Genomic DNA, 49823 nt, shown 5'->3' on the forward strand with positions numbered 1-49823 from the left:
CGGTAGGTTCGTCGCAGATCAGGAAGGTCGGGTCGGAGACGATCGCGCGGGCGATCGCCACGCGCTGCTGCTGGCCGCCGGACAGTTCGTTGGGGCGATGGCTGCGGCGGTCTGCCAGACCGACCAGGGTCAGCGCGATCTCGGCATTGCGCTTGCGCTGCGCCGCGCTGAGGTGGGTCAGCAGCAACGGCAGTTCCACGTTCTTCTGCGCGGTCAGCATCGGCATCAGGTTGTAGAACTGGAACACGAAGCCGACATGATGGCTGCGCCACGTCGACAGCTGGCCGCCGCTCATCTGGTCGATGCGCTCGCCTTCGATGCTGATCTCGCCGCCGGTGGGGTTGTCCAGGCCGCCGATCAGGTTGAGCAGGGTGGTCTTGCCGGAACCGGACGGGCCCATCAGCGCGACGAAATCGCCGCTGGCGATATCCAGGTCGATGCCGTGCAGCACCTGCACCTTTTCGGGGCCACGCTGGTAGGTCTTGGTGATGTTGCGCAGTGAAACCAGGGTCGACATGGGTGGTTCTCCACGAAAGGCGGGAAACGGGGATGCGTCCCGGCCGACGGCCGGCACGCGTCGAACAGTGGTGCTTTCCAGCGGTACTGCCGGTGGCGCCACGTGGGCGCCGGGCCGTTACTGCGCTTGCTTCTGCTTGACCCTGGTGCCGTCGCGCAGGGTGTCCGGCGGGTTGACCACCACCGACTCTCCTGCGCTCACGCCCTTGAGGATCTGGCGGTCCTTGCCCATCGCCTGGCCCGCTTCGACCGTGCGTTGCTGCACACGGTTGTCATCGCCCAGTGCGAAGACAACCGACGCGCGCTCACGCTCGACCACCGCAGTGGCCGGAACGCGCACGCCCTGCGGCTTGGCTTCGGTCTGCGGCTTGGCCTGTTCCAGGAAGCTGACCCGCACGCCCATCTCCGGCACGATGCGCGGGTCTTTCACCTTCAGTGCGACCCGTACCTTCACCGTGGCCTTGCCGCGGTCAGCGGTGGGAACGATGGCGATCACCTCGGCCGGGATCTTCCAGTCCGGGTAGGCGTTGAGCGTGGCTTCCACCGGCATCTTCGGCTGCACGCGGCCGATGAAGGCTTCGCCGACCTCGACTTCGATCTCCAGCGATTCCATGTCGACGATGGTGCCGATGCCGGTACGGGTGAAGCCACCACCGGCCGACAGCGGCGAGACGATTTCGCCGGGCTGCGCGGCCTTGGCGGTGACCACGCCGGAGAACGGCGCGCGCACGATGTTGTTGTCCACGCCAAGGTCGGCGATGGACAGCTGGTCGTTGGCAACCTTGACGTTGCGTCGTGCGGTTTCCAGCTGCGCACGCAGGCTGTCACGCTGGGCCACGGCCTGGTCGTACTGCGAACGCGAGACCAGCTGCTGGCCAACCAGCGCCTGCAGGCGGCTGGCTTCAGCGGCGGCCTGCTTCTGCTGTGCTTCCAGGCCGACCACTTGGCTGCGTGCGGCCTGCAGCTGCGAGGCGTACAGGTTGCGCTGCGCGTCGGCATCGATCGGGTCCAGGGTGGCCATGATCTGCCCCTGTTCCACCCGCATGCCTTCTTCGATCATCACCTCGCGCACCTTGCCGGTGATCTTGGCCGACACCGTGGCCATGCGCCGGGCGACCACGTAGCCGCTGGCGTCGAGCACCGAACTGCTGGCGCTGCCCTGCTGGATGGCCACCGCCGGCGCGGTGTCCACTTCCACGGTGGGCGCGCGGCCGAACAGTGCGAATGCACCACCGGCCAGCAGCACGATGATCACGGCCACGGCGATCCACAGCCAGCGGCGGCCACCACTGCCGCCACTGGAGGCGGGCGGCGGCGACTTGCGGTCGATACGGAGTTCCTTCAACAGCTCGGCAGAAGCGTTCATTCGTTCCATCACAGGCGTTCGGGCGGGTGTGACCGGAAGGGCAGGCAGCGGCGGTTCCGGCGGTGGAGCGTGCGGCACAGCATGAAGGCAGGTGCATCGGCGATGGCAGTGACAGCTGTCATCCGATGTCATTGACGGCGGCAACTGCGAAATGTGACCACGGCGGCACAGGATGGCAACGTCCCCGCTACCGGTACCGCACATGGATACGATCGCCCCGTCGCTGGCCCGCCTGCAGCAGGTGCAGGTGCGTTACCGCGACCATACCGCCCTGCACGGCATCGACCTGCAGGTGCGCGCTGGCCAGGTATTGGCCCTGCTGGGCCGCAACGGTGCCGGCAAGAGTACCGCGATCAGCGTGCTGTTGGGCCTGCGCCGTGCCGACGCCGGCCAGGTCGAGCTGCTGGGCGGTGATCCGCAGCAGCGCGATCATCGGCTCGGCCTCGGCGTGATGCTGCAGAGCACCAGCCTGCCGCCGATGCTGCAGGTGGATGAACTGGTGGCGCAGGCCAGCGCCTGCTATCCAGACCCGCTGCCGCTGGCCGACGTACTGCAGCGTGTGGGCCTGCAGAAACTTGCCCGGCGCCGCTATGGCCAGCTGTCCGGCGGTCAGCTGCGCTGCGTGCAGTTCGCCATTGCCATCTGTGGCCGCCCGCGCGTGCTCTTCCTCGATGAGCCCACCACGGGCCTGGACATCCAGGCGCGGCAGGCGATGTGGCAGGCGATCCGGCAGCTGGTGAGCGAAGGCTGCGGTGTGCTGCTGACCACCCACTACCTGGAAGAAGCCGAGGCGCTGGCGCAACGGGTGGTGGTGCTGGAGCAGGGCAGGGTGCTGACCGATGCGCCGCTGTCCGAACTGCGCCTGGCCGACCGCCCGCGACGCATCCGCTGCCGCAGCACGCTGGCCGCCGATGAGGTGCAGCGCTGGCCCGGCGTCCAGCACGTGCAGCGCGACGGTGAGCACCTGCAGGTGTTGGCCAGTCCGGCCGAGCCGGTGGTGGCCCGCCTGCTGGCCACTGATGCGCAGCTGCGAGAACTGGAAGTTCAGGGCGCGGCACTGGCCGACGCCTTCCTCGACCTGACCCGGGAGGCCGCATGAACACCTTGACCCGTACCACCGCCGCCGGTGCCTCGCCCTCGGTCTGGCGTGCCCTGCGTCCGTATCGCGCCGAACTGCTGTCCGAGCTGCGTCGTGCCTGGCGCTCGCCGTCGTTCGTGCTGCCTTCGCTGTTGTTCCCGGTGCTGTTCTACCTGTTGTTCGGCGTACTGCTGGGTCGTGGCCACGCGCCGGTCTATCTGCTGGCGACCTACTGCGTGTTCGGCGCGATGGCGCCTGCGCTGTTTGGATTTGGCGTGCAGTTGGCACTGGACCGCGAAGGTGGACTGCTGACCCTCAAGCGCGCACTGCCGATGCCTGGCGCAGCGCCGCTGCTGGCACGGTTGGCGATGGCCCTGCTGTTCGCGGTGCTGATCGCGGCGATGCTGATGGCGGTGGCGTGCCTCTTCGGCGGCGTGCAGCTGCAAGCGGTGCAGGTGCTGCAGCTGCTGGCCGTGGCCGCGTTTGCGGCATTGCCGCTGGGGTCGATCGGCCTGCTGATCGGCAGCCATGTCGGCGCCAGCGCGGCACCGGCCATCGTCAACCTGGTCTACCTGCCGCTGGCCCTGCTGTCAGGGCTGTGGCTGCCGTTGTCGGCGCTGCCGCAGGTGTTCTCGACGATGGCACCGCTGTGGCCGACCTGGCACTTGGCGCAGCTGGCCCTGCCGGTGGTCGGGTTGCCGGCAGTGGGCAGCTTCGCCGGTCATCTGCTGGTGTTGCTGGGCGTAAGTGCGGCGGCGCTGCTGCTGGCGCGCCGCCGCCTGCGCCGGGTCGGCTGAACTGGCATGATCGGCAGCGATCGTCCCCGCCTGGAATCTTCCATGCCACCGAGCTGGCTTGCGTCCCTGTTGCGCCCTGCCCCGGATTCGGCGGTGGCCGAACTGCTGCGGCGTGGCAAGTCGCCCTGGAGTGGTGCGATCCACCTGCTGTGGTCGGTCTGGATCTTCCTCACCCCGGTGCTCGGGAATGGCTTCACGCTGCGCTGGTTGTTGCTGACGCTGGCCAGCTATCCGTTGTTCCTGCTGTTCTATGCCAGGGTGATGCTGGCGCCACGGCACCACGCCTGGCGCTACGCCCTGGGCATGATCGTGATGGCCCTGGTGCTGCTGCCGTGGTATCCGTCGGGACTGAGCTACTTCGTTTTCGGCTGCGTGATGATCCGCATGAGCAGCCGCGGCGGCTGGTGGGTGTACCTGTTGCAGCTCACTGGCCTGAATCTCCTGTTCTGCAGCACTGCGCTCTACTTCGGTTATCCGTGGCAGGCCATGGTGTGGATGCCGGCGGTGTCGTTCATTGTCGGGCTGGTGGTGAACGTGGAGGCCTTGAGCCATCAGCGCGACGTCGCCCTGCAGCTGTCCCAGGATGAGGTGCGGCGCCTGGCAACCACCGCCGAGCGCGAGCGCATTGGCCGTGATCTGCATGACCTGCTGGGGCATACGCTGTCATTGATCACGCTGAAGCTGGAACTGGCGCGCAAGCTGTACGACCGCGATGACGCGCGTGCCCGGCAGGAAATCGGCGAGGCCGAGGACATTGCCCGCGAGGCGCTGGCGCAGGTACGCAGTGCGGTCACCGGCATCCGCGCCAGCGACCTGGCCGGCGAACTGGCCTCGGCACGCCTGCTGCTGGAATGCCAACAGGTACACCTGCAGTACATGCCGCCGCCGCCGATGCCAGTGGAGGTAGAGCGTGGGCTGGCACTGGTGCTGCGCGAGGCGGCGACCAACATCGTGCGCCACGCGCAGGCGACCCGGGTGCAGGTGGATTTCATGCTTGAGGACCGACAGTTGGTAATGCAGATACGCGATGACGGCCGTGGTGGCGTGCAGGCCGAGGGCAACGGATTGTCTGGCATGCGTGAGCGGGCAGCAGCGCTGGGTGGCCAGTTGACGCTGCAGTCGCCGCGCGGGGAAGGCACGTTGCTGACCGTGCGCGTGCCCCTGGTGGCCGCGACTACGCCGCTGTCGCCGGCATCGCTGGCACAGGGAGGCGCGGCATGATCCGCATCCTGCTGGCCGAGGATCAGGCGATGGTGCGTGGCGCATTGTCGGCGTTGCTGGGCCTGGAACCGGATATCGAGGTACTGGGCAGTGCTGCCGACGGCGAAGCCGCCTGGCGCATGCTGCAGCAGCTGCAGCCGGACATCCTGGTCACCGACATTGAGATGCCGGGGCTGAGCGGGCTGGAACTGGCCCAGCGCATCGCCCGCCATGAACTGCCGATCAAGGTGGTGATCGTGACCACCTTCGCCCGTGCCGGTTTCCTGCGTCGCGCATTGGAAGCGGGCGTACTGGGCTATCTGCTGAAAGATGCACCGGCCGAGAACCTGGCCGAGGCACTGCGCAAGGTGAAGCAGGGCATCCGTGCGATCGATCCGCAGCTGGCGCTGGATGCGTGGTCGCAGGCCGACCCGCTGACCGACCGCGAGCGCCGCGTACTGCGCCTGGCGGGCGAGGGCCGCACCGCCAGCGAGATCGCCGAGCAGCTGGGGCTGTCGCACGGCACAGTGCGCAATTACCTGTCCGAATGCATCGGCAAGCTGGGCGTGGCCAACCGGATCGAGGCGTATCGGCTGGCGCGGCAGAAGGGGTGGTTGTAGGGGGGTGTCACTTTTCTTTTCGCGCGAAAAGAAAAGTAACCAAAAGAAACGCGCCGCCAGCCGCGAGCCGGTGCTGCGCACCGATGCCCTGTGCTCCTCGGTCCGTCGAGGGAGGGCGCGGGAACTCGCTGCGCTCAGACACCCGCGCCTCTTCGCCCTCGCCGGACCTGTGGTGCTCGGCTCGCTCAAGGCGGAATGGAAGGTCAAGATCAACGGCAAAGGCATCCACGCATGGCGTGGATCTACTGGGTGCAGCTGCGGCTTTTGACGTTGGGTCCGCCTTGTAGCGAGCCGAGCATCGCAGGGGAATCAGGGGCGAAGAGGCGCCGATGTCTGAGCGCAGCGAGTTCGGCGCCGTCCCCTGATTCACCGAGAAGCGCAGGGTACCGGTGCGCAGCACCGGCTCGCGGCCGGCGGCGTGTTTCTTTGGTTACTTTCTTGATGGCGCACATCCCTGTGCGCCACCCTACGGGCCGGCTCCGCCGTTCCGCGCTGCTCCTGCAGCGCGGTGCACGAGCAAAGAAAGTGACACCCCTCCGCGGTCGCGGAAAAGGGCAGCCGGGAACCCCCGGCGAACCCATTCAATCCTTCCCGCGTGCCATCGCCTGGAACACGCCATCGCGGCGCACCCATAGGTGGAACAGCGCCGCACCCACGTGCATCAGCACCGTGGCGAACAGCACGTAGGCCAGCAGGCTGTGCGCATTGCGCAGCGCGGCGTATAGCGCCGGGGTGTGCGGCACGATCGGCGGCAGGTGCAGGCCACCGCCCAGCACGATCGGGTAGCCGCCGGCCGACAGCATCGCCCAGCCGATCAGCGGCATCGCCAGCATCAACGCGTACAGCATCCAGTGCGAAGCCTTCGCCGCCAGCACCTGCCACGCGGGAAGGTCCGCTGGCAGCGGCGGTGGGCGATGGCGCAGGCGGTTGTACAGGCGCAGCACCGCCAGCAGCAGGATGGCGATACCCAGCGGCCGGTGCAGGTCGATCAGCATGGGGCGCAGGTGCAGCGAGGCGACCATGGTCACGCCGATGAACAGCATGGCGATGATCATCAGCACCATGGACCAGTGCAGCACCCGGGCGAGCAGGTTGAAGTGGCCGTTGCCGGTGCTCATCGTGCCTCCCCCTTCGTTTGTGCCGCCGCACCGCTGGCGCGCTCGCGCTCGCGGCGGTTGAACGACTGCGAATACACCGCCGAGCGCGCAGCCAGGATCGGGTCGTCGCTGCCGCGCACGCCGCTGGGCACGATCAGCGGATCGAAGTTGAGCTGGCCACAGGCGCCTTCTTCCTGCGACTGCATGCGGTCGAGGCTGAGCACGCCGGCCACCACCTGTTCGCGCGATTCAGGCCACGGCACCGAGGGATCATCGATGGCATCGCCCGGCGCGGCCAGGCTGACCACCAGGTTCCAGCGCACCGGGCCGGTGGCCAGGCGCTGCTGCAGTTCCTGGCTGAGGAAATCGACATTGGCCTGCTTGCGTGCCTCTGCATCCATCTGCACCAGCGGCGCCTGCGGCTGCCAGCGCCAGCGCACCGCGCGTTTCTGCCCCTGTGCGTTGGTGAACCAGAAACTGTTGACGCTGTTGAACGTGGTGTTGGCCCAGCTGCTGGTCCACGGTGCGCTCTTGGCCCATTGCTGGAAGGCCTGTGCGCTGGGGTACCTGGCCAGCACGGCCGCCATCTTCTGCGGGTCGGGCTTGCCGGTGGCCGGATCCGGAATCTGCGCGCGGGTCTGCTCGTAGAACGCCTCGGCGGTGGGCACGGCGAAGAACGGGAAGCTGTTCATCGCCATCCGCCATTCCTGCCCGTCATCGCCCACCAGCTGTACGGCGATGCTGCGCACCCGCGCGCTGCCATCGGCGCCGTGCGGATCGCCACCGCCGATCGACAGCCGGCCCAGCACCGGAACCTTCGCCTGCGAGAACACCCGCGCGCTGGACAGCGTGGGCGCCTGCGCGCTGGGTTCGAACCAGCCGCTCACGCACACGCCTTTGCTGTGCGCGCGGCGGAAGCCGGGATGCGCAGGGCCGGTGGCCTCGATGGTGTCGGTGAAGCGCTGTGCGGTCAGCCGGTCGCGGCCGATCCAGCCGGCCAGCCAGGCGAAGGCGAGGGCGACGATGCCCAGGATCAGTGCGATCAGGGCGATCCAGGGCAAGGGTGAATGCCGGCGCGGCGCGCCCGGCTCCTGGCCGGCGCGGGTATAGCGGAAGAGCGACATGGTCGGAGTCCTGCCTTCACGGATGTGTGGGTGGGCGACCACCACATCCTCGCAGAACCCGACCGGGGCCGAAATTCAATTTTTCGTCAGATTTGCAGGATGATGCAGTGCCGACCAAGGTCGGCACCCACTGGCATGGGTGGCGCCGGGCCATGCCCGGCAGCTCCATCAGCTGTAACGTGCCTTCAGCATCGTCCAGGCCGAACGCAGGGCCAGGGCTTCGCCACCGGCCGGGCGGCCGGGGCGCTCGCCATCGTTCCAGGCATACACGTCCAGATGTGCCCAGCGCTGTCCGTCTTCCAGGAAGCGTTCCAGGTACAGCGCGGCGGTGACCGAGCCGGCCATGCGCGAACCGGCATTGGCCAGGTCGGCGATACCGCTGCTCAGGTAACGCAGGTACGGACGCCACAGCGGCATGCGCCACACCGGATCACGGGTGGCATCGCCGGCCTGCAGCCACTGCTGGGCCACCGTGTCATCGTTGCTGAACAGCGCCGGCAGATCCGGACCCAGCGCGATGCGCGCCGCGCCCGTCAGGGTAGCGAAGTCCAGCACAAGGTCCGGCTTCTGCTCACCGGCGAACGTCAGCGCGTCGCACAGGATCACCCGACCTTCGGCATCGGTGTTGTCGATCTCCACGCTCAGGCCCTTGCGGGTGGCGATCACTTCGCCCGGACGGAAGGCATCCGGGCCGATCGCATTTTCCACGGCCGGTACCAGCAGGGTCAGGCGCACCGGCAGCTGCTGGGCCATCACCAGCCCGGCCAGGGCCAGCGCGTGGGCGGCGCCGCCCATGTCCTTCTTCATGTTGCGCATGCCATCGGCCGGCTTGATGTCCAGGCCGCCGGTATCGAAGCACACGCCCTTGCCGACCAGCGCCAGCGCCGGGTCGGTCTCCTTGCCCCAGCGCAGCACGATCAGCCGCGGCGCACGGTGCGAGGCACGGCCCACCGCATGGATGGCCGGGAAGTTCTGCGCCAGCAGTTCGTCGCCGGTGATGGCTTCAACCTGCGCACCATGCGCTTCAGCCAGGGCACGCGCGGCGTCTTCCAGCTGCTGCGGGCCCATGTCTTCGGTCGGCGTGTTGACCCAGTCACGCACGCGCAGGCTGGCGGCGATCAGGTCGGCCACCTCACCGGTCGGTGCGGCAACAAGCTGGGCCGGCGCGCGGTTGCGCTTGCGGTAGCGGTCGAAGCGGTAGCTGCCCAGGCCCCAGCCCAGCTGCAGCAGTGCCTGCTCGGCGGCCGGCAGTTCGCTGGCCAACTGCCACACGCTGCCTTCCGGCAGGGCATGCGGTGCATGGGCGTAGCTGTAGGCATCGGCACGATCGCCAACGCCGATCACCGCGCCAGCCAGGCCATCGGCGCCGGGCAGCAGCGCAACCGAATGCGCGCCCGCAGTGAAGCCCTGCGACTTCAACCACGCCTGGGTGGCCGCGGATTGGCTGTTCTTCCACGCCTCGAACTGGCTGCGGTCCAGCACGTGCAACGGCAGCGCGGCGGTGGTGTCGGCGGTGAAACCAGTGATCTCGCTCATGCGTCAGGTACTCCGGGATGCGTCAGCGTCGGCGGCGTCGAGGTTGGCATCGAGCCAATCGGCCAAGCCGGTGAGGGTGTCGAACTGCAGGTCAGGCTGCAGCTGCGGATGGTTCCAGGTGGCCGCTTCGCGGTTGATCCAGCAGCCGCGCAGGCCGGCAGCCATCGCGCCGGCCACGTCCATCTCGACGTGGTCGCCCACGTGCAGCACCTGCGCCGGGGCGACGCCCAGGCGGTCGCAGGCAGCGTGGAAAATGCTCGCTTCCGGCTTGGCCGCGCCATGCTCGCGCGCGCCCAGCTGGAAGCTGAAGTGATGGGCCAGGCCGATCCGTTCCAGATCGGCGTTGCCGTTGCTCAACGCAGCCACCGGCACCCGCGCGGCGATACGCGCCAGTGCGTCGAGCGCATCGGGGTAGCACTCCACCTGGTTGCGCGCGGCGTAGAACACTTCATACGCCGGTTCCAGAAGATCCAGGCTGGCGCCACTGTTTTCCAGCGCCTCCTGGATCGTCAGCCGGCGCAGCGCGCTCAGGTCGAAATGCAGGTGGGGGTTGTCGCGGAACGAGCGCTCGCGCAGTTCGCGCATGGCCGCCACCGGATACATCGCGGCGGTGGCGGGGCTGTGTTCGCGCATCCAGTCGAACAGGACCTGGTCGATGCGGGCGCCGATCGGAGCGAACGGCCACAGCGTATCGTCGAGGTCGAGGGTGATGGCAAGGACAGGGAATTTCACCCCGCCATTCTACGCCTGCCCGCGCGGGCTTTCATGCGCGCGGCGGGCAGGCGCTGCCGCCGTCAGTGGCTGCGCAGGTCGTAGGAGCAGTACAGGACGGTCTGGCCATCGACGCGATCCACGCTCAGATCATGCCTGCCCACTTCGCGCCGGTAGCCACCGGCCACCGGCGGCGGCATCTTCGCCAAGGCGGCGACCTTGCTGATTTCCGCTCTGCCGAAGTACGCCGTGTAGCTGTCCACGCCATCCTCGCCGCTGGAGCCGTCGTAGGAGGTCACATGGGTCACCGGCAGGCCAAGCACCAACAGCGGCGAGGCCAGTGTGTAGCCGTCGTCGTACTCGTCCCTGGTCTTGGCCCCGGCCGGCATCAGCACCTTGGCCATGGCATCGAACTGTTCAGGCGTGAGATGGCGCTGGCAGGTGATGGCCTCCACCAGCTGGGTGCGGGCCACTTCCGCACTGGGCGGGGCGGCGGCGAAGGCGGGGGCGGCCAGGCAGGTCAGGGCGAGGCATCGACGCGCGAAAGAGAACATGGGGAGGGTTCCATCCTGGGAAAAAGCGGGCGCATATTCTGCCAGCCTTCGCCGTCCCACCATTCCTCTCCCCGCACGCCCGTCGATGGAGCGCGCCTCACTCCAGCAGCCGCGCCCAGCCGTGCATGCCGTCCAGCCGCGCCAGCACCAGCTTGATGCAGACCAGCAGCGGCACCGCCAGCAGAAGGCCGATCATGCCCCAGGCCCAGCCGAACACCATCAGCGCCAGGATCAGCACCAGCGGTGACAGTTTCATCTGCCGGCCAAGCACGATCGGCGTCACCAGCTGCCCTTCCAGGGTATGCAGGGCCAGGTAGGCGGCCGCAGGCAGCAGTGCCTGCAGCGGGTCGCGGAACTCGACAAAGCCCATCAGCAGCATCAACGCGACGCCGAGCAGCGGGCCGACATAGGGCGCGAAATTCAGCAGCGCCGCCACGGTTCCCCACAGCAGCGCCTCCTGCAGGCCGATGCCCAGCAGCATCAGCACCCCGGCCAACAGCAGGCCGACCACCGTGTTGATCACGCTGATGGTCAATACGTAGCGCGACACCTCATGCTCGATCGAGCGCAGGATGTCACTGGTGAAGCGCTGCTGCTGCCGGTTCGGGAACAGCGCGATCGCTGCACGCTGCAGGCTCTGGCCGTAGATCATGAAGAACAGCGTCAGCAGCACGACGGCCAGCACCGAGGCGGCCAAGCGCGGCGCACGGGTGAGCATGCGGTAGGGGTCGTCCAGCTGGGTGCGGATCACCTGCACCTTGCGGTTGCCGTCGCCGCCGGCCACGCGCGCGAAATTCTCTGCGGCCTGGTTGGCCTGCTGCACCGGCTTGGTCAGGTCCTGTACCTGGCGCGCAACTTTGCGCAGCTGCTGCGGTGCTTCCTGTGCCCAGTCCATCGCCGGGCCGATCAGCTGCACCGCCAGCGCACCGGTCACGCCCAGGCCGGCGCCCAGCACCAGCAGGGCGCCGAGCGCGCGCGGAATCCACAGTTTCTGCAGCAGGCGCAGGATGGGGTTGCCGACCAGGGCGAAGAACATCGCCAGCAGGACCGGCAGGATGATGTCCTGCGCCGCCCACAGGGTGAACGCCACGGCCAGGGTCGCCAGGATCACCAGCGACATCGGGCCACGTGGGCGCGAGGGCGGCGGCAGGGGGGCGGACTCGTCCGGCGCAGGCGACGACGGGGACAACAGGGGCTCGCTCATCGACGCACCGACCAGAAAGAGAAGCCCATTATCGGCCGCCGCGATCAACGCGGCGGGTAAGGTTCGTCAACGTTCGGACAACTCTGTCGCCGCTTCGGCCGGACGGGGCTCACGCAGCTCGGGCTCGGCCACCGGGCGTGCTGCCGGTCGTGCCGCGGCGGCGGGTGGCGGCCCGGCCGCTTCATCCACCTGGTCGGCGGCATCGTCTGCGGTTTCCGCCGCCTGCGCCGCCACCACCGAAGCAAACGCGGCCTGGGCGCTGGCGAACAGGCTGGACACCGAACCGACCATCTGCAGCCAACGCGCTCCGTTGACCTTGCCCGGAACCTCCAGCTTGCCGGCGATGAACCCGCCGGCCAGACCCACCACCACGATGCGCAGTGGCGACCAGCCCTGTCGCCAGACCTGACTGAGCACGTTCCAGTGGTCCTGGGTCTCGCCGAGGCGCACGGCCATCACCTGTTCGCAACGTTTCACGCGCCGCTGCAGTGCACCGAACTTCATGGCTTGCCCTCCGGAATCTGCACGCCGGCATCGGGATCATCATCGGTGGGCTCATCGAACAGGCCCAACCGGGACAACTGACGCCGGGTGGCGTGCATGCCGGTGTGGTGGAAGAAGTAGGAAACGCGCCAGATCGCATAGCCGGTGACGGCCAGGCTCAGCAACGAGGTGATCAGCAGGGCCTGCAGCCAGCTCAGGCCGAAGCTCTGCAGCAGGGCGATGAGGGTGGCGGCCAGCAACAGCCAGGCCGACGCACCGAACACGATGGCGACGCCGGCCCAGGCCAATGCGCGGCCGAACGCGCTGCGCGCCAGCGCAAAGTCCGCCGACGCCAACCGGCGCAGCGAGCGCAGTGAGTGCTTGGCCGAATCGGCAGTCGCCCGGCCGGCTGCGCCGACCTGGCGGATGCTTTCGTCCAACGGCGGCGTGGCCGCCGGATCAGGACGTTGCGTGGTGTCTTCGCTCACGCCGCAGCTTACTTGTCGCTGCCGCGGGCCAGCTTGGCGATGATCCAGCCGGTAGCGAAGGCCACGCCGAACGAGGCCAGCGGACGTTCGCGGATCAGCTCAGCAGCGCTGTCGATCAGGTCCTTGCCCTTGTCCATCAGTGCGTCGACCTGTTCCTTGGCGGCGGCACCACCGAACTCGGCAGCAGCCAGGCCCGACAGCGCGCTGTCGGAAAGTTCAGCCTTGACGTTGGCCTTGCCGATGCGCAGTTCATCGGTCGCGGCGCCGGTAGCGCCCTTGATCGCACCGCCGGCAGCGCTGGCGGCCTGCTTCAGGTGGGAACCGGCTTCACCCAAGTGGTCCTTCAGGTTCTCGGTATTGGTGGGGCTCATCGAATCACTCCTGTTGCGATGGGGGAACGGGCGATCGGCGCTTGGCCGACCTGGACGTACAGCAATAGCATCACGTGGGTATAGGGGGCGTTACGGCCAGGCGATCAGCGCATCACCAACTGGCCCTGCTGCTGGCCATTGTTGCGCAGCACGCGCAGCACCAGGGTGGGCGGGCGCTGCTGGAAATTGGCGCGCCAGCTGGCCAGGTCGGCGAACTCGCCCACCGTGGCGTCGGTGATGATGTCGCCTTGCTGCAGGCCATTGGTCGCGGCGCGGCTGCCGCGCTTGACCTCGCTGACCAGCACGCCGCCCACGCCAGACTGACGCAGCGATTCGGGCAGGTCGACGAAGCTGGCACCGGTCAGGCGCGGGTCCAGGCTCTCGCCGCTGACCACGCGTGCCTGTTCCTTCAGCGTTGCCTTGATCTGCAGCGGCTTGCCTTCGCGGCGAACGTCCAGGGTCAGCACGCTGCCCACCGCCGCCAAGCCTTCCACGTTGTGCAGTGCTTCGGCACTGTCCACACGCTGGCCGTTGGCCGAGACCACCACGTCGCCCGGCTTCAGTCCTGCGGCGGCACCGGCCGAACCGGCCAGCACGCGGGTTACCAGGGCGCCACGGGTTTCGCCCAGGCCCAGGCCCTGCGCGATCTGCGCGCTCAGGTTCTGGCTTTCGATGCCCAGCGTGCCGCGCACCACCACGCCATGCTTGACCAGCTGGTCCACCACGCTGCGGGCCAGGTTCGAGGGAATCGCCAGGCCGAGCCCGATGTTGCCGGCCATGCTGCCCTGCGGATTGAAGCTGGCGGTGTTGATGCCCACCAGCTGGCCCTGCAGGTTGACCAGCGCGCCTCCGGAATTACCCGGGTTGATCGATGCATCGGTCTGGATGAAGTTCTGGTAGCCCAGCCCGCGGATGCCACTGCGGCCCACCGCCGAGACGATGCCCGAGGTGACCGTCTGGCTGAAACCGAACGGATTGCCGATCGCGACCACGAAGTCGCCCACCCGCAGCTGGTCGCTGTTGCCCAGCTTGATGTCGGTCAGGTTCTGCGCCGGAATGCGGATCAGCGCGATGTCGGTGTCGCGGTCCGAGCCGAGGAACTCGGCCTTCACCGTGCGCCCATCGGCCAGTGTCACCTGCACGTCATCAGCGTTGTCGATGACGTGGTGGTTGGTCAGCACCAGGCCTTCGGTGGCATCGATGATGACGCCCGAACCGAGTGACTCGTTGATCCGCTCCTGCGGGATGTCCGGGAACAGGCGGCGGAAGAACGGGTCGTTGAAGAACGGGTTGCGTACCCGCACCACCTGCTTGGTGTTGACGCTGACCACCGCCGGCATCGCCTTTTCCAGCATCGGTGCAAGCGAAGGCACCGCCTGCCCGGCAACCGCGGCCGGCAGCGCTGCGGAGGTGGGCAGTACCGCCGGCAGCGGAGCGGCATCGGCACGGTTGTCCAGGTGCGCATTGAGGCCGGTGGCAACGAAGCCGCCGAAGGCAGCGGCGATTGCGAGCGTAAGCAGGGTGGGAAGCGGTCGCATGGGAGTCGGTTCGCAGGCTGAGGTAGGGGCCGTTGACGCATACGGTAGAACAAGCTGAATGAGTGTGTCGCGATCTGGATAAATGCCCCATGAAAATCCGACCCGCGCCGAGGGCGCCGGAAAGCCGACGCGCGCACCACAACGCTGTTCGCGACAGCCGCGATCGCGCGCCGTCAGGCATGCCGGCAGCGCCTTGATACACCGTGACACTTGCGCAGTTCCGCGCATCCCGACCTTGCGATGACGCTCCGTGCTGCGCGGATGTGGGGCTGCTGCCAGTGCCTGCATCGGTACCCCAGCAACAGGCAGGTTGTGCAGCACACTGCTTAAAAAAAGGGATTTCCTGACTGCGGGGCGCGCCAGCGGCCGCCATCGCTTACATCAGTTGCGTCGCACCGGATGCGATTGACCAGGCGTGCCCGTTCCACGATAGCCATTGTCGGTATAGCATCGCCCCGTTTTGACAATCCAGGCCCCTAGGAGGGCAACATGAGCAACGGTAATGGTGTGTCGGTCGTGACCGACGCCGTCGAGAACGTGAAAGAAACCGCCACCAACGTCGGCGAGACCATCGCCCACGCCGCCGAAGACGCAGTGAAGTCGGTCAAGAAGACCGTCAAGCGCGCCCGCAAGGCTGCCACCACCCGCGTCGCCAAGGCCAAGAAGGTCGTGGCCAAGGTCGAGAAGACCGTTGCCAAGAAGGCCGAGAAGGCTGCCAAGTCGGTCGGCAAGACCGTTGCCAACGCCAAGAAGAAGCTGGAAGCGGCCAAGAAGAACGCCAAGGCCGAAGCGGCTGCCCTGAAGAAGGAAGTGGCCAAGAAGAAGGCGGCTGCCGGCAAGACCGTGACCAAGAAGGCTGCTGCTGCCAAGAAGACCACCAAGGCTGCCGGCAAGAAGGTCGCTACCGTGAAGAAGGCCGCCACCAAGAAGGTTGCGACCGCCAAGAAGGCTGTGGCAAAGAAGACCGCTGCTGCCAAGAAGGTTGTCGGCAAGAAGGTCGCTACCGCCAAGAAGGCTGTAGCCAAGAAGGCCGTGGCCGCCAAGAAGGTTGCCGGCAAGAAGGTCGCTACCGCCAAGAAGGCTGTGGCCAAGAAGACTGTCGCTGCCAAGAAGGTCGTCGGCAAGAAGACCGCTGCTGCCAAGAAGGTTGTCGGCAAGAAGACCGTCGCTGCCAAGAAGGTTGTCGGCAAGAAGACCGTCGCTGCCAAGAAGGTCGTCGGCAAGAAGACCGCCGCTGCCAAGAAGGTTGTCGGCAAGAAGACCGCCGTCGCCAAGAAGGTTGTCGGCAAGAAGGTCGCCGCTACCCGCAAGACCGTCGCCAAGAAGGCTGCACCGCTGAAGAAGGCTGTGGCCAAGAAGGCTCCGGCCAAGAAGGCCGTGCGCAAGGCTGCCAAGCGCAAGTAATCGCGCGTGGTTCGAAGGCCCTTCCGCTCATCGGGCGGGAGGGCCTTCTGCGTTTTCGGGGGCGCTCATCCGCGCCTGACGTGGATCTGCGGCAGCAGGCTGGGGCAAGATGAAGGTCTTCCGCAGGAGCTGTGACCATGCGCGGTATCGATTTCAGTTCCTGGCAGGGCGTGCTGTCCACCCTGGCCGGGTTGGTCCTGATCACCCTGCTCGGCGTGGGTATCCGCCTGCTGGTGATGCAGACCCTGCAGCAGCGCCGCGAACGCGAGAACCGCCAGATCAACGAGCGGCTGCGTACCTTGATGGCAGCCTACAAGACGCTGGGCGGCTCCTTCACCGGTGAGCTGGGGGTCGATCCAACCCACCTGCGCGACCTGCGCCAGCGCGCCCACGAAGAAGGCATCGCCGAGCCGGGCTCGGATCGGGCCAGGCGCATCCGCGATGCGGTCGAAGCGGCCTTGTCGGACATCCTGCTGCTGGGCACCGACGAGCAGGTACGGCTGGCCGCGCGCGCTGCCAGTGAACTGGCGCAGGGGCGGCCGGTGCACACACACGAACTGGTGATCTCGCTGCGCGACTTCGTCCGCGAGGCGCTGGACCTTGCGCCGGTACCGGCCGACCTGGAGATCCCACGCCAGGGGCCTACCCGCCCTGCGGGCAGCGGTGGCGGAAGTGGCAAGGGCCGCAACGAGGGCGAAGCCAAGGGCGGTCGCACCGGTGGAGGTGGCGGCGGCATGGGTGCCGGAATGGGCGGGCTGGGTGTTGGTGCAGGTGCTGCGCTGGGTGCCGGCCACGCGGCCGGTGAGGATGAAGCGGGCGCCCGCTGAGGACGCCCGCCCGGGTCAGCGCTTGAGTTCGAAGATCGGTTCGAATCCGCCGTAGATCATCCGTGCACCGTCGAATGGCATGGGATTCTTCGACGGGTCCAACCGCGGGTCTTCCATCATTTTCTGCATGCCTGCATCGCGGGTGGCCTTGTCCGGCCACTCGATCCAGGAAAACACCACTGTTTCCTCCGCCGTGGCTTTCACCGCGCCGAAGAAGTCGGTGGTCTTGCCGTGCGGCACGTCATCGCCCCAGCACTCGACCACGCGCAGTGCTCCATATTCCAGGAACACCACGTCGCCGGTACGGGCGTGGGCGAGGAATTTCTCCTTGTTGGCGGTCGGCACCGCCAGTACGAAACCATCGATGTAGCTCATCGCTTGCCTCCGGAATGGACCGTGCCAGGTGCACGGCCTTCATTGAGTCGACGCTTCACGGTGCGGCAAATCGACATCGGCTGCCGTCTCGTTGATATCGAAGCGCGTGCGCGTACCGCGCGCGTATGCCTGAACCTTGCTGAATCAATGCAAAAAATTCAGCAATGCGAAGATCGCTGTTTTCAGGGAGCGTTGTGGCGAATAACGGAGAATTTACATTCCCGATGCGATGGCGCCCTGGCGCTGCTGCACACCATAAGAAAGTAAAGGTGTACCCCCATGAAGAATTCGCTGATTGCTCTGGCTCTGGCCGCTGCCCTGCCGTTCACCGCTTCGGCCGCCGAGAACCTGTCCTACAACTACGCCGAGGCCGACTACGCCAAGACCGACGTTGACGGCATCAAGGCTGATGGCTGGGGCGTGAAGGGTTCCTACGGCTTCCTGCCGAACTTCCACGCTTTCGGCGAGTACAGCCGTCAGGAAGTCGACCACACCAACATCAAGGTTGACCAGTGGAAGGTCGGTGCCGGCTACAACGTCGAAATCGCTCCGTCGACCGACTTCGTTGCCCGCGTCGCCTACCAGAAGTTCGACCAGAAGCACGGCCTGGATTTCAACGGCTACAGCGCTGAAGCCGGTATCCGTACCGCGTTCGGTGCCCACGCTGAGGTCTACGGCCTGGTCGGTTACGAAGATTATTCGAAGAAGCACGGCGTCGACATCGACAGCCAGTGGTACGGCCGTCTGGGTGGTCAGGTCAAGCTGAACCAGAACTGGGGCCTGAACGGCGAGCTGAAGATGAACCGCCACGGCGACAAGGAATACACCGTCGGCCCGCGCTTCAGCTGGTAATCGCACCGCGGCGCAGTCCTGCGCTGCTTGTGCCTCGACAGGCCCGGCTCATGCCGGGCCTGTTTCGTTGTGGGGAACTGGAACGCCATCTGACTGCCCGGTGCGGAAAGATGTTGCGTTGCAATAAATTGGATTCCGCTGCCTGCGATCCCGACCTACGGTGGGCTTTCCGCACATCCGGATCTGCCGCAATGCCGCTTGTCGTTCCCGCTCTGCTCCCTGACCAGCCTTGCCGCCTGGCACTGCTGGCCCCGCATCCGGTACTGCGATTGGGCGTGGAAGTGGTGCTGCGCCAGCACGGCGGCGTGCAGGTCTGCGGCAGCGTTGCCGACGAACGCGCGCTGCTGGACCTGCTGCAACGCAACCCGGGCGGCATCGACCTGCTGTTGATCGATGCACTGCTGCCCGGCGATGCCGGTGATGGGCTGGCCCTGCTACGCAGGCTGTCGCAGCGCTGGCCGCTGCTGCCGGTGCTGGTGCTGTCCGGGCATTGCAACGCCAGCACGGTTACCACGGCAATGCAGGCCGGTGCGCGCGGATTCCTGTCCAAGGCGACATCGGCAGAGATGTTGTTGCGCGCGGTCGATGTCGTGGCAAGTGGAAGGCGCTTCGTGCCACCGGAATTGCGCGCGCAATTGAACAGGCCGCGCATGCGGCGCACGCCGGCACCCGTGCTGGCGCCGTTGAGCCGGCGCGAGCGCGAGGTACTCAGGCTGGTCCTGCAGGGCTGCAGTACCGCTGAAGTCGCATTGCGGTTCGGCCGTTCGGCCAGCACTGTCAGCACGCAGAAGCGCACGGCCTACCGGAAGCTCGGCATCCACAGCGATGGCGAGCTGTTCCGCATCCGCCACCTGCTTGAATGCGGCTGAGCGGTCTACTCGCCCTGGTACTGCTTTTCTTCCACCAGCGCCGAACCGGCGACGCGGTTGATCTCGTTCTTCACCTGCACGCGTTCGCCGTTGGTGCCGTACACGCCGCGCGCCAGCTGGATGAACGCTTCGTCGAACACCTGCGCCGCTTCCTTGTCGCGCAGCTGGTCCTGGATCTCCCACATGCGCTCGTTGATGGCCTTCAGCTGCGTCTTCATCGCGGCCAGTGCCGGCTGCGCGTCAAGCTGCTGCTGCAGCAGCGGCAGCAGGCCGTCAAGCTCGGTGCGCACGTTGGCCAGCTTGGTCGCATCGTCGATGCGCTCGGCCTTGATCTCGAGAATGGTGATCTTGTCGATCAGCTCGCCGATCGATACCGGGGTCAGGATGGCGTCCACGTGGTTGGTTCCTGGAAATAGGCCCGCATGATACCGCGCTCACCGTAGCGCGGATTTACGCTGAATTTGCGCTGGCACGGCAGCATCGCCATCGAACCGTTACGGCCATGCCATCGACACTGCCGTCCCGGCGGACAGACCGCCTTCGACGAGGAAGTGAGTGCAGTGAAGAGCAAGGGGATGATCGTGGCCAGCGCGGCCGCACTGGCGGGGCTGCTGTGCGCCGGCAGCGTGCAGGCGCAGGTGCAGGTGAGTGGCACGGCGGCATTGACCAGCGACTATGTCTGGCGCGGCAGCTCGCAGAGCGAGGGCGATCCGGCCGCGCAGGTGGGGGCAAAGGTGACGGTGGGTTCGGGTTGGTATGCCAGCGCCTGGGGCTCGAATGTCTCGTTCACGCCGGACAGCGGGGCACGCAGCGAGTTCGATCTCGTCGCCGGCTGGTCGGGCGCGCTGTCGCCGGACTGGAGCCTGGATGCGAACCTCACCCGGTATGCCTATCCGGGCACCGGCCGCGCACTGGACTGGACCGAACTCAATGTCACCACCACCTGGAAGCAACGGGCCTGGCTGCAGGTTGCCCACTCCAACGATGCGCTGGCCGGCGGCCGTCGCGGCACCTACGCGCAGCTGGGCGTGCGGGTGCCGTTGAGCGAGCGCGTGCGGTTGGAAGCGGCGGTGGGGCAGTACTGGCTGGCTACCGCGCAGGGGCCGGACTACCTGCATGGCCAGCTCAGTGCCATCGCCACGCTGACGCCGGCCTGGGAACTGCGCGCCACCGTGCATGACACCGACAGCGCCGCCAAGCGGCTGTTCCCGGGCAATGCCGGTGGACGCTGGGAACTGGCGCTGCAGGGCAGCTTCTAGTCGGCCGATGCCGCCTGGCGTGTGCGCCAGGCACTGGGCAGCCACACCAGCAGGGCCAGTACCGCCACCGCGGTACCGGCCACGCACACGCCGGTCCAGCCGAAACGCTGGTAGACCTGCGCCGACAGCAGCGAGCCCAGCGAGCCACCGATGAAATAGCCGGTCATGTAACCGGCATTGAGGCGGTTGCGTGCCTCCGGCTGCAGTGCGTAGATCAGGTTCTGGTTGCTGACATGCAGCAGCTGCGCGGCCAGGTCCAGCACCACCACGCCGACCAGCAGTGCCAGCAGCGAATGCGCCGACAATCCCAGAGGCAGCCAGGACAGCAGCAACAGCACCAGCGCAATGGCCGTGGCCCGGCCGGTCTGGCCACGATCCGACATGCGCCCGGCCAGGCCGGCGGCCAGCGTACCGGCGGCACCGACCAGCCCGAACAGGCCGATGGTGGCGTCGCTGTAGGCATACGGCGGCTGCGCCAGCAGGAATGCCAGTGGCGTCCAGAAGATCGCGAACATCGCAAAGCTGCACGCGCCGAGCAGTGTGCGTTGGCGCAGCACCGGTTCCTGCAGGAACAGCGTGCCGATCGAGCGCAGCAACGCGAAGTAGCCGAGCCCGGCAGTGTGGTGGAAACGCGGCAGGCCGCGCTGCAGGGCCAGTGCGGTCAGCACCAGCGTACCTGCAGCGATCGCGTAGACCAGGCGCCAGTCGCCCAGGCTCGACAGCAGCCCGGCCACGGTGCGTGCCAGCAGGATGCCCAGCAGCAGCCCGCTCATCAGCGTGCCGACCACGCGGCCGCGATGCTCCGGTGCGGCCAGGGTGGCGGCGAACGGCACCAGTACCTGCGCCACCACCGAGAACAACCCGGTGATCGCGGTACCGGCCAGCAGCCATGGCAACGACGGCGCGCACGCGCTGATCACCAGTCCGCTGGCTGACAACAAGGTCATCACCACGATCAGCCGGCGGCGCTCGAACAGATCACCCAACGGCACCAGCAGGATCAGGCCAGCTGCGTAGCTTAACTGCGCAGCGGTCACCACCATGCCGACCTGGCCGAAAGGCACGCCGAAGGCATCGGCGATGGTATGCAGCAACGGCTGCGCGTAGTAATTGCTGGCCACCGCGACGCCGGTGGCGACCGACATCAACAGGATCTGCCAGCGCTGCAGGGGAGGAAGGGAAGGAGACACGCGATGTTCCGTGAAGCAGGGCAACACAGTGTCTGCCTGCTGCGGTCATGATGGAAATGAATCATCATCATCCCTGTCATCTGAAATTGAGATGCCGGTGTGAACCTCAAGCAGCTTGAGTTCGCCGTGGCCCTGGCTGAAGAGGGCAACTTCACCCGTGCGGCCGCGCGCTGCCACGTCGTGCAGTCGGCCTTGAGCCACCAGATCGCCCATCTGGAGCAGGAGCTGGGCACGACGTTGTTCGAGCGGCTGCCGCGCCAGGTGCGCGCTACGGCCGCGGGCGAAGCGTTGCTGGTGCACGCCCGGCAGGTGCTGGCCAGCCTGCGCCACCTGCGTGCCGACGTCGCTGCCGTCAGTGGTGAAGTGCGCGGCCTGCTGGCGATCGGGCAGATCTCGTCGCTGACCGGCGTCGACGTGGTGGCCATGCTGGCTGCCTTCCAGCAGCAGCACCCGCAGGTCGAATTCCAGTTGCGGGTGGACAAGAGCGAGACCCTGCTGGAGCAGGTGCAGTCGCGTGCACTGGACGTGGCGCTGGTGGGGCTGGCGCCGTCGGCCGATCTTGAGGGCGTCTGCCACCAGATGCTGCAGGAAGAGGATCTGGTGGCCGTGCTGGCGCCGCAGCATCGGCTGGCCACGCGCCAGCGGCTGCCGTTGGCGGCGCTGCAGGATGAGGCCCTGGTCGATTTCCCGCGGGGGACCGGCGCGCGCCGGCAGACCGATGATGCGTTCGCCGCAGCGGGCCTGCCGCATCAGGTGCGTTTCGAGGTCAACCTGATGGAACTGGTCGAGCGCTTCGTCCGCCACGGCCTGGCGGTGGGCATCGTGCCGGTGCTGATCGCCGACGGTTTCAAAGGGGTGGTGCAGGTGCCGCTGCAACCGACCCCGACCCGGCGCGTACATCTGGTCTGGCAGCGCCTGCCGACGCCGGCCGCACGCGCCTTCGTCGATGCCGTTCTCAGCCGCGCAGGCGCAGGCTCAGGCCCTTGAGGAAGTTGCGCAGCATCTGGTCCAGGCAGCGCCGATAGTTCTTGTGGCCGGGCTGGCGGAACAGCGCGCCGAGTTCGGATTTGGAGACGTTGAAGCCGATGCTGGTGAAGATCTCCATCATGTCGACATCGCGCAGCTGGAAGGCCACGCGCAGCTTCTTCAACACCAGGTTGTTGTCGATGCGGGTTTCCACCGCGCGCGGCGCCTGGCCCTCATCGTGACCGCGCAGGTGCAGGATCAGGCCATCGAGGAAGTGCGCCAGCGCACTGTCGCTCATCGGCTGGAAACCCGGCTCGTCTTCACGCAGCAGCCAGGCCTTGGCCTGGTCGACATCCACTTCGAACGCCGGATCGGCCATCTGGCACAGGGTGACCACGTGGTGGTCGCCGAGGTCCAGGGAGTAGCGCACGCTGCGCAGTACATCATTATTGATCATGGCCCATTGTACCGGCCCTGCGGCTGTAACCGGACTGTCACCGGATTGCAGCATCGTGAGCGCTGTTCTGCAGGGATTCCCTCTGATGCGCCGGTACCTTCTCTCCATTCTGCTGGTCGCCAGCAGCTTCGCCGCCACCGCCCAGGACCGTTTCGTGCCCGTGGAGCAGCGTCTCAGCGCGGCCCAGCTGGCCGAAGTGGGCCTGGACGCGACCCAGCTGCAGACCCTGAACCGTGTGCTGCGCGAGGCCGAGGCGTCGATGCCTGCCCCCGCCCGGGCGCCCGTCGCCGCGAGCACCGGCGCGCCGTTGCCGGCCAACGTTCCCGCCCCGGCGGCGATGCACCTGGGCCTGGAAGAGGGCCCGGTCAGCGCCCGCGTGGTCGGCGACGTTGCCGGCTGGGAGCCGGGCACGGTGTTCACCCTCGACAACGGCCAGCAGTGGCAGGTGATGAAGGGCCAGATGAAGCTGCGCAAGACCCTGCAGGCACCGCAGATCGAGGTGATTCCGGGTATCGCCGGACGCTGGTTCCTGCAGGTCGACGAAGACCTGCCGAAGGCACGCGTGTTCCGCCTGCGCTGACCGCGCGCATCGCAGCGGGCCGATCAGGCGACGCAGCCGTGGACCGACGGTGCCAGAATGGCGGTCTGGTTTCCCACGGAGTTGTCTGATGACCCGAACCGTCCTGATTACCGGTGCCACTTCCGGCTTCGGCGCCGCTGCCGTACACCGCTTCGCCCAGGCGGGATGGAAAGTGATCGCCACCGGCCGTCGCAGCGAACGCCTGCAGCCGCTGGTCGAGCGTTATGGCAAGGATGTGGTGCACGCGGCCGTGTTCGACGTGCGTGATCCGGTCGCGATGGAAGCGGCACTGCTGGCGCTGCCGCCGGCTTTCGGCGACATCGACCTGCTGGTCAACAATGCCGGTCTCGCCCAGGGCACCGCGCCGGCGCAGAGCGCCAGCCTGAAGGACTGGACGACGATGATCGACACCAACATCACCGCGCTGGTCACCCTGACCCATCGCCTGTTGCCGCAGCTGGTGGAGCGCAAGGGCGCCATCATCAACATTTCGTCGGTGGCCGGTGTCTATCCGTATCCGGGCGGCAATGCCTATGGCGGCACCAAGGCGTTCGTCAGCCAGTTCTCGCTGGGCCTGCGTTCGGACCTGCACGGTACCGGTGTACGCGTGACCACCATCGAACCGGGCATGGCCGAAACCGAGTTCACCGTGGTTCGCACCCATGGCGACCAGGTTGCGTCCGACAAGCTGTACACCGGCGCCAACCCGATGACCGCCGAAGACATCGCCGAGCAGATCTTCTGGGTGGCGAGCCTGCCCCCGCACCTGAACATCAATCGCCTGGAACTGATGCCGGTCAGCCAGTCGTTCGCCGGTTTCCAGGTTGCCCGCGAGAGCTGATCCGCTGTCTGCAGCGTCGAGCCCGGCGCTGCACGGGCAAAAAAAAAGCCGGGCAATGCCCGGCTTTTTTCATTAAGCCCGCACGCTTACTGCGCCTTGATCGCCATCGCCTGCAGGCCGGTGCCATCCAGCTTCTGCTTGGCTTCGGAAAGCTCACCGGCGGTGCCATAGGGCCCCATGCGTACGCGGTACACGGTCTTGCCGTTGATCTGCGCCGACTCCACGCGTGCTGCCAGGCCCATCATCGCCAGCTTGGCCTTGGTCGCTTCGGCATCGCCGGACGCGCCGAACGCACCGGCCTGCAGGATGTAGCGGGCGTTGTCGGCCGGTGCCGGGGCTGCTGCAGTGCTTGCGGCGGCCGGCGCGGTCTCGCTGCGTGCCGCAGGAGCGGCGGCAACGGTGCTGGCGCTGGTCGGCGCGGTGGTGGCGGCCGCTGGCGTGGCGGTCGTCGGACGTTCACTCACCGGCGTCGGCAGCGGACGGCTGGTGGCGGTCACCGGGGCGGTGCTGGCAACGCTTGCAGTCGCCGCAGGTGCCGTGGCCGCAACCGCCGGCACCGGCTTGCCTTCCAGTGCTGCCTGCGCGCGCTGCGCTTCGGCCTTGCTCCGGCGCTGTTCCTCGGCGCGCGCGCTGGCGGCCAGTTCGGCGTCGGACATCTCCACTTCCTTGCCAGGCAGCAGGGTGTAGAAATCGTACTGGGTGGCCGCCGGCTTTTCCGGCTCAGTCGGCTTCGGCGTGGCCGGCTGTGCAGCCGGCTGGGTGCCGACATCGCTTTCGCCATCGGCGACCGGCGCCGGCTGCGCGTTCGGGTTCGGCTGCGGACCGGCGCGCAGGAAGCCATCGCCCTCGCCCTTGAACAGGTTCGGCGCCGCCAGGAACACCACGGCGGCGATCGCCACGCCGGCAACCAGCCACACCCATCCGGGCGTGCCTTGGCTGCTGTTGCGCCGAGCCTGTGTCTTGCCGCGTCGTGCTGCCATGTCTACTGCGTCTCCTGAGACTTACATTTTTTCCGGGGCGGAAACGCCCAGGAGGTCGAGGCCATTGGCCAGTACCTGGCGCGCCGCGCAGGCCAGGGTCAACTTGGCATTGCGATCGGTCGCGTCATCCACCAGCACCGGTGTCCCGTGATACCACGTGTGGAACGCGTGCGCCAATTCGCGCAGGTACTGCGCGACCTGGTGCGGTTCCAGCGCCACGCCGGCCGCTTCCACCACTTCCGGATAACGCGAGATCTCGTTCATCAGGGCCAGCGATGCGTCATCGGCCAGGCGGCCCAGATTGGACAGGCCGGTGCCCTGTTCGTAGACCAGACCCTTCTCCTGCGCCTGGCGCAGCAGGCTGCAGACACGGGCATGTGCGTACTGCACGTAGAACACCGGGTTGTCGTTGCTCTGCTGACGGGCCAGGTCGATGTCGAAGGTCAGCTGTGAATCGGGCTTGCGTGCGATCAGGAACCAGCGGGTCGCGTCGCGGCCGGCTTCTTCGATGAGGTCGCGCAGGGTGAAGTAGCTGCCGGCACGCTTGGACAGCTTCACTTCCTCGCCGCCGCGCATGACGGTGACCATCTGGTGCAGCACGTATTCCGGCCAGCCCTGCGGGATGCCCACTTCCATGGCCTGCAGGCCGGCACGCACGCGCGCCAGTGAACCGTGGTGGTCCGCGCCCAGCTCGGTGATCGCGCGCTCGTAGCCGCGCTGCCACTTCGACAGGTGGTAGGCCACGTCCGGCACGAAGTAGGTGAAGGTGCCGTCGGACTTGCGCATCACGCGGTCCTTGTCGTCACCGAAGTCGGTGCTGCGCAGCCACAGCGCGCCGCCTTCCTCATAGGTATGGCCCGACGCCTGCAGCTTGGCCACCGCCTCGGCTACCTTGCCATCGGCGTACAGCGAGCTTTCCAGGAAGTAGATGTCGAAATCCACGCCGAACGCGGCCAGGTCCAGGTTCTGCTCGTTGCGCAGGTAGGCCACGGCGAAGCGGCGGATCGCCTGCAGGTCGTCCGGGTCCTTGGCGCCGACCACCAGGGTGCCTTCCAGGTCGACGCTGGCGCCGGACATGTAGGCACGGGCCACGTCGGCGATGTAGTCGCCACGGTAGCCGCCTTCCGGCCAGCCTTCCTGGTCCGGGGCAATGCCCTTCACGCGGGCCTGGGTCGACAGCGCCAGGTTCTCGATCTGCACGCCCGCATCGTTGTAGTAGAACTCGCGCTTGGCATTCCAGCCGTTGGCATCGAGCACGCGTGCCACGCAGTCGCCGATGGCCGCTGCGCGGCCGTGGCCGACATGCAGCGGACCGGTCGGGTTGGCCGACACATACTCCACGCCCACCGTGCGGCCATTGCCGGACAGGTTGCGGCCGTAGTCGGCGCCTTCCTTGATCACGGTGACGGCTTCACGCTGGTACGCGGCCGGTGCCAGGTGGAAATTGATGAAGCCCGGGCCGGCGATCTCGACCTTGCTGACGTCTTCGCTGCGCGGCAGCGCCTCGACAAGCGCCTGTGCCAATGCGCGCGGATTGCTGCGCGCGGCTTTGGCCAGCAGCATCGCGGCGTTGGTAGCGAAGTCGCCATGGTCGCGGGTCTTCGGGCGCTCGACCACGAAGTCCGGCGGCAGGGAGTCGATGGGCAGGGTGCCATTGGCGCGCAAGGCTTCGATGCCTTGGCTGATCAGGGCGCGGAGGAGATTTTTCACGAGGCCTGCTGTGAGAATGAGCGGCGGAATCGCCCATTTTAGCGCAGATGCCGGCCGCAACGCTGACCGAGGCCTGCCTGCCAGGGCACGCGGAGCCGTCTGCTGCTGCGGGGCTCATCGCATCGGTCGGGCTCGAAGCGGCGGTAGAAGACCCCGTTCAGCAAACGAAACGGGACGCCCCTCGCCCACCACGAAGTGGTCCAGCAGGCGGACGTCGACCAGTGCGAGGGCCCGTTGCAGCTCCTCGGTGATCTGCGCGTCGGCCGCCGACGGTTCCGGGTCGCCGGAGGGATGGTTATGGCTGAGGATGACCGCGGCGGCGTTGTGCAGCAGCGCTCTGCGCACCACTTCGCGGGGATAGACCGGGGCTGCGTTTATCGTTCCGGCGAATAGTTCCTCGCAGGCGATCAGGCGGTGGCGGTTGTCCAGGAACAGCACCACGAACAGTTCGCGTGCCTGCCCGCGCAGGCGGTGCTGCAGGTAGCGGCCGACGGCGGCAGGGTTGTCGCCGACGGCTTCGCCCTGCTGCAGTTCAGCGGCCAGATAGCGGTGGGCCAGTTCCAGCCCCGCAGCCAGCGTGCAGCTGCGCGCCGGCCCCAAACCGGGAAGTCTCGACAGTTCGCGGGCGGGGCGGTCCAGCAGCACCCGCAGTGGACCGTGGGCGAGCAACAGGTCGCGCGCAGTCTGTACCGCGTCCCGGCCGCCAATGCCGGAACCCAGGAACAGGGCCAGCAGTTCGGCGTCGGACAGTGACGCGGGACCCCGGGCCAGCAGCTTCTCGCGGGGGCGCTCTTCTTCGGGCCATTCATGGATGGGCATGGCTCCCATCATGGCGATCCTCGCCGGCCGGCCCCATAAGCCCTTGCCGTGCCCGTGGGTCGGTCAAGTCCTCAGTCGCGGCGGGTCTGCAGGTAGTCGTAGAGCTCCTGGTTCGTCTGCAGGCCCAGTTTGCGCATGGCTTCGGCTTTCTGCCGGCTGATCGTCTTCGGGCTGCGCCCGCTGCGGTCGGCGATGGCATTGATGCTCAGGCCGTCGGTCAGCAGTTGAAGCACTTCCAGTTCGCGTGTCGACAACGCGGCCGGCGGGTGCGGAAACAGCAGATCGCGCGCCTGCAGGTGGCGCCGCAGGTGATGGGAGACGAATACCTGGCCTGCCATGGCCGCATGCAGAGCCTGGGCCAGCTCGGGGAAGTCGGCGCTCTTGTCGACCAGGCCGTGTACGCCATCGCGTAGCAGGCCATCGAGCAGCCCCGGGTGCCTGGCCCCGGTCAGCACCACCACGGGAAGGCCGGGGTGGCGTTCGCGCAGCACGGCCAGCAGTTCGGGACCATCCGGGCCGGGTCCGGGCATGGACAGGTCGGTGAGTACGGCATGGCAGGGCTCCTGTACCAGCAGCTGCAGCAGCCCGGCGCCGTCAGCGGCGGCTCCAGCTACATCCATCTGGTGACGCTCAAGCACGATTCGGATGCCGTGCAGGACGACCGGATGGTCGTCGGCAATGATGATGCGCGGTTGCACGGGAAACTCCTCGGAAATCGAACGGCACACCAGGGTGGCCAGTGACGATTCTGCAAAGCGTGGACGGGAAGAGGTATAGGAAAGTTCCGAAACGGCGTGCCGCAAACGCGGAAAGCTCCCCGGACCACCGCCCATGTGCTGATAGCCGCCCGCTATGTGCTGCGTGCACCAGGACGTTGCTGGCCTTCGGGTAAGCTAACGCCCTCGTTTGCACAGGAATTCCAGGTGGCTGATTCTCCCAACGCTTCCCCGACGCGGATCCGCGCGCTGGAAGGCCAGAAACTGCTCTTGTGTGTCGGCGGCGGGATCGCGGCGTACAAGGCCCTGGAACTGGTCCGGCGCCTGCGTGATGCCGGTGCGCTGGTTCAGGTGGCGATGACGGCCGGCGCCCAGCAGTTCGTCACGCCGCTCAGCTTCCAGGCCCTTTCCGGCCAGCCGACCCGCACCACGTTGTGGGACAGCGCTGCCGAACAGGCCATGGGCCACATTGAACTGGCACGCTGGGCCGATCGCATCGTGATCGCGCCGGGCACGGCCGATCTGCTGGCACGCCTGGCCCAGGGCCACGCCGACGACCTCGTCAGCACTTTGTGCCTGGCCAGCACCGCGCCGCTGACCGTGTGCCCGGCGATGAACCATCGGATGTGGCTGCATCCGGCCACCCAGGCCAATATCGCCTTGCTGCGCCAGCGTGGCGCGCAGGTGATCGGTCCGGTCGATGGGCCGCTGGCCGAAGGCGAGTCCGGCCCTGGCCGTTTGGCCGAACCGGGCGACATCGTCGCCGCCCTGGTTGCCAACGGCAGCGCTGGACCGGCTGCTGGAGCGGCACCGGAAACGCGCGCCCTGCAGGGCCTGCGCCTGCTGATCAGCGCTGGCCCGACCTATGAAGACATCGATCCGGTGCGTTATGTGGGCAACCGCAGCAGCGGCAAGATGGGTTACGCCCTGGCCGCCGCTGCCGCCGGGCTGGGTGCCCAGGTGGTGCTGGTCAGTGGCCCGGTGCAGTTGCCGACGCCGGCCGGCGTGCAACGTATTGATGTGCGCTCTGCCGCGCAGATGCGCGAAGCGGTGCTGAATGCGCTGCCGGCCGACATCTATATTGGTGCTGCCGCCGTTTCCGATTACACCCCGCGCCAGGTCGCCGCGCAGAAGTTGAAGAAGACCGCCGACAGCCAGTCGCTGGTGATCGAGCTGGTGCGCACCCCGGACATCCTGGCCGAGGTTGCCGCGCAGACGCAGTCGTTGAAGCTGGTGGTCGGCTTTGCCGCCGAGACCCACGATGTGGAGAAGTACGCGCGCGGCAAACTGGTCGACAAGCGCCTGGACCTGGTGATCGCCAACCAGGTGGGCATCAGCGGCGGTGGTTTCGAAAGCGACAACAACGCCGCCACGGCCTTCTGGCAGGATGGCGAACAGGTATTCCCGGCTACTTCCAAGCGTGAGCTGGCCGAACAACTGCTGGCGCTGATCGCGCGGAGACTTCAGGCATGACCGAGGCAAACAACACCCACGGATTCTCCCCGCAACCGTTGCAGGTCAAGCTGCTCGACCCGCGCTTCGGCGACAGCTGGCCGCTGCCGGCCTATGCCACCGAAGCCAGCGCCGGCATGGATCTGCGCGCGGCGCTGGAAACCGCGCTGACCCTGCAGCCGGGCGATACCGCACTGGTCCCCAGCGGGCTGGCCATCCATATCGCCGACCCGCATCTGTGTGCGGTGATCCTGCCGCGTTCGGGCCTGGGCCACCGCCATGGCATCGTGCTTGGCAATGGCACCGGCCTGATCGACGCCGACTACCAGGGGCCGCTGCTGATCAGTGTCTGGAACCGTGGCCGCGAGGCCTTCACCATCGAGCCGGGCGATCGCATCGCGCAGTTGGTGATCGTGCCGATTGCCCGCGTCAGCCTGCAGGTGGTGGATACTTTCACCGACAGCGTGCGGGGAACGGGTGGATTCGGCCATACCGGGGTGCGTTGACAGGGGACATCGATGAGCGGCATCGGGGAAGCACAGCGGGGAAAGTCGTTGGGACGGAGCGCGCCATTGCTGGGTGTGCTGCTGGTACTGCTGGCCGCTTGGTTCGGCTGGAGCGCGGTACAGCAGTGGCGGCAGGCGGCCAGCGGGGACGCGCTGGAACAGGCGCGCGACCAGGCCGTGCAAGGGCTGCAGCAGGCTGCCGCCGGCCAGCTGCAGCAGCTGCAGCAGCAGTTGAAGGGCGACCGCGTCCAGCAGGCGCTGCAGGCCGGTGATGCGGCCGGTGCCGCGCTGGCGCTGCGGGAAAGCTGGACCGGCGTCGAACAAGTGGAAGTGCTGGGCGCTGACCTGGCCGCAGGCTATGCCGATGCGGCCACCTTTGGATACGCACGCCTGGCCCTGCTGGAATCGGCGCTGGCAGATGGCAAGCCGGCGCTGCGGGTGATCCGCGATGGCGGCGGCAACCGCCTGGGTCTGGCCGCGCCGGTACAGCTGGCTGGCGTCGGACCGGCGGTGGTCTATGTCCGCCAGCCGCTGCTGCGGTTGACCGCGCCGCTGGATCAGGTACGCGCCCCCGGCAATGGTTTCCTGGCGCTGCGCCAGGGAGCGCACAACATCGTGGCGCAGGGTGATAGCGGCCTGTCCGAGAGCGCCGAGGCAATGGCGCGCCCGGTGGCCGGCACCCCGCTGCGACTGACCGCCGGGGTACCCAACGTGGAACCCGGTCCGCTGGGGCTGGGAGCCCTCGCCAGCGCGATTGTCGCCCTGCTGCTGGCTTTCATCGCGGTACTGCTGGTGGTAGGCCGTGGCCGATTGCCGACGTCGCTGCCGCTGCCCAGCCGCCGCAGCGCAGTGACCGACGCCGATCACGGCCCGACCCTGCGTGAAAGCCTGCAGATGGTCCCGCCGACGTTGCCCAGCGAGGCGCTGTCCGAGGCGGCGCCGCCTCCGCCGCCACCCGTCCCCGCCGAGGAGCTGGCTGCAGGCATCTTCCGTGCGTACGACATCCGCGGCGTGGTCGGCAGTGAGCTGACCGCGCGCACCGCCGCGCTGATCGGCCAGGCGATCGGCACCGTCGCCCTTGAGCAGGGCCTGCGCGAGGTGGTGATCGGCCGTGATGGCCGCCTGTCTGGTCCCGAGCTGTCAGCCGGGCTGGCCGAAGGCCTGCGGCGTGCCGGCTGTGCGGTCATCGATATCGGCCTGGCGCCGACCCCGGTGGTGTATTTCGCCGCCTTCCATCTGCGCACCGGTACCTGCGTAGCGGTCACCGGCAGCCACAATCCGCCGGACTACAACGGTTTCAAGATCGTCATCGGTGGTGAGACCTTGTCTGGTGATGCGATCACCGACCTCTACCAGCGCATTGTCGAAGGCCGTCTGGTCCAGGCTGCGGAACCGGGTGACTACCAGCAGCGCGAGGTCAGTGCCGACTACATCCAGCGTATTGCCGATGACGTGCAGCTGGACCGCCCACTGAAGGTCGTCGCCGATGCAGGCAACGGCGTGGCGGGTGCCTTCGCACCGCAGCTGCTGGAAGCGATCGGCGCCGAAGTCATTCCGTTGTACTGCGATGTCGATGGCACCTTCCCCAACCATCACCCCGATCCCAGCGAACCGGCCAACCTGGAAGACCTGGTGCAGACGGTCAAGCGCTTTGGCGCCGATCTCGGCGTGGCGTTCGATGGTGATGGCGATCGCCTTGGCGTGGTCACCGGTGAGGGCAAGATCATTTATGCCGACCGCCTGTTGATGCTGTTCGCCGCCGATGTGCTGATGCGCAACCCGGGCGCGATGGTGATCTACGACGTGAAGTGCACCGGCAAGTTGTCCGATCACGTGCTGCGCAACGGCGGCAGTCCGTTGATGTGGAAGACCGGGCACTCGCTGATGAAGGCGAAGATGCGCGAGACCGACGCCGAACTGGCGGGCGAGATGAGCGGCCACTTCTTCTTCAAGGAACGCTGGTTCGGCTTCGACGATGGCCTGTACGCCGCTGCGCGCCTGCTGGAGATCCTCGCCCAGCGCGAGGAAACGCCGGACGAAGTGCTGGCCGAACTGCCGGAAATGGTGGCGACGCCGGAGCTGAAGGTGCCGGTGGCCGAGGGCACCCCGCATGCGTTGGTGGCGATGCTGGTGGCCGCTGCGCAGTCGCCTGACAACCCGTATGTCGGCGGCCGCCTGTCGACCATCGACGGCCTGCGGGTGGACTTCGCCGACGGCTGGGGCCTGGTTCGCGCGTCCAACACCACGCCGGTGCTGGTGCTGCGTTTCGAAGGCAACGACGAAGCAGCACTGGAGCGTATCCAGGCGCTGTTCCGCAGCCAGCTGCAGCCGGTGCTGGGCGACACCCCGCTGGGATTCTGAGGTGGCGCCGGGCTGCGCCCGGCACGCCCTGCTCGGCTGCTCTCGGTAGGTGTCGACCTTGGTCGACACGGTAGATCCACGCCATGCGTGGATGTTCTTCGATGAATTGTCGAAATTTTCGATTTCGATGGATGTCCATCCACGCATGGCGTGGATCTACTTGTCTGGTGGGTGCCGACCGTTGGTCGGCACGCCTCACCCCTTGAACCGCAACCCCACGCCCGGTTCGGTGAACAGGTAGCGCGAATCCAGTGCCGAGTCGCCCAGTTTGTGCCGCAGCTTGCCGACCAGGATGCGCAGGTAGTGGGTGTCGTGCTGGTGGGTGGGTCCCCAGATTTCCTGCAGGATCTGCGGTTGCGTCACCACCCGCCCGGCATTGCGCAGCAGCAGCGACAACAGCGCGTACTCCTTGCGGGTCAATGCCACCAGCTCGCCGTCGATCGCCACTTCACGGCGCACCAGGTCCACGTGCAGGTGGCCATCGTCGAACACCGGCGGCGTGCCATCGGTCGGCACGCTGCGTGTGCGCAGCAGCGCCCGCACCCGCGCCATCAGCTCCTGGGTACCGAAGGGTTTGGTCACGTAGTCGTTGGCGCCGTTGTCCAGTGCACGCACCTTCTCGGTTTCACCGGCACGCACGGTCAGCATGATCACCGGCACCTGGCTCCACTGCCGCAGCTGTTCCAGCACCTCATGGCCTTCCATGTCCGGCAGGCCGATGTCCAGGATCACCAGGTCCATGTCCTCGCTGGCGGCCATCTGCAGGCCTTCCTGGCCGGTCGCGGCCTGGCGTACCTGGTAGCCCTGCGCGCGCAGGCTGATGTCCAGGAACCGGCGGATCTGGGTTTCATCGTCGATCACCAGCACGCGCGCGGCCGGCGTGCTGGCATCAGTCGGGGTCGGACTCATCGTGGGAGGCTGGCTTGAGCAGGGGCAGGGTGATGCGGATCAGGGTACCGCGACCGTCGCGCCCGGGCAGCGCCTGCACGCTGCCGCCGTGTGCGCCGATCATCCCCTGGCAGATGGTCAGGCCCAGGCCGGTGCCGTGGCGGCCGCGGTCGCCGCGTTCGACGCTGTAGAACATGTCGAAGATGCGCGCGCGCTCGTCGTCGGGAATGCCGGGGCCGGCATCGATCACGTCGATGCGCAGCTGACCGTCCAGTTCGCGCGCCAGCACCTGCACGGCGGCATCGGCTGGCGAGAACTTGGCGGCGTTCTCCATCACGTTGAACACCGCCTGTTCCACCAGCGCCGGATGCACCCAGATCGGTGCCAGCGTTGCCGGAATATCCAGCTCCAGCCGCACCTTCGGCTGGTAGCGCTGCAGGCGGCGGGCGGCTGAACCGATCAGCTCGTCCACGCCTATCCAGTCGCGGTTGATCTTCAGGCCCTCGTGGCCGAGCCGGGTCATGTCCAGCAGGTTCTGGATGTAGCGGTCCAGGCGCTCGCCTTCGACCAGGATGGTGTCCAGCAACGCGCGGCGGTCGGCCAGATCCATCGCCGTACCGTAGCTGGCCAGGCTGTCAGCCGAGCCGATCATCGCTGCCAGCGGCGAACGCAGGTCGTGAGAAACCGACGAGAGCAGGGCAGAGCGCAGCCGCTCGGTCTCGTTGCTCACATGTGCCTGTTCCAGCTCGGCCACCAGGCGGGTGCGCAACGCGGCCTGGGCGATGTCGTCGACCATCGCTTCGGCCAGCTGGCGTTGTTCGGGCAGCAGCCGCGCCTGCGCACCCGGCAGGTACAGGCCGGCCACGCCGATCGCACGGTCTTCGCCGTCCAGCAGCGGCAGGAACCACCATTGCGCGCCGGCCAGGGTATCGGTGAAGCGGCCACTGGGTTGGCCATGACGCAGGGCCCAGTCGGCCGCCGCCAGATCGGTATCACCAGGCAGGCTGCGGCCACCGGCGGCGGTATCGGCGCCGATCCGTAGCCAGGCCGGTACATCCATGGCCTGTTCCAGCGCATGCCGGCCGGCCTGTGCCACTTCACCATTGCCGGCCGCACTGGCCAGCTGCCGGCCCAGCTGCTGGCGTGCGCGCGCATGGCGGTTGGCCGCGCGCAGGGCGATCACCTGCATGCGCAGGCGCGACGCCAGGCGTCCGGCAACCAGCGCCGCAGCCAGGAACAGGAACACGGTGATCACGCCCTGTCGCGCGCCGATGGCGAAGGTGAAGCGCGGCGCGATGAACAGGAAGTTGTAGGCAAGGAAACACAGGATCGCCGCCATCACCGCGACGCTGGCACGGGTACGTGCAGCCACCAGCACCACCGCCACGATGAACACCATCGACAGATCGGCCATGCCCACCCAGCGTTCGACCAGCCATGCCACCGCGCAGGCGAGGGCGGTGGCGATCAGGGCCTGCAACGGTTCGTGGCTGACCCCGCGCATCGGTGGCAGCAGGCCCTCTCGACGGGAACGCGCACGCGCCTGCGGCGTGCTGATGATGGTGATCTCGTAGTGCGCGCCGCGCTGGATCAGCTGCTGGGTCAGGGTGCGGTTGAACATCCGCGCCAGCGGCCGTTCGCGGGTACGGCCCAGTACCAGCGTCGATACGCCGTTGTGCGCGGCGTGGTCGAGCAATGCATCGGCGATGCTTGAACCGTGCAGCAGCTCGGCTTCGCCGCCGAGGCGGCGGGCCAGCGCGAACGCAGCATCGATCTCGCGCCGGGTCGCTTCGTCCTGGCGGCGTCCCTGCACCGTCACTACCGTCCACGGTGCATCGCGGCGTTCGGCGATGCGTCGGGCCACCCGCACCAGGTATTCGCTCTGGCCACCGCCATCGATTGCCACCAGCACGCCACGCCGCAGCGGCAGATTGCTCTCGCCGCGCGCGGCGCGTGCTTCGCGCAGGCTGCTGTCGACACGGTCGGCGGCCTCCTGCATCGCCAGCTCGCGCAATGCAGTCAGGTTGGCCGGGGAGAAGAACGCCTGCAGGGCCTGTGCGGCCTGCTCGGGCACGTACACCTTGCCCTGCTGCAGGCGCGCGATCAGTTCGCGCGGCGGCAGGTCGACCAGCACGATGTCATGCAGGCGGTCGAGTACGCCATCGGGCACGGTCTCGCTGACACGCACGCCGGTGATGCGCATCACCACATCGTTGAGGCTTTCCAGATGCTGGATGTTGACCGTGGTCCAGACGTCGATGCCGGCGTCCAGCAGTTCCATCACGTCCTGCCAGCGCCGTTCGTGGCGGCTGCCCGGCGCATTGCGATGGGCCAGCTCGTCCACCAGCACCAGCGCTGGTTTCCTCGCCAGCACGGCGTCCAGGTCCATCTCCTGCAGGTCGTGGCCATGGTAGGCCACGTCCTTCAGCGGCAGCCGTGGCAGGCCTTCCAGCAGGGCCTGGGTATCGGCACGGCCGTGGGTCTCCACCAGCCCGACCACCAGGTCCACGCCACGGCGCAGCTGTTCCTGCGCGCGGGTCAGCATGGCGTAGGTCTTGCCGACGCCGGGCGCAGCGCCCAGGAACACGGTGAGCTTGCCACCGGCTTCGCGTTGCAGTCCTTCCACCAGGGCGTTGGCCTGGCGGGTCCGCAGATCAGTCATGGGAGCCGCTGTCATGGCCGCCATTGTGCGCGCAGCGGGTGCAGCCCTGCATCACGGCGCGCGTGCCGCGTGGTCCAGCGCGAAGTTCAGCGTCACCACGTTCACCCGTGGCTGGCCGAATACGCCCCATTGCCGGCCCTGCGTGTTGGCCTTCACCAATGCCTGTACCTGCTCGACGGGCAGGCCACGCGCACGCGCCACCCGGGCCACCTGCAGCTGCGCTGCCGCCGGCGACAACTGCGGATCCAGGCCGCCGCCGGACTGGGTGACCAGATCGGCAGGAACCTGCGCGGGCGTTACGCCTTCGCGCGCGGCCACTGCTGCGGTGCTCGCCGCCACACGCTCGGCCAGCGCCGGGTTGCTGCGGGCAAGGTTGGAACCGGCTGCCGCCATCGGGTCGTAGTTGGCGGCCGACGGTCGCGCCTGGAAGTAGCCATCGCCGGTGAAGGGCTGCGACAGCCATGCCGACGCACGCACCTGACCGCTGCCATCGCGCAGCAGGCTGCCTTCGGCCTGCGCCGGGAAGGACAGGCCGGCAAAACCGGTGGCGATGCCGGCGTAGACCGCACCGGCCAGCAGCAGGGTGGCCACGCCCAGGCCGATGGCCGGGCGCCAGTTGGCGCCATCCTGCAGCGTGGCCACGCGTGCCTCGCGCTTCAGCTCGCGGGAAAGGGAAGGGGAGTCAGAACGGTTCATGCGCCGAATACCAGGACAAGAAGAAGGTCGATCAATTTGATCGCCGCGAACGGCAGCAGCACGCCACCCAGGCCGTACACCAGCATGTTCCGGCGCAGCAGCGCCGTTGCCGTGGCCGGGCGGAAGCGCACACCGCGCAGTGCGAGCGGGATCAGGGCGGGAATCACCAGGGCATTGAAGATCAGCGCCGCCAGTACCGCGTTGCGCGGGCTCGACAGCTGCATCACGTTCAGCGCGGCCATCGCAGGCACGGTGGCGGCAAACAACGCCGGCAGGATCGCGAAGTACTTGGACACATCGTTGGCCAGTGAGAACGTGGTCAGCGCGCCGCGGGTGATCAGCTGCTGCTTGCCCACCTCCACCACCGCCAGCAGCTTGGCCGGATCCGAATCCAGATCGACCATGTTGCCGGCTTCCTTGGCCGCCTGCGTGCCCGAATTCATCGCCAGGCCGATGTCGGCCTGGGCCAGCGCCGGCGCATCGTTGGTACCGTCGCCGACCATCGCCACCAGGCGGCCACCGGCCTGCTCGGCACGGATGCGGGCCAGCTTGTCCTCGGGCCGTGCCTCGGCGATGTAGTCATCCACGCCGGCTTCGGCGGCGATCGCAGCAGCCGTCAGTGGGTTGTCGCCGGTGATCATCACCGTGCGGATGCCCATCGCCCGCAGCTGTGCGAACTTCTCGCGCATGCCGTGCTTGACCACGTCCGACAGCTCGATCACGCCCAGCACATGCCGACCCTCGGCCACCACCAGCGGCGTAGCACCGTTGCGTGCGACCTGGTCCACGCGCCCGGCCAGTTCGGCCGGTACGGTGCCGCCAAGTGCCTGCACATGGGCGCGGATCGCATCGGCAGCGCCCTTGCGGATCTGCCGGCCGTGCATCAGGTCGACACCGGACATGCGGGTCTGCGCACTGAAGGCCAGGTAGTCGGCCTGGTCCGGCTCGGCGGTGGTGCAGCCCTGCTCGCGGGCCAGGCGCACGATCGACTTGCCTTCCGGGGTGGGGTCGGCCAGCGATGACAGCAGTGCCGCCTCACGCAGCTGGTCGGCGTCGATCCCGGCCAATGCATGGAAGTGGCTGGCCTGGCGGTCGCCGTAGGTGATGGTGCCGGTCTTGTCGAGCAGCAGCACGTCGACGTCACCGGCCACTTCCACCGCCTTGCCCGACTTGGCCAGCACGTTGGCGGCCAGCGCGCGGTTCATGCCAGCGATGCCGATGGCCGGCAGCAGGCCACCAATGGTGGTCGGGATCAGGCACACCAGCAGCGCGATCAGCAGCAGCGGATCCACCTTGACGCCCACCGACGCACCGATCGCCGGCAGCGTCGCCACCACTACCAGGAAGGTCAGCGTCATTGCCGCCAGCAGCAGGGTCAGCGCGATCTCATTCGGCGTTTTCTGCCGGTTGGCGCCTTCCACCAGCGCGATCATGCGGTCCAGGAAGCTGTGCCCCGGCTCGGCGGTGATGCGTACGACGATCTGGTCGGACAGCACCTTGGTGCCGCCGATCACGCCGGAGCGATCAGTACCCGCCTCGCGCAGCACCGGTGCCGACTCGCCGGTTACCGCCGCTTCGTTGATGGTGGCCAGGCCCTGCACGATCTCGCCGTCGGCCGGCACCAGTTCGCCAGCACTGACGATCACGTGGTCACCGGGGCGCAGTTCCGCAGCGGGCACCTGGGTTTCGCTGGCACCGGCCTGCGCCGACGCCAGGCGACGCGCCACCAGGTCCTGGCGGGCGCGGCGCAGCGAGGCGGCCTGGCCACGGCCACGTGCTTCGGCCACAGCCTCGGCGAAGTTGCCGAACAGCACGGTGACCAGCAGGATCGCGGTCACCGCCAGGCCGAAGCCCAGCGGCGCATTGCCGGTCAGCGTGATGATCGCGGCGACGATCGTGCCGGCCATCACCACCGCCATCACCGGGCTGCGCACCAGATGCGTCGGCGACAGCTTGCGTACGGCCTCGATGAGCGCGCGGCGCAGGCCGGCGGCATCGAGCAGGGCCGGGCGGGAAGCCACGGAAGAGGAACGGTTTGCGGTTGCGTGACTACTCATGGGGTGTCCTCAGTGCAGTCCCAGGCTCAGGTGGTCGGCGATCGGGCCGAGTACCAGCGCCGGCATGAACTGCAGCACGGTCAGGATGACGATCACCGAGACCAGGGTCAGGGCGAACGTCGGGGTTTCGATCTGCAGGCTGCCGGCCGATTCAGGGGCCTGCCGCTTGGCGGCCAGCTGTGCGGCCACCACCAGCGGGATGATCAGCAGCGGGAAGCGGCCCAGCAGCAGCACCAGCGAGCAGCTCAGGTTCCACCAGGGCGTGGCGTCACCCAGTCCCTCGAAGCCCGAGCCGTTGTTGGCGTAGGCCGAGACGTACTCGTAGAACACCTGGCTGATGCCATGGAAGCCGGGATTGGAGGTGCCCGCCAGACCCGGCACGGCCAGCGTGATCGCGGTGAACAGCAGCAGGGTGATCGGCTGCAGCAGCACCAGCAGTGCCAGCAGGCGCACCTGCGGCGTTTCCAGCTTGCGGCCGAACAGTTCCGGTGTACGGCCGGTCATCAGCCCGGCCAGGAACACACCCAGCAGCAGGTACACGATGAACTGCTGCAGGCCGCAGCCGATGCCGCCCCAGATCGCGCTGACCAGCATGTTGACCATCGCCAGGCCGCCAGACAGCGGGCTCAGCGAATCGTGCATGCCGTTGACCGAACCGTTGGAGACCTGGGTGGTCACCGCCGCCCACAGCGCGGTGCCATCGGCGCCGAAGCGTACTTCCTTGCCTTCCATCAGCAGCGGCGTGGTCGCGCTGGCACTATGGCCCTCGCTCCATACCATCGCACCGGTGGACAGCAGCGACATGCCGAGCATGCAGCTGAATACCAGCGCGCCGAAACGACGGCGCCCGGTGAACGCGCCGATCATGAAGATCACCGCCATCGGCACCAGCAGGATGCCGATCACCTCCAGCATGTTCGACACCGGGGTCGGGTTCTCCAGCGGGAAGCTGCTGTTCGGGCCATACCAGCCGCCACCATTGGCACCCAACTGTTTGGCCGCGACCATCGCCGCAACCGGGCCCAGCGGCAGCTTCTGCTGCGCCATGCCGGCACTGGCATCGATCGGCGTGGCCTGCGGGCCACCGGCCATCGTGGAGGGCACGCCCTGGCTGGTCAGCAGCAGCGTCCAGACCAGGCACAGCGGCAGCAGGAAGCGCACGCACAGGCGCACGACGTCCGCGTAGTAATTGCCCACCGCCACCTGGCGGTCATCACCCGCAGCGGGCGCGGTGACGGACTTCGGTGCACGCGAGAACAATGCACGCAACGTGGCCACGGCCAGCGCCAGGCCCATCATCGGCGTCACTACCTGCAGGCCGGTGATGCCGGTCATCTGCGAGAAGTAGGACAGCTGTGCCTGGCCGGAATAGTGCTGCTGGTTGGTGTTGGTCAGGAACGAGATCATCGTGTGCAGCGCCGTATCCCAGCGCATGTTCGGGATCTGGTCCGGATTCAACGGCAACCACGCCTGGGTCATGAATACGGCCTGGGTCAGCACCGCGATCACCACGTTGCTGAGCACGAACGCCAGCACGTAACCCCGCCAGGACATCGAACGTGACGGATCAACACCGAGCACCTTGTACAGCGGCTTTTCGATCCAGTGGAACAGCACGTCGACCTTCATCGGCGTGCCGCGCATCACCCGGGCAAGGTACAGGCCCAGTGGCCATGCCAGCACCAGGCTGGCGGCAAGAATGATAAGAATTTCAGTCATGGCAGGCTCCGCTCAGAACGACTCGGGCCGCAGCACGACATAAAGAAGATAGGCGGCGGCAACCAGCACCAGCACGCCACACAGCAACGACAGCCAGGGGGACATGGAATTGAGACCTGGTGGAACCCCTCCACCTCAGGGCGTCATCGTCGTCCCCACCCCCATAAACGCACTACGCGCCGGACAGGGCCGACGCGTAAAGAGTGCATAAATTTCAGGGTCCAGGCCGTAACCCGGCATGCGGTAGCGCCGGGCCATGCCCGGCGAGCAGCGTGCCTCTCAACCCGCCGGGGTCTGTGCCGGCACGTCCACCGGCGCCAATCCCTTCAGCTGCCGATAGCGTTGCAGGCTGCTTTCGATCTCGACTTTCAATGCCTGCTGCTGCTGTTCGAAACTGGCCAGCAGCCGTTGCTGCGACTGCAGCTGCGCATGGCGCTGGGCGATCGCCTGGGCCTGCTTGTCGGCCACCTTGCCGCCCGCCAGTTCGCGGTCGCCGGCGGCAGCAAGCAGGGCCACCAGCGATTCGCGCAGGCTGGCAACGTTGTACTGGGCGGTCTTGAGGTTGTTGTCGAGCACCTCCTGGCGCTCGGCGAACACGCGCCGCAGCGCATTCTCATCACCGTAGGTGGTCAGCATCGCTTGTTCGGTACGCTGCCGGGTCTCTTTGGCCATCTGGTCCAGCTGGACCTGCGCTGCCGCCGTGCTGGCGGCAGCGCGTTCCTCATCGCTCAACGCGCGCTGCACCTGCGCGTTGCGCAGGCCGCTGTTGGCGCTGAACTCATCGCGGGCGTGGTTGACCGCATCGGCCGGCAGCGCATCGCTGCAGATCCGCTCCTTGCCCTCGTTCCAGCAGTACAGCTTCTTGTCTGCGGCCTTGCCGCCGGACTGTGCCAGCAGCGTCTGCGGCATCACCAGCAGCAGGCTGGCAGCAACGATGGCAGGAACTCGGAACATGCGACCTTCCCCCTGGTGGTCAGCGCGTGGAACGGACGCCGTACTGGGCGCGATAGGCCTCCAGCGGCTGCCGGTAGCCTACAAGTTCCGGATTTCCGGAAGCGAAATCAAGCAGGTCGGCCAGCGTCGCCACGGCGATCACCGGGATGCCGGCTTCTTCGGCCACGGCCTGTGCGGCGGAGCGATGGTCGCTGTCCGAGGCGATCTCCTGGCGGTCCAGGGCCACCACGATGCCGGCCGGAATACCGCCCGCAGCGCGGATGATCGCCAGCGCCTCGCGGATGGCGGTGCCGGCGGTGATCACGTCGTCGACGATCAGCACGCGCTTGCCGGTCATGTCGGCGCCGATCAGCTGGCCGCCTTCACCATGGTCCTTCACTTCCTTGCGGTTGAACGACAGCGGCAGGTCGCGGCCACGCTGGGCCAGCTCGCAGGCCATTGCGGTGGCCAGCGGAATGCCCTTGTAGGCCGGGCCGAACACCACGTCGTACTTGATCCCGGTGGCGTCGATGGCGTCGGAATAGCACGCACCCAGCTGCGACAGCAGGGAACCGGAGTCGAAACGGCCGGCGTTGAAGAAATAGGGGCTCAGCCGGCCGGACTTGAGGGTGAACTGGCCGAAGCGCAGGGCATCGGCGGTCAGGGCCAGCTGCAGGAAACGGTGACGGTGGTCGCTCATCAAAACTCGATTCATCTTCATTTGGAGCGCAAATCCTAATCCAGCTGGGCTTTCTGCGCTCGTCCGGCCCCTTCACGCAGGTATCCGCAGCTGCCCCCGCGGGCTGCTCAGCCCGGCAGGCAACCGGTATGCTTGCCCGGTTTCCCGCCGTAGGTTCTTCCGCATGCGCATCATCAGCTTCAACGCCAATGGCATCCGCTCGGCCGCCACCAAGGGCTTCCTCGACTGGTTCCGTGGCCAGGACGCCGACGTCCTCTGCATCCAGGAGACCAAGGCCCAGGAAGACCAGCTGACCGACCCGATGTTCCGCCCGGACGGCCACCATTGCTTCTACCGCGATGCCATCACCAAGAAGGGCTACAGCGGCGTGGCGATCTACAGCAAGCGCGAACCGGACCAGGTCATCACCTCGCTGGGCTGGGCCCCGTTCGACGACGAAGGCCGCTACATCGAGGCCCGCTTCGGCAACCTCAGCGTGGTCTCCTTCTATATCCCGTCCGGCAGTTCGGGCGACCTGCGCCAGGGCTTCAAGTTCGAAGTGATGGAGTGGCTGCGGCCGATCCTCGAGGAATGGGCGCGCAGTGGCCGCGACTACGTGCTGTGTGGCGACTGGAACATCGTCCGCTCGGCGCTGGACATCAAGAACTGGAAGTCCAACCAGAAGAACTCCGGCTGCCTGCCCGAGGAACGCGACTGGCTCAATGCCCTGTGTGCCGACCATGGCCAGGCCACCGACGTGGCCACCGGTCGCGGCTGGGCCGATGCCTACCGCCTGCTCAACCCGACCGGCGAGGACTACACCTGGTGGAGCAACCGTGGCGCCGCTCGCGCCAACAACGTTGGTTGGCGCATCGACTACCAGTTCATCACTTCGGGCCTGCGTGACCGCCTGCGCAGCTGCTCGATCTACCGCGACCAGCGCTTCTCCGACCACGCGCCGTTCATCGTGGACTACGACCTGTGACCGAGGCTGCCAAGCCACGCCGTTCCTGGCGACAGGTGCTGGCCAACCTGCGCCAGCGCAAGGTGCTGGCGATGCTGCTGCTGGGTTTCAGTTCGGGTCTGCCGATCTACCTGGTGGGCAACACGCTTGGCTTCTGGATGCGCAAGGAAGGCATCGAGCTGAGCACCATCGGCTTCCTGTCGTGGGTGGGCCTGGCTTACACGATGAAGTTCCTGTGGGCGCCGATCGTCGACAAGGCCGACGTGCCACTGTTCGGTCGGCTGGGGCGTCGTCGTGGCTGGATGCTGCTGTCGCAGATCGTCGCCGCGGTGGGCCTGGTCGGCATGGCGTTGATCCAGCCCAAGGGCGGCCAGTTGCTGCTGCTGGGAATCGCTTGGGAGCATGTGGTGGTCTTCGGCGCGATGGCCGTGGTGGTGGCCTTCGCCTCGGCCACCCAGGACATCGTGATCGACGCCTGGCGCATCGAGAGCGCAGACAACAGTGAACAGCTTGGCCTGCTGACTTCATCGTCCGCGCTGGGCTATCGCACAGCGCTGCTGGTCACCGATGCCCTGATCCTGATCATCGCCGCCCGCGTCGGCTGGCAGGTGTCCTATGAGCTGATGGCCGCGCTGATGGCACTGGGCGTGGTGGCGGTGGTCATGGCCCGCGAGCCGGCCCGCGAGATCCAGGCAGTGCAGGCGCAGGCCGCCTCGTTGTGGACGCCACGCGGCCTGTTCGATGCAGTGGTCGGCCCGTTCGTGGCGTTCGTACGCGAACATCGCAGCGGCGCGATCCTGATCCTGGTGGCGATCAGCGTCTACCGCATGGCCGACTTCGTCATGGGGCCGATGGCCAATCCGTTCTATGTCGATCTCGGGCTGGACGAGGACACCGTGGGCGCCGTGCGTGGGTCGGTCGGCCTGGTGGCCACCTTCATCGGCATCGCCGCTGCTGGCCTGGTGTCCGTGCGCTGGGGCGTGCTGGCGGCGCTGTTGGCTGGCGCCGTGCTGGGCCCGGCCTCCAACCTCGCCTTCGCCTGGCTGGCCTATTCGGGGCCGGACACCACCCACTTTGCTGTCGCAATGGCCGTCGACAATTTCGCCAGCGGTTTCGCGGGTACCGCGCTGATCGCCTACATGTCGAGCTTGACCAGCATCGGCTATACCGCCACCCAGTACGCCTTGCTCAGCTCGTTCTACGCGATGCCCGGCAAGGCGCTGAAGGGCTTTTCCGGCTGGTCGGTGCAGACCCTGGCTCAGGGACGCACGCTGCTGGAAGGCTACGCACTGTTCTTCATCGGTACTGCCCTTGTCGCGATCCCGGTGGTGATCCTGTGCGCGATGCTGATTCTGCAGCAACGCCGGCGTGCCGTGGCCTGACAGTTGCCCGCGTCCCCGGCGTGCGGGATGATCGCCCCGACGCGCCGAGGGGGCGGTGCCTTGCGAACGGGGAAGTGAGCATGGCCGACGTAGTGCTGCGGGACCTGGACCCGCTGCTGCTGGAACGCATCAAACGGGTTGCGGTTGCTCGTGGCTGGACCCACGAACAGACCTGCGAGGCGCTGCTGGAGCAGGGCCTGTTCAGCAGTGAACTGGAGGTCCGCTCCGGCTTCGGCGATCCCGAAGTCGACGCCCTGTCCGACGCGATCGCCGCACTGCAGGCCCTCCCTGCCGGCCAGGGCTTCGATTAGCCCCGCAGGGCCGACTGCCCAGTAGATCCACGCCATGCGTGGATGGCGCCACCCCTCACGCCAGATGAATCGCTCCGAGAATCCGCGGCCCCTTCGCCCCGGTCACGCTCGGCAGGTTGCCCGGCAGCCCGTCCATCGTCCGTTGCGCCAGCCAGGCAAACCCCATCGCCTCCACATACTCCGGGTCCAGCCCGTGCAGCGCCGTGGACTCGACCACCACGCCCGGCAGGCGCGCTGCCAACCGCCGCATCAACTGCGCGTTGCGCACACCACCGCCACACACCAGAACGCGCCGGGTGTCGGGTTGCTGGGCCAGCAGCGCATCCACCACCGTCGCCGCGGTCAGCTCCAGCAGCGTCGCCTGAACATCGGCGGCGGCGAACTGGCCTTCTTCCATGTGTGCTTCGGCCCATGGCAGGTGGAACTGCTCGCGCCCGGTGCTCTTGGGCGGTGGCAGCGCAAACCACGGATCCGCGCGCCAGCCGGCCAGCAGGCTGTCATCCACCGCACCGCTGGCCGCGTAGGCGCCGTCAGCGTCGAAGCTGCGACCGGTGTGGCGTTGGCACCAGGCATCCATCAGTGCGTTGGCTGGGCCGGTATCGAAGCCACGCACGACGCCTTCGCGGGGAATCAGGGTCAGGTTGGCGATCCCGCCCAGGTTCAGCACCGCACGGTCCTCATCGGCCGCACCCAGCATGTCCAGGTGGAAAGCCGGCATCAGCGGTGCCCCATGGCCGCCGGCGGCAACGTCGCGGCGGCGGAAATCGCACACGGTGGTGATCCCGGTCAGCTCGGCGATGCGGTTGCCGTCACCCAGCTGCACGGTGAAGGCCGGGTCGGCCAACGGTCGATGGCGTACCGTCTGCCCGTGCGAGCCAATGGCTCGTACCTGCGAACGGTCGACGCCGGCTTCTTCCAGCAGCTGGTTGGCGGCGGCGGCGAAGCTGATCGCAATCCGCGCGTCCAGCTCGCCCAGCTCTTCCAGCGACTGCAACGGGCCGCCTTCGCCAAGGGCTACCAGCCTTGCCCGAAGCATCGGCTCCCAGCGGGCGGTCAGCCCATGCACGAAGCGGCATCCCCCGTCGGCCGGAAACTGCACCAGCGCGGCATCGATGCCGTCAGCGCTGGTGCCTGACATCAGGCCCAGGTAGAGGGGAAGGGACGGATCGGCAGTGGCGTTCATGGCGGGCATAAAAAAAGGACACGGCAAGCTTGTGCTGCCGTGTCCTCCTTCGTCAACGCAGGGCTCAGCCGCGCTTGCGGCCTGCCGGCACCTTGTCCTTGGCGCTGGCCACCTCGGTGCTCGCGCTTTCGGCAGCCGGCGCGGGGCTGGCGTCGGCGTAGATCAGCTTCTCCATGCCCTGGATGCGGGCCATCGCCGGCGCGGTCTGCGCCCGGAAGGCCACCAGCTCAGCGCCCTTCAGCGGCTCCGGCGGCGGCATCGTCACCGTCAGCGGGTTGCGGTGCTCGCCATTGACCCGGAATTCGTAGTGCAGGTGCGGGCCGGTCGCCAGGCCGGTCGAGCCGACGTAGCCGATCACCGTGCCCTGGGCCACGCGCTGGCCATTCTTGATCCCGGCAAAGCGCGACATATGGCCGTACAGGGTGGTGTGGCCACGGCCGTGGTCGAGGATCACCACGTTGCCATAACCGCGTTGCACGCCGACGAACTGCACCCGCGCGTCGCCGGCGGCCATGATCGGGGTACCGGTGCGCGCGGCGTAATCCACGCCCTTGTGCATGCGCATCTTGCCCAGCACCGGGTGCTTGCGCGCGCCGAAGGTCGAACTCAGCCGCGCGAACGGGATCGGCATGCGGATGAAGCTCTTCTTCAGCGAACGGCCGCTGATGTCGTAGTACTCGGACTTGCCATTGCGGTCGAAGCGGAAGCCGGAGTAGGTCTTGCCGCCGGTGGTGAAGGTGGCCGCCAGGATCTTGCTGGTGTCGACCTTCTCGCCCTCGCGCCAGGTCTCATCCATCACCACGCTGAAGCGGTCGCCCGGCTGCAGGTCCTTGGAGAAGTCGATGTCGTACTTGAAGATGTCGTCGGTCATCGTCGCGATTGCCGATGGCGACAGTCCTGCACGGCGTGCAGCCGCATACAGCGAACTGGTGATCTCGCCGCTGGTGACCACCGTCCGCGTGGACGTCTCGCGCTTGGTCACCGTTTCCTTGATGTCATCACCGCTCAGGCTCAGTTCGACCCGGTTGTCGGCGTCGCGGTCGAAGCGGATGCTGCGCAGGTCACCGGACAGCGGCATGTCGAAGGCGATCTCGGCGCCCGGGCGCAACTTGGTCAGCGATTCGCGCGCACCCGGATGGTCCAGCACCCGGTGCAGGGTGGTCGCCGAGATGCCGGCCTTGTCGAACAGATCGCTCAGGGTCTGCCCGCGCTGTACCCGCAGCACCTGCCAGCTGTCACCGGGGATCTGCTGCTGGCGGGCCATTGCTAACGGGGGCAACGGCAGTGCCAGGCTGGTGTGGCTGTCGGCGTAGGGGGCATCGATGGTGTGCGAGAAGCCCGGCACGATCGTGGCCACCAATGCGCCGATGGTCACAAACAGGCTGGCGTGCATCCAATGGCGGCGCGTCCAGCGCTCATTGAACGCAGCGGGAAGGTGTTGCCTCAGCTTCCGGTGCAGGGCGTTGTCGTGCAGGACGTGGAGTCGTTCCTGGAAGCGCTGCTTGCGTGCGCGGCCTTGATCGGAATTGAGCATCAGATGTCGGTCTCTGGCTGACCCGGGAACGCGGGCCCAAACGCCGGTAACATAGACACCTAACAAATTCGCGTCAAACCCTTGTGCCTATTGGCTTTTGTGAAGCCGATCGGGTTAACTTCGCTTTAACACCCCACATAAGAAACGGCGTTGCCGGGAGTAGTCACGTGTCCTCGATTGAAGAAGCCCTTGCCCTGATCGGCCGCGGTGCCGACGAGATCCTCAAGCTCGAGGATCTGCGCGCGCGCCTGCAGGAAGGCCGCCCGCTGCGCATCAAGGCCGGCTTCGACCCCACCGCGCCTGACCTGCACCTGGGCCACACGGTGCTGCTGAACAAGATGCGTCAGTTCCAGGACCTTGGCCACCAGGTCATTTTCCTGATCGGTGACTTCACAGGCATGATCGGCGACCCCTCCGGCAAGAGCCTGACCCGCAAGCCGCTCAGCCGCGACGACGTGCTGGCCAACGCCCGTACCTACGAGGAACAGGTGTTCAAGGTGCTGGACCGCAGCCGCACCGAGGTCCGCTTCAATTCGGAGTGGTTCGGCAAGATGAGCGCGGCCGACATGATCCGCCTTGCCGGCCAGCACACCGTGGCACGCATGCTCGAGCGCGACGACTTCGCCAAGCGCTATGCCGCCCAGCAGTCCATCGCCATCCACGAATTCCTGTACCCGCTGGTGCAGGGCTACGACTCGGTGGCCCTGGAAGCGGACGTCGAGCTGGGTGGTACCGACCAGAAGTTCAACCTGCTGATGGGCCGTGGCCTGCAGGAACACCACGGCCAGAAGCCGCAGGTGGTGTTGACCATGCCGCTGCTGGAAGGCCTGGATGGCGTCAACAAGATGTCCAAGTCGCTGGGCAACTACATCGGCATCAGCGAGCCGGCCATCGACATCGTCACCAAGACCATGAAGGTCGATGACGCCCTGATGTGGCGTTGGATCGAGCTGCTGTCCTTCGATATCAGCCAGGCCGAAGCGGCCTCCCTGCGCGAGCAGATCGCCGCGGGTCTGAATCCGCGCGTGGTGAAGCTGCGCCTGGCCCGTGAACTGGCTACCCGGTTCCACGATGCCGCAGCGGCCGAGCAGGCGATTGCCGGTTGGGAAGCTGCCGTTACCGGGCAGGGCGACATCACCCAGCTGCCGCTGCAGGATGTGGCCATCCCGGCCGAGGGCCTGCGCATCGCGGCCTTGCTGACCGCCGCCGGTCTGACCCCGAGCAACTCCGAGGCCAACCGCAAGCTCAAGGAGCGTGCGGTGAAGGTGGACGGCGAAGTGGTGGAAGACGGTCAGCAGGTCCTGCAGCCCGGCTTCGAAGGACTGCTGCAGGTCGGCAAGCGTACCTTCGCCCGCGTGCGCCTGGTCGCTGCCTGACCGGAGGCAGGGGCCGGCGCAGCCGGCCCCTGCTTCTGCTCCTGCAGAGCGGCGCTGACGCTCTGCCGCTGTTCGCGGGGCCTGTGGCGGCGCCTTTGCATGAACGGATGCAACATCCGATGAAAAAAGTTGCCACACCCCCTTCACAAAGGCCGCGAATAGGGACATACTTTCCCTCCCCCGTCGCAGGGGTCGCCAACAAGGGCTTCGGCGGCACAAGGGACGCCACCACCGACGAACGAGATGATCGAACGAAAGGTGTTGACGGACTCGAAAAGTCCGGCATAATAGGCGGCTCGCTTCGAAGGAGACTTCGCAGCACACGGGAACGGCGCTGAGGCCACTTCCCAAGATCTTTGAAAGTATGCGCAGGTATCTTGTGAAGGCGCCTGCAGGAAGGATGATTGTCCATCTTGCAGACGTTTGATCAAGCAACTATTAATTGTTTTAAAGCAAGCGATACGTTGCCAGAATCATTCATCTGCAGCTTTAAATTTTTGTCTTCGGACAATGCTGTTTTAAGTGAAGAGTTTGATCCTGGCTCAGAGTGAACGCTGGCGGTAGGCCTAACACATGCAAGTCGAACGGCAGC

The 49823-nt window shown here is 67.2% G+C and carries 49 protein-coding genes and 1 rRNA gene (1 of these 50 only partly in view); 20 read left to right on the forward strand and 30 right to left on the reverse strand.

Translation table 11 applies throughout. From position 1 onward, the window contains the following. Together AC07UW_RS12870 and AC07UW_RS12875 are read right to left on the reverse strand one after the other, a co-directional pair. On the reverse strand, positions 1–517 hold the 5' portion of the coding sequence (locus AC07UW_RS12870; protein ID WP_025878346.1) for an ABC transporter ATP-binding protein. 173 nt of this gene lie to the left of the window's left edge; 517 of the gene's 690 nt are visible here — the first part of the coding sequence; its start codon is at positions 515–517; the stop codon falls past the left edge of the window. A gap of 117 nt (positions 518–634) precedes the next feature. Then, positions 635–1882 (reverse strand): efflux RND transporter periplasmic adaptor subunit, encoded by a 1248-nt coding sequence (locus tag AC07UW_RS12875; protein ID WP_447944507.1) that lies wholly within the window; start codon positions 1880–1882, stop codon positions 635–637. A 202-nt stretch (positions 1883–2084) separates the two neighbouring features. Here AC07UW_RS12875 and AC07UW_RS12880 point away from each other — a divergent pair, with 202 nt between their 5' ends. From AC07UW_RS12880 to AC07UW_RS12895, 4 genes are read left to right on the forward strand one after another with little or no spacing between them, the layout of a single operon-like run. Then, positions 2085–2981: an ABC transporter ATP-binding protein gene (locus AC07UW_RS12880; protein ID WP_495212180.1), complete on the forward strand. Its 897-nt coding sequence runs from the start codon at positions 2085–2087 to the stop codon at positions 2979–2981. Further along, a complete protein-coding gene (locus tag AC07UW_RS12885) occupies positions 2978–3757 on the forward strand; it encodes an ABC transporter permease (protein ID WP_495212181.1) in 780 nt (259 codons plus the stop codon). Before AC07UW_RS12880 ends, AC07UW_RS12885 begins: the two co-directional genes overlap by 4 nt. A 6-nt stretch (positions 3758–3763) precedes the next feature. Next, the gene (locus AC07UW_RS12890; protein WP_495212182.1) at positions 3764–4978 is read left to right on the forward strand and encodes a sensor histidine kinase; all 1215 of its coding nucleotides are present in this window, start codon (positions 3764–3766) and stop codon (positions 4976–4978) included. After that, the gene (locus tag AC07UW_RS12895; protein WP_025878350.1) at positions 4975–5577 is read left to right on the forward strand and encodes a response regulator transcription factor; all 603 of its coding nucleotides are present in this window, start codon (positions 4975–4977) and stop codon (positions 5575–5577) included. Before AC07UW_RS12890 ends, AC07UW_RS12895 begins: the two co-directional genes overlap by 4 nt. Before the next feature lie 581 nt (positions 5578–6158). Here the strand turns inward: AC07UW_RS12895 and AC07UW_RS12900 are convergent. From AC07UW_RS12900 to AC07UW_RS12945, 10 genes are all read right to left on the reverse strand, one after another. After that, complete coding sequence (locus AC07UW_RS12900) at positions 6159–6695, reverse strand: cytochrome b (protein WP_495212183.1); 537 nt, start codon at positions 6693–6695, stop codon at positions 6159–6161. Next, positions 6692–7798 carry a catalase family peroxidase gene (locus AC07UW_RS12905; RefSeq protein WP_495212184.1) on the reverse strand — a complete coding sequence of 369 codons (1107 nt, stop codon included), beginning with the start codon at positions 7796–7798 and terminating at the stop codon, positions 6692–6694. Before AC07UW_RS12905 ends, AC07UW_RS12900 begins: the two co-directional genes overlap by 4 nt. Before the next feature lie 168 nt (positions 7799–7966). Further along, the gene (locus AC07UW_RS12910) at positions 7967–9334 is read right to left on the reverse strand and encodes a leucyl aminopeptidase family protein (protein WP_099786212.1); all 1368 of its coding nucleotides are present in this window, start codon (positions 9332–9334) and stop codon (positions 7967–7969) included. Between the two features lie 3 nt (positions 9335–9337). Continuing rightward, a complete protein-coding gene (locus tag AC07UW_RS12915) occupies positions 9338–10066 on the reverse strand; it encodes an HAD family hydrolase (RefSeq protein ID WP_025878355.1) in 729 nt (242 codons plus the stop codon). 62 nt (positions 10067–10128) lie between these two features. Continuing rightward, the gene (locus AC07UW_RS12920; protein WP_495212185.1) at positions 10129–10599 is read right to left on the reverse strand and encodes a hypothetical protein; all 471 of its coding nucleotides are present in this window, start codon (positions 10597–10599) and stop codon (positions 10129–10131) included. A gap of 97 nt (positions 10600–10696) precedes the next feature. Beyond that, positions 10697–11803, reverse strand: a complete 1107-nt coding sequence (locus AC07UW_RS12925) for an AI-2E family transporter (RefSeq protein WP_229290580.1) — start codon at positions 11801–11803, stop codon at positions 10697–10699. A 66-nt stretch (positions 11804–11869) separates the two neighbouring features. After that, the gene (locus tag AC07UW_RS12930) at positions 11870–12307 is read right to left on the reverse strand and encodes a protein sip-5 (protein ID WP_495212186.1); all 438 of its coding nucleotides are present in this window, start codon (positions 12305–12307) and stop codon (positions 11870–11872) included. Continuing rightward, positions 12304–12774, reverse strand: a complete 471-nt coding sequence (locus AC07UW_RS12935; RefSeq protein ID WP_025878358.1) for a phage holin family protein — start codon at positions 12772–12774, stop codon at positions 12304–12306. Before AC07UW_RS12935 ends, AC07UW_RS12930 begins: the two co-directional genes overlap by 4 nt. 8 nt (positions 12775–12782) lie before the next feature. Continuing rightward, a complete protein-coding gene (locus AC07UW_RS12940; RefSeq protein ID WP_025878359.1) occupies positions 12783–13145 on the reverse strand; it encodes a hypothetical protein in 363 nt (120 codons plus the stop codon). Positions 13146–13249: 104 nt separating this feature from the next. Next, positions 13250–14683 (reverse strand): Do family serine endopeptidase, encoded by a 1434-nt coding sequence (locus AC07UW_RS12945; RefSeq protein ID WP_025878360.1) that lies wholly within the window; start codon positions 14681–14683, stop codon positions 13250–13252. Positions 14684–15172: 489 nt separating this feature from the next. Here AC07UW_RS12945 and AC07UW_RS12950 point away from each other — a divergent pair, with 489 nt between their 5' ends. Together AC07UW_RS12950 and AC07UW_RS12955 are read left to right on the forward strand one after the other, a co-directional pair. Then, positions 15173–16087, forward strand: a complete 915-nt coding sequence (locus AC07UW_RS12950) for a histone (RefSeq protein WP_336023751.1) — start codon at positions 15173–15175, stop codon at positions 16085–16087. Positions 16088–16224: 137 nt separating this feature from the next. Next, positions 16225–16914, forward strand: coding sequence for a hypothetical protein (locus AC07UW_RS12955; RefSeq protein WP_223497517.1), 690 nt, complete (start codon positions 16225–16227; stop codon positions 16912–16914). Between the two features lie 15 nt (positions 16915–16929). On the opposite strand, the gene AC07UW_RS12960 is transcribed toward AC07UW_RS12955, so the two are convergent. Further along, positions 16930–17289 (reverse strand): DUF1428 domain-containing protein, encoded by a 360-nt coding sequence (locus AC07UW_RS12960; protein WP_223497518.1) that lies wholly within the window; start codon positions 17287–17289, stop codon positions 16930–16932. A 279-nt stretch (positions 17290–17568) separates the two neighbouring features. On the opposite strand from AC07UW_RS12960, the gene AC07UW_RS12965 reads away from it, so the two are divergent. Beyond that, positions 17569–18141, forward strand: a complete 573-nt coding sequence (locus AC07UW_RS12965) for an OmpO family porin (protein WP_025878364.1) — start codon at positions 17569–17571, stop codon at positions 18139–18141. Between the two features lie 191 nt (positions 18142–18332). Then, positions 18333–19010: a response regulator gene (locus tag AC07UW_RS12970; protein WP_495212187.1), complete on the forward strand. Its 678-nt coding sequence runs from the start codon at positions 18333–18335 to the stop codon at positions 19008–19010. A 5-nt stretch (positions 19011–19015) separates the two neighbouring features. Here the strand turns inward: AC07UW_RS12970 and AC07UW_RS12975 are convergent, their stop codons facing one another. Further along, a complete protein-coding gene (locus AC07UW_RS12975) occupies positions 19016–19405 on the reverse strand; it encodes a DUF6165 family protein (RefSeq protein WP_223497520.1) in 390 nt (129 codons plus the stop codon). Positions 19406–19570: 165 nt separating this feature from the next. On the opposite strand from AC07UW_RS12975, the gene AC07UW_RS12980 reads away from it, so the two are divergent. Continuing rightward, a complete protein-coding gene (locus AC07UW_RS12980) occupies positions 19571–20269 on the forward strand; it encodes a TorF family putative porin (RefSeq protein ID WP_495212188.1) in 699 nt (232 codons plus the stop codon). Here AC07UW_RS12980 and AC07UW_RS12985 read toward each other — a convergent pair. Next, on the reverse strand, positions 20266–21414 hold the full coding sequence (locus AC07UW_RS12985; RefSeq protein ID WP_495212200.1) for an MFS transporter: 1149 nt from the start codon (positions 21412–21414) through the stop codon (positions 20266–20268). The genes AC07UW_RS12980 and AC07UW_RS12985 overlap by 4 nt on opposite strands. Before the next feature lie 144 nt (positions 21415–21558). On the opposite strand from AC07UW_RS12985, the gene AC07UW_RS12990 reads away from it, so the two are divergent. Then, complete coding sequence (locus tag AC07UW_RS12990) at positions 21559–22446, forward strand: LysR family transcriptional regulator (protein WP_363734347.1); 888 nt, start codon at positions 21559–21561, stop codon at positions 22444–22446. Here AC07UW_RS12990 and AC07UW_RS12995 read toward each other — a convergent pair. After that, positions 22415–22882, reverse strand: a complete 468-nt coding sequence (locus AC07UW_RS12995) for a YehS family protein (RefSeq protein WP_033832824.1) — start codon at positions 22880–22882, stop codon at positions 22415–22417. The two genes, AC07UW_RS12990 and AC07UW_RS12995, sit on opposite strands and share 32 nt — an antisense overlap. Positions 22883–22967: 85 nt before the next feature. Here AC07UW_RS12995 and AC07UW_RS13000 point away from each other — a divergent pair, with 85 nt between their 5' ends. Both AC07UW_RS13000 and AC07UW_RS13005 read left to right on the forward strand, forming a co-directional pair. After that, positions 22968–23462 (forward strand): hypothetical protein, encoded by a 495-nt coding sequence (locus AC07UW_RS13000; protein ID WP_495212189.1) that lies wholly within the window; start codon positions 22968–22970, stop codon positions 23460–23462. An 88-nt stretch (positions 23463–23550) separates the two neighbouring features. Then, positions 23551–24303 (forward strand): SDR family NAD(P)-dependent oxidoreductase, encoded by a 753-nt coding sequence (locus AC07UW_RS13005; RefSeq protein ID WP_313251600.1) that lies wholly within the window; start codon positions 23551–23553, stop codon positions 24301–24303. Between the two features lie 86 nt (positions 24304–24389). Here the strand turns inward: AC07UW_RS13005 and AC07UW_RS13010 are convergent, their stop codons facing one another. The 4 genes from AC07UW_RS13010 to AC07UW_RS13025 form a co-directional block, all read right to left on the reverse strand. Next, positions 24390–25283 carry an SPOR domain-containing protein gene (locus AC07UW_RS13010; protein ID WP_223497525.1) on the reverse strand — a complete coding sequence of 298 codons (894 nt, stop codon included), beginning with the start codon at positions 25281–25283 and terminating at the stop codon, positions 24390–24392. Between the two features lie 21 nt (positions 25284–25304). Next, entirely contained in the window at positions 25305–26993 is a 1689-nt protein-coding gene (argS, locus tag AC07UW_RS13015) for an arginine--tRNA ligase (RefSeq protein ID WP_495212190.1), read from the reverse strand. 114 nt (positions 26994–27107) lie between these two features. After that, the gene (gene radC, locus AC07UW_RS13020) at positions 27108–27812 is read right to left on the reverse strand and encodes a RadC family protein (protein WP_223497527.1); all 705 of its coding nucleotides are present in this window, start codon (positions 27810–27812) and stop codon (positions 27108–27110) included. 71 nt (positions 27813–27883) lie between these two features. Next, positions 27884–28510, reverse strand: a complete 627-nt coding sequence (locus tag AC07UW_RS13025) for a response regulator transcription factor (protein ID WP_313251263.1) — start codon at positions 28508–28510, stop codon at positions 27884–27886. 225 nt (positions 28511–28735) lie between these two features. On the opposite strand from AC07UW_RS13025, the gene coaBC reads away from it, so the two are divergent. From coaBC to AC07UW_RS13040, 3 genes are read left to right on the forward strand one after another with little or no spacing between them, the layout of a single operon-like run. Then, on the forward strand, positions 28736–30001 hold the full coding sequence (gene coaBC, locus AC07UW_RS13030) for a bifunctional phosphopantothenoylcysteine decarboxylase/phosphopantothenate--cysteine ligase CoaBC (RefSeq protein WP_313251261.1): 1266 nt from the start codon (positions 28736–28738) through the stop codon (positions 29999–30001). Next, a complete protein-coding gene (gene dut, locus AC07UW_RS13035) occupies positions 29998–30486 on the forward strand; it encodes a dUTP diphosphatase (protein ID WP_336023804.1) in 489 nt (162 codons plus the stop codon). Before coaBC ends, dut begins: the two co-directional genes overlap by 4 nt. Before the next feature lie 12 nt (positions 30487–30498). Then, the gene (locus tag AC07UW_RS13040) at positions 30499–32847 is read left to right on the forward strand and encodes a phosphomannomutase/phosphoglucomutase (protein ID WP_495212191.1); all 2349 of its coding nucleotides are present in this window, start codon (positions 30499–30501) and stop codon (positions 32845–32847) included. 195 nt (positions 32848–33042) lie between these two features. Here AC07UW_RS13040 and AC07UW_RS13045 read toward each other — a convergent pair whose 3' ends face one another. The 8 genes from AC07UW_RS13045 to pyrE form a co-directional block, all read right to left on the reverse strand. Further along, the gene (locus AC07UW_RS13045) at positions 33043–33756 is read right to left on the reverse strand and encodes a response regulator transcription factor (RefSeq protein ID WP_495212192.1); all 714 of its coding nucleotides are present in this window, start codon (positions 33754–33756) and stop codon (positions 33043–33045) included. Continuing rightward, on the reverse strand, positions 33737–36397 hold the full coding sequence (locus tag AC07UW_RS13050; RefSeq protein WP_025879419.1) for an ATP-binding protein: 2661 nt from the start codon (positions 36395–36397) through the stop codon (positions 33737–33739). The genes AC07UW_RS13045 and AC07UW_RS13050 overlap by 20 nt, the downstream gene beginning before the upstream one ends. 51 nt (positions 36398–36448) lie before the next feature. Continuing rightward, entirely contained in the window at positions 36449–37093 is a 645-nt protein-coding gene (gene kdpC, locus AC07UW_RS13055) for a potassium-transporting ATPase subunit KdpC (protein ID WP_223497533.1), read from the reverse strand. Then, the gene (gene kdpB / locus AC07UW_RS13060) at positions 37090–39150 is read right to left on the reverse strand and encodes a potassium-transporting ATPase subunit KdpB (RefSeq protein ID WP_223497534.1); all 2061 of its coding nucleotides are present in this window, start codon (positions 39148–39150) and stop codon (positions 37090–37092) included. The genes kdpC and kdpB overlap by 4 nt, the downstream gene beginning before the upstream one ends. Positions 39151–39159: 9 nt before the next feature. Continuing rightward, positions 39160–40869, reverse strand: a complete 1710-nt coding sequence (gene kdpA, locus AC07UW_RS13065; protein ID WP_495212193.1) for a potassium-transporting ATPase subunit KdpA — start codon at positions 40867–40869, stop codon at positions 39160–39162. Positions 40870–40881: 12 nt separating this feature from the next. Next, complete coding sequence (locus AC07UW_RS13070; protein WP_005407770.1) at positions 40882–40974, reverse strand: potassium-transporting ATPase subunit F; 93 nt, start codon at positions 40972–40974, stop codon at positions 40882–40884. Between the two features lie 174 nt (positions 40975–41148). After that, complete coding sequence (locus tag AC07UW_RS13075; RefSeq protein ID WP_223497536.1) at positions 41149–41823, reverse strand: hypothetical protein; 675 nt, start codon at positions 41821–41823, stop codon at positions 41149–41151. A 19-nt stretch (positions 41824–41842) separates the two neighbouring features. Then, positions 41843–42502: an orotate phosphoribosyltransferase gene (gene pyrE, locus AC07UW_RS13080; protein WP_025879424.1), complete on the reverse strand. Its 660-nt coding sequence runs from the start codon at positions 42500–42502 to the stop codon at positions 41843–41845. A gap of 163 nt (positions 42503–42665) precedes the next feature. Here pyrE and AC07UW_RS13085 point away from each other — a divergent pair, with 163 nt between their 5' ends. The 3 genes from AC07UW_RS13085 (at position 42666) to AC07UW_RS13095 (ending at position 45138) form a co-directional block, all read left to right on the forward strand. Then, positions 42666–43466: an exodeoxyribonuclease III gene (locus AC07UW_RS13085; RefSeq protein WP_495212194.1), complete on the forward strand. Its 801-nt coding sequence runs from the start codon at positions 42666–42668 to the stop codon at positions 43464–43466. Then, positions 43463–44827 carry an AmpG family muropeptide MFS transporter gene (locus AC07UW_RS13090; protein ID WP_093821302.1) on the forward strand — a complete coding sequence of 455 codons (1365 nt, stop codon included), beginning with the start codon at positions 43463–43465 and terminating at the stop codon, positions 44825–44827. The genes AC07UW_RS13085 and AC07UW_RS13090 overlap by 4 nt, the downstream gene beginning before the upstream one ends. A gap of 80 nt (positions 44828–44907) precedes the next feature. Next, positions 44908–45138, forward strand: a complete 231-nt coding sequence (locus AC07UW_RS13095) for a hypothetical protein (RefSeq protein ID WP_223497538.1) — start codon at positions 44908–44910, stop codon at positions 45136–45138. Between the two features lie 55 nt (positions 45139–45193). Here AC07UW_RS13095 and AC07UW_RS13100 read toward each other — a convergent pair whose 3' ends face one another. Next, positions 45194–46321: an anhydro-N-acetylmuramic acid kinase gene (locus AC07UW_RS13100; protein WP_495212195.1), complete on the reverse strand. Its 1128-nt coding sequence runs from the start codon at positions 46319–46321 to the stop codon at positions 45194–45196. Positions 46322–46385: 64 nt separating this feature from the next. After that, entirely contained in the window at positions 46386–47855 is a 1470-nt protein-coding gene (locus AC07UW_RS13105; protein ID WP_223497540.1) for a M23 family metallopeptidase, read from the reverse strand. A gap of 167 nt (positions 47856–48022) precedes the next feature. Between AC07UW_RS13105 and tyrS the strand changes: the two genes are divergently transcribed. Both tyrS and AC07UW_RS13115 read left to right on the forward strand, forming a co-directional pair. Then, a complete protein-coding gene (tyrS, locus tag AC07UW_RS13110) occupies positions 48023–49231 on the forward strand; it encodes a tyrosine--tRNA ligase (RefSeq protein ID WP_032977018.1) in 1209 nt (402 codons plus the stop codon). A 519-nt stretch (positions 49232–49750) separates the two neighbouring features. After that, positions 49751–49823: ribosomal RNA gene (locus tag AC07UW_RS13115) — 16S ribosomal RNA — on the forward strand; the annotation flags it as partial.

The organism is Stenotrophomonas sp. GW821-FHT02D01, assembly GCF_059421765.1.

Bases quoted from the DNA above. Each gene is read 5' to 3' on its own strand.
- AC07UW_RS13075 (WP_223497536.1), bottom strand. From the start codon at position 41,823: ATGTTCCGAGTTCCTGCCATCGTTGCTGCCAGCCTGCTGCTGGTGATG.
- AC07UW_RS13045 (WP_495212192.1), bottom strand. From the start codon at position 33,756: ATGAGTCCGACCCCGACTGATGCCAGCACGCCGGCCGCGCGCGTGCTG.
- AC07UW_RS13050 (WP_025879419.1), bottom strand. From the start codon at position 36,397: ATGACTGATCTGCGGACCCGCCAGGCCAACGCCCTGGTGGAAGGACTG.
- AC07UW_RS13070 (WP_005407770.1), bottom strand. From the start codon at position 40,974: ATGTCCCCCTGGCTGTCGTTGCTGTGTGGCGTGCTGGTGCTGGTTGCC.
- AC07UW_RS13000 (WP_495212189.1), top strand. From the start codon at position 22,968: ATGCGCCGGTACCTTCTCTCCATTCTGCTGGTCGCCAGCAGCTTCGCC.
- AC07UW_RS13085 (WP_495212194.1), top strand. From the start codon at position 42,666: ATGCGCATCATCAGCTTCAACGCCAATGGCATCCGCTCGGCCGCCACC.
- kdpA (WP_495212193.1), bottom strand. From the start codon at position 40,869: ATGACTGAAATTCTTATCATTCTTGCCGCCAGCCTGGTGCTGGCATGG.
- AC07UW_RS12875 (WP_447944507.1), bottom strand. From the start codon at position 1,882: ATGAACGCTTCTGCCGAGCTGTTGAAGGAACTCCGTATCGACCGCAAG.
- AC07UW_RS12945 (WP_025878360.1), bottom strand. From the start codon at position 14,683: ATGCGACCGCTTCCCACCCTGCTTACGCTCGCAATCGCCGCTGCCTTC.
- AC07UW_RS12905 (WP_495212184.1), bottom strand. From the start codon at position 7,798: ATGTCGCTCTTCCGCTATACCCGCGCCGGCCAGGAGCCGGGCGCGCCG.
- AC07UW_RS12955 (WP_223497517.1), top strand. From the start codon at position 16,225: ATGCGCGGTATCGATTTCAGTTCCTGGCAGGGCGTGCTGTCCACCCTG.
- radC (WP_223497527.1), bottom strand. From the start codon at position 27,812: ATGCCCATCCATGAATGGCCCGAAGAAGAGCGCCCCCGCGAGAAGCTG.
- AC07UW_RS13105 (WP_223497540.1), bottom strand. From the start codon at position 47,855: ATGCTCAATTCCGATCAAGGCCGCGCACGCAAGCAGCGCTTCCAGGAA.
- AC07UW_RS12985 (WP_495212200.1), bottom strand. From the start codon at position 21,414: ATGTCGGTCGCCACCGGCGTCGCGGTGGCCAGCAATTACTACGCGCAG.
- AC07UW_RS12895 (WP_025878350.1), top strand. From the start codon at position 4,975: ATGATCCGCATCCTGCTGGCCGAGGATCAGGCGATGGTGCGTGGCGCA.
- AC07UW_RS12970 (WP_495212187.1), top strand. From the start codon at position 18,333: ATGCCGCTTGTCGTTCCCGCTCTGCTCCCTGACCAGCCTTGCCGCCTG.
- AC07UW_RS12965 (WP_025878364.1), top strand. From the start codon at position 17,569: ATGAAGAATTCGCTGATTGCTCTGGCTCTGGCCGCTGCCCTGCCGTTC.
- AC07UW_RS12995 (WP_033832824.1), bottom strand. From the start codon at position 22,882: ATGATCAATAATGATGTACTGCGCAGCGTGCGCTACTCCCTGGACCTC.
- AC07UW_RS12940 (WP_025878359.1), bottom strand. From the start codon at position 13,145: ATGAGCCCCACCAATACCGAGAACCTGAAGGACCACTTGGGTGAAGCC.
- AC07UW_RS13100 (WP_495212195.1), bottom strand. From the start codon at position 46,321: ATGAACGCCACTGCCGATCCGTCCCTTCCCCTCTACCTGGGCCTGATG.
- pyrE (WP_025879424.1), bottom strand. From the start codon at position 42,502: ATGAGCGACCACCGTCACCGTTTCCTGCAGCTGGCCCTGACCGCCGAT.
- AC07UW_RS13040 (WP_495212191.1), top strand. From the start codon at position 30,499: ATGAGCGGCATCGGGGAAGCACAGCGGGGAAAGTCGTTGGGACGGAGC.
- AC07UW_RS12960 (WP_223497518.1), bottom strand. From the start codon at position 17,289: ATGAGCTACATCGATGGTTTCGTACTGGCGGTGCCGACCGCCAACAAG.
- AC07UW_RS13095 (WP_223497538.1), top strand. From the start codon at position 44,908: ATGGCCGACGTAGTGCTGCGGGACCTGGACCCGCTGCTGCTGGAACGC.
- AC07UW_RS12885 (WP_495212181.1), top strand. From the start codon at position 2,978: ATGAACACCTTGACCCGTACCACCGCCGCCGGTGCCTCGCCCTCGGTC.
- kdpB (WP_223497534.1), bottom strand. From the start codon at position 39,150: ATGAGTAGTCACGCAACCGCAAACCGTTCCTCTTCCGTGGCTTCCCGC.
- AC07UW_RS12930 (WP_495212186.1), bottom strand. From the start codon at position 12,307: ATGAAGTTCGGTGCACTGCAGCGGCGCGTGAAACGTTGCGAACAGGTG.
- dut (WP_336023804.1), top strand. From the start codon at position 29,998: ATGACCGAGGCAAACAACACCCACGGATTCTCCCCGCAACCGTTGCAG.
- AC07UW_RS12950 (WP_336023751.1), top strand. From the start codon at position 15,173: ATGAGCAACGGTAATGGTGTGTCGGTCGTGACCGACGCCGTCGAGAAC.
- AC07UW_RS12925 (WP_229290580.1), bottom strand. From the start codon at position 11,803: ATGAGCGAGCCCCTGTTGTCCCCGTCGTCGCCTGCGCCGGACGAGTCC.
- AC07UW_RS13005 (WP_313251600.1), top strand. From the start codon at position 23,551: ATGACCCGAACCGTCCTGATTACCGGTGCCACTTCCGGCTTCGGCGCC.
- AC07UW_RS12880 (WP_495212180.1), top strand. From the start codon at position 2,085: ATGGATACGATCGCCCCGTCGCTGGCCCGCCTGCAGCAGGTGCAGGTG.
- AC07UW_RS12920 (WP_495212185.1), bottom strand. From the start codon at position 10,599: ATGTTCTCTTTCGCGCGTCGATGCCTCGCCCTGACCTGCCTGGCCGCC.
- AC07UW_RS12910 (WP_099786212.1), bottom strand. From the start codon at position 9,334: ATGAGCGAGATCACTGGTTTCACCGCCGACACCACCGCCGCGCTGCCG.
- kdpC (WP_223497533.1), bottom strand. From the start codon at position 37,093: ATGAACCGTTCTGACTCCCCTTCCCTTTCCCGCGAGCTGAAGCGCGAG.
- AC07UW_RS12900 (WP_495212183.1), bottom strand. From the start codon at position 6,695: ATGAGCACCGGCAACGGCCACTTCAACCTGCTCGCCCGGGTGCTGCAC.
- AC07UW_RS12890 (WP_495212182.1), top strand. From the start codon at position 3,764: ATGATCGGCAGCGATCGTCCCCGCCTGGAATCTTCCATGCCACCGAGC.
- AC07UW_RS13010 (WP_223497525.1), bottom strand. From the start codon at position 25,283: ATGGCAGCACGACGCGGCAAGACACAGGCTCGGCGCAACAGCAGCCAA.